Source organism: Massilia sp. ST3 (assembly GCF_018119405.1).
Classification (GTDB): Bacteria; Pseudomonadota; Gammaproteobacteria; order Burkholderiales; family Burkholderiaceae_D; genus Telluria.
The window spans coordinates 1-57379 of the sequence record NZ_JAGPWC010000016.1; the positions used below are offsets into that span (position 1 = coordinate 1).

46 protein-coding genes, 1 tRNA gene and 2 pseudogenes (1 of these 49 cut by a window edge) are annotated in these 57379 nt (G+C 66.6%); 14 read left to right on the forward strand and 35 right to left on the reverse strand.

Features of this window, described 5'->3' with window-relative positions; translation table 11 throughout:
* The 3 genes and pseudogenes from KBW98_RS07430 to KBW98_RS07440 all read right to left on the reverse strand — a co-directional run.
* A pseudogene (locus KBW98_RS07430) lies at nt 1-258 on the reverse strand (hypothetical protein); the annotation flags it as partial.
* A gap of 150 nt (nt 259-408) precedes the next feature.
* Nucleotides 409-1359, reverse strand: a complete 951-nt coding sequence (locus KBW98_RS07435; protein WP_211519491.1) for a GIY-YIG nuclease family protein — start codon at nt 1357-1359, stop codon at nt 409-411.
* A 142-nt stretch (nt 1360-1501) separates the two neighbouring features.
* Nucleotides 1502-1666, reverse strand: a complete 165-nt coding sequence (locus tag KBW98_RS07440) for a hypothetical protein (RefSeq protein ID WP_211519492.1) — start codon at nt 1664-1666, stop codon at nt 1502-1504.
* A gap of 182 nt (nt 1667-1848) precedes the next feature.
* Between KBW98_RS07440 and KBW98_RS07445 the strand changes: the two genes are divergently transcribed.
* On the forward strand, nt 1849-2772 hold the full coding sequence (locus tag KBW98_RS07445; RefSeq protein WP_211519493.1) for a restriction endonuclease: 924 nt from the start codon (nt 1849-1851) through the stop codon (nt 2770-2772).
* Between the two features lie 481 nt (nt 2773-3253).
* Here the strand turns inward: KBW98_RS07445 and KBW98_RS07450 are convergent, their stop codons facing one another.
* Nucleotides 3254-3673, reverse strand: a complete 420-nt coding sequence (locus KBW98_RS07450) for a hypothetical protein (RefSeq protein ID WP_211519494.1) — start codon at nt 3671-3673, stop codon at nt 3254-3256.
* Between the two features lie 217 nt (nt 3674-3890).
* On the opposite strand from KBW98_RS07450, the gene KBW98_RS07455 reads away from it, so the two are divergent.
* Nucleotides 3891-4142 carry a DUF1059 domain-containing protein gene (locus tag KBW98_RS07455; protein ID WP_211519495.1) on the forward strand — a complete coding sequence of 84 codons (252 nt, stop codon included), beginning with the start codon at nt 3891-3893 and terminating at the stop codon, nt 4140-4142.
* Nucleotides 4143-4272: 130 nt separating this feature from the next.
* Nucleotides 4273-4719 carry a nuclear transport factor 2 family protein gene (locus KBW98_RS07460; protein ID WP_211519496.1) on the forward strand — a complete coding sequence of 149 codons (447 nt, stop codon included), beginning with the start codon at nt 4273-4275 and terminating at the stop codon, nt 4717-4719.
* A gap of 32 nt (nt 4720-4751) precedes the next feature.
* Here KBW98_RS07460 and KBW98_RS07465 read toward each other — a convergent pair whose 3' ends face one another.
* Complete coding sequence (locus KBW98_RS07465; protein WP_229429038.1) at nt 4752-5711, reverse strand: ABC transporter substrate-binding protein; 960 nt, start codon at nt 5709-5711, stop codon at nt 4752-4754.
* A 178-nt stretch (nt 5712-5889) separates the two neighbouring features.
* Between KBW98_RS07465 and KBW98_RS07470 the strand changes: the two genes are divergently transcribed.
* Both KBW98_RS07470 and KBW98_RS07475 read left to right on the forward strand, forming a co-directional pair.
* Nucleotides 5890-6231 (forward strand): zinc ribbon domain-containing protein YjdM, encoded by a 342-nt coding sequence (locus tag KBW98_RS07470; protein WP_211519497.1) that lies wholly within the window; start codon nt 5890-5892, stop codon nt 6229-6231.
* Nucleotides 6232-6319: 88 nt separating this feature from the next.
* On the forward strand, nt 6320-8119 hold the full coding sequence (locus KBW98_RS07475) for a M48 family metallopeptidase (RefSeq protein ID WP_211519498.1): 1800 nt from the start codon (nt 6320-6322) through the stop codon (nt 8117-8119).
* A 51-nt stretch (nt 8120-8170) separates the two neighbouring features.
* Here the strand turns inward: KBW98_RS07475 and KBW98_RS07480 are convergent, their stop codons facing one another.
* On the reverse strand, nt 8171-8914 hold the full coding sequence (locus tag KBW98_RS07480; RefSeq protein ID WP_229429039.1) for a hypothetical protein: 744 nt from the start codon (nt 8912-8914) through the stop codon (nt 8171-8173).
* 174 nt (nt 8915-9088) lie between these two features.
* Between KBW98_RS07480 and KBW98_RS07485 the strand changes: the two genes are divergently transcribed.
* The 4 genes from KBW98_RS07485 (at nt 9089) to uvsE (ending at nt 12330) form a co-directional block, all read left to right on the forward strand.
* Entirely contained in the window at nt 9089-9640 is a 552-nt protein-coding gene (locus KBW98_RS07485; RefSeq protein ID WP_211519499.1) for a lipocalin family protein, read from the forward strand.
* A gap of 242 nt (nt 9641-9882) precedes the next feature.
* Entirely contained in the window at nt 9883-10782 is a 900-nt protein-coding gene (locus KBW98_RS07490) for a CAP domain-containing protein (protein WP_229429040.1), read from the forward strand.
* 125 nt (nt 10783-10907) lie between these two features.
* The gene (locus KBW98_RS07495) at nt 10908-11375 is read left to right on the forward strand and encodes a host attachment protein (RefSeq protein ID WP_211519501.1); all 468 of its coding nucleotides are present in this window, start codon (nt 10908-10910) and stop codon (nt 11373-11375) included.
* 67 nt (nt 11376-11442) lie between these two features.
* On the forward strand, nt 11443-12330 hold the full coding sequence (gene uvsE / locus KBW98_RS07500; RefSeq protein WP_211519502.1) for a UV DNA damage repair endonuclease UvsE: 888 nt from the start codon (nt 11443-11445) through the stop codon (nt 12328-12330).
* Here the strand turns inward: uvsE and KBW98_RS07505 are convergent.
* On the reverse strand, nt 12327-13019 hold the full coding sequence (locus tag KBW98_RS07505) for an alpha/beta fold hydrolase (RefSeq protein ID WP_229429041.1): 693 nt from the start codon (nt 13017-13019) through the stop codon (nt 12327-12329). The genes uvsE and KBW98_RS07505 overlap by 4 nt on opposite strands.
* Nucleotides 13020-13314: 295 nt before the next feature.
* Here KBW98_RS07505 and KBW98_RS07510 point away from each other — a divergent pair, with 295 nt between their 5' ends.
* The 4 genes from KBW98_RS07510 (at nt 13315) to KBW98_RS07525 (ending at nt 16717) form a co-directional block, all read left to right on the forward strand.
* Nucleotides 13315-15006: a methyl-accepting chemotaxis protein gene (locus KBW98_RS07510; RefSeq protein ID WP_211519503.1), complete on the forward strand. Its 1692-nt coding sequence runs from the start codon at nt 13315-13317 to the stop codon at nt 15004-15006.
* Nucleotides 15007-15089: 83 nt separating this feature from the next.
* Nucleotides 15090-15575, forward strand: a complete 486-nt coding sequence (locus tag KBW98_RS07515) for an acyl-CoA thioesterase (protein ID WP_211519504.1) — start codon at nt 15090-15092, stop codon at nt 15573-15575.
* 59 nt (nt 15576-15634) lie between these two features.
* Nucleotides 15635-15710 (forward strand) — tRNA-Phe (locus KBW98_RS07520).
* A 179-nt stretch (nt 15711-15889) separates the two neighbouring features.
* A complete protein-coding gene (locus KBW98_RS07525; protein ID WP_211519505.1) occupies nt 15890-16717 on the forward strand; it encodes a type 1 glutamine amidotransferase domain-containing protein in 828 nt (275 codons plus the stop codon).
* Between the two features lie 4 nt (nt 16718-16721).
* Here KBW98_RS07525 and KBW98_RS07530 read toward each other — a convergent pair whose 3' ends face one another.
* The 13 genes and pseudogenes from KBW98_RS07530 to KBW98_RS07585 form a co-directional block, all read right to left on the reverse strand.
* On the reverse strand, nt 16722-18659 hold the full coding sequence (locus KBW98_RS07530) for a TIM-barrel domain-containing protein (RefSeq protein ID WP_211519506.1): 1938 nt from the start codon (nt 18657-18659) through the stop codon (nt 16722-16724).
* Between the two features lie 46 nt (nt 18660-18705).
* Nucleotides 18706-19179, reverse strand: a pseudogene (locus KBW98_RS23910) (DUF4968 domain-containing protein); the annotation flags it as partial.
* Nucleotides 19179-20474 carry a sugar MFS transporter gene (locus KBW98_RS07535; RefSeq protein WP_211519507.1) on the reverse strand — a complete coding sequence of 432 codons (1296 nt, stop codon included), beginning with the start codon at nt 20472-20474 and terminating at the stop codon, nt 19179-19181. The pseudogene KBW98_RS23910 and the gene KBW98_RS07535, both read right to left, overlap by 1 nt.
* A 33-nt stretch (nt 20475-20507) precedes the next feature.
* Entirely contained in the window at nt 20508-22934 is a 2427-nt protein-coding gene (locus tag KBW98_RS07540) for a GH92 family glycosyl hydrolase (RefSeq protein WP_211519508.1), read from the reverse strand.
* Nucleotides 22934-23857: a carbohydrate kinase gene (locus tag KBW98_RS07545; protein ID WP_211519509.1), complete on the reverse strand. Its 924-nt coding sequence runs from the start codon at nt 23855-23857 to the stop codon at nt 22934-22936. The genes KBW98_RS07540 and KBW98_RS07545 overlap by 1 nt, the downstream gene beginning before the upstream one ends.
* On the reverse strand, nt 23850-25067 hold the full coding sequence (locus KBW98_RS07550) for an AGE family epimerase/isomerase (RefSeq protein ID WP_211519510.1): 1218 nt from the start codon (nt 25065-25067) through the stop codon (nt 23850-23852). The genes KBW98_RS07545 and KBW98_RS07550 overlap by 8 nt, the downstream gene beginning before the upstream one ends.
* A 30-nt stretch (nt 25068-25097) precedes the next feature.
* Complete coding sequence (locus KBW98_RS07555) at nt 25098-26084, reverse strand: LacI family DNA-binding transcriptional regulator (RefSeq protein ID WP_211519511.1); 987 nt, start codon at nt 26082-26084, stop codon at nt 25098-25100.
* Nucleotides 26085-26272: 188 nt separating this feature from the next.
* Nucleotides 26273-28981 carry a glycoside hydrolase family 2 protein gene (locus KBW98_RS07560; RefSeq protein WP_211519512.1) on the reverse strand — a complete coding sequence of 903 codons (2709 nt, stop codon included), beginning with the start codon at nt 28979-28981 and terminating at the stop codon, nt 26273-26275.
* On the reverse strand, nt 28948-30465 hold the full coding sequence (locus KBW98_RS07565) for a tryptophan halogenase family protein (RefSeq protein WP_211519513.1): 1518 nt from the start codon (nt 30463-30465) through the stop codon (nt 28948-28950). Before KBW98_RS07565 ends, KBW98_RS07560 begins: the two co-directional genes overlap by 34 nt.
* A gap of 227 nt (nt 30466-30692) precedes the next feature.
* Nucleotides 30693-33824, reverse strand: a complete 3132-nt coding sequence (locus KBW98_RS07570; protein WP_211519514.1) for a TonB-dependent receptor — start codon at nt 33822-33824, stop codon at nt 30693-30695.
* A gap of 393 nt (nt 33825-34217) precedes the next feature.
* Nucleotides 34218-36491 carry a diguanylate cyclase domain-containing protein gene (locus KBW98_RS07575; RefSeq protein WP_211519515.1) on the reverse strand — a complete coding sequence of 758 codons (2274 nt, stop codon included), beginning with the start codon at nt 36489-36491 and terminating at the stop codon, nt 34218-34220.
* A 307-nt stretch (nt 36492-36798) separates the two neighbouring features.
* Entirely contained in the window at nt 36799-38127 is a 1329-nt protein-coding gene (locus tag KBW98_RS07580; RefSeq protein WP_211519516.1) for an amidohydrolase family protein, read from the reverse strand.
* An 82-nt stretch (nt 38128-38209) separates the two neighbouring features.
* Nucleotides 38210-39859, reverse strand: coding sequence for a M28 family metallopeptidase (locus tag KBW98_RS07585; protein ID WP_229429042.1), 1650 nt, complete (start codon nt 39857-39859; stop codon nt 38210-38212).
* A 144-nt stretch (nt 39860-40003) separates the two neighbouring features.
* Between KBW98_RS07585 and KBW98_RS07590 the strand changes: the two genes are divergently transcribed.
* Complete coding sequence (locus KBW98_RS07590) at nt 40004-40453, forward strand: nuclear transport factor 2 family protein (RefSeq protein WP_211519518.1); 450 nt, start codon at nt 40004-40006, stop codon at nt 40451-40453.
* A 72-nt stretch (nt 40454-40525) separates the two neighbouring features.
* On the opposite strand, the gene KBW98_RS07595 is transcribed toward KBW98_RS07590, so the two are convergent.
* From KBW98_RS07595 to KBW98_RS07665, 15 genes are all read right to left on the reverse strand, one after another.
* Nucleotides 40526-41305, reverse strand: coding sequence for a PEP-CTERM sorting domain-containing protein (locus tag KBW98_RS07595; RefSeq protein ID WP_211519519.1), 780 nt, complete (start codon nt 41303-41305; stop codon nt 40526-40528).
* A 260-nt stretch (nt 41306-41565) separates the two neighbouring features.
* Nucleotides 41566-43641: a M13 family metallopeptidase gene (locus KBW98_RS07600; protein WP_211519520.1), complete on the reverse strand. Its 2076-nt coding sequence runs from the start codon at nt 43639-43641 to the stop codon at nt 41566-41568.
* Between the two features lie 141 nt (nt 43642-43782).
* Nucleotides 43783-44922 (reverse strand): branched-chain amino acid ABC transporter substrate-binding protein, encoded by a 1140-nt coding sequence (locus tag KBW98_RS07605; RefSeq protein ID WP_211519521.1) that lies wholly within the window; start codon nt 44920-44922, stop codon nt 43783-43785.
* A 50-nt stretch (nt 44923-44972) separates the two neighbouring features.
* A complete protein-coding gene (locus KBW98_RS07610) occupies nt 44973-45182 on the reverse strand; it encodes a DUF2945 domain-containing protein (protein ID WP_211519522.1) in 210 nt (69 codons plus the stop codon).
* Between the two features lie 101 nt (nt 45183-45283).
* On the reverse strand, nt 45284-46201 hold the full coding sequence (locus KBW98_RS07615) for a class I SAM-dependent methyltransferase (protein ID WP_211519523.1): 918 nt from the start codon (nt 46199-46201) through the stop codon (nt 45284-45286).
* A gap of 622 nt (nt 46202-46823) precedes the next feature.
* Nucleotides 46824-47885 carry a chemotaxis response regulator protein-glutamate methylesterase gene (locus tag KBW98_RS07620; RefSeq protein WP_211519524.1) on the reverse strand — a complete coding sequence of 354 codons (1062 nt, stop codon included), beginning with the start codon at nt 47883-47885 and terminating at the stop codon, nt 46824-46826.
* Nucleotides 47886-48686, reverse strand: coding sequence for a protein-glutamate O-methyltransferase CheR (locus KBW98_RS07625; protein ID WP_211519525.1), 801 nt, complete (start codon nt 48684-48686; stop codon nt 47886-47888). It lies immediately after the preceding gene.
* A gap of 4 nt (nt 48687-48690) precedes the next feature.
* Nucleotides 48691-49194, reverse strand: a complete 504-nt coding sequence (locus tag KBW98_RS07630) for a chemotaxis protein CheW (protein ID WP_211519526.1) — start codon at nt 49192-49194, stop codon at nt 48691-48693.
* A gap of 9 nt (nt 49195-49203) precedes the next feature.
* Entirely contained in the window at nt 49204-50838 is a 1635-nt protein-coding gene (locus KBW98_RS07635; protein WP_211519527.1) for a methyl-accepting chemotaxis protein, read from the reverse strand.
* A 58-nt stretch (nt 50839-50896) separates the two neighbouring features.
* Nucleotides 50897-53026, reverse strand: coding sequence for a chemotaxis protein CheA (locus KBW98_RS07640; protein WP_211519555.1), 2130 nt, complete (start codon nt 53024-53026; stop codon nt 50897-50899).
* Between the two features lie 6 nt (nt 53027-53032).
* Nucleotides 53033-53329: a lipid asymmetry maintenance protein MlaB gene (locus KBW98_RS07645; RefSeq protein WP_211519528.1), complete on the reverse strand. Its 297-nt coding sequence runs from the start codon at nt 53327-53329 to the stop codon at nt 53033-53035.
* Nucleotides 53330-53343: 14 nt separating this feature from the next.
* On the reverse strand, nt 53344-53712 hold the full coding sequence (locus tag KBW98_RS07650; protein WP_211519529.1) for a response regulator: 369 nt from the start codon (nt 53710-53712) through the stop codon (nt 53344-53346).
* An 8-nt stretch (nt 53713-53720) separates the two neighbouring features.
* A complete protein-coding gene (locus KBW98_RS07655; protein ID WP_229429044.1) occupies nt 53721-54893 on the reverse strand; it encodes a methyl-accepting chemotaxis protein in 1173 nt (390 codons plus the stop codon).
* Between the two features lie 377 nt (nt 54894-55270).
* Nucleotides 55271-56560 (reverse strand): GGDEF domain-containing protein, encoded by a 1290-nt coding sequence (locus tag KBW98_RS07660; RefSeq protein ID WP_229429045.1) that lies wholly within the window; start codon nt 56558-56560, stop codon nt 55271-55273.
* A 306-nt stretch (nt 56561-56866) separates the two neighbouring features.
* On the reverse strand, nt 56867-57379 hold the 3' portion of the coding sequence (locus KBW98_RS07665) for a hypothetical protein (protein ID WP_211519531.1). 357 nt of this gene lie beyond the right edge of the window; 513 of the gene's 870 nt are visible here — the last part of the coding sequence; the start codon falls outside the window, past its right edge — the gene reads right to left on this strand; it ends in the stop codon at nt 56867-56869.

Genomic DNA, 57379 nt, shown 5'->3' on the forward strand with positions numbered 1-57379 from the left:
ACGCTCTGAAATCAAAGTGAACAGACAGTCGGCCCGTCGGAAAAATTCGACGAATTGCAGATGGTCGTTTTTAGGATAGCGCTGGTCGAACGCCCAGACGATCCAAGGATAGAGCGAATAGTAGCGCGCCCGATCGGTGACGTTTGTAATTCCCGGCAACAATTGACTGTAGATTAGGACACAAGGTGCTTGTGTTCCAAGATGATCCAGGCCACCAATGGACATTGGTGGCTTCACCCATCCTGTTCCAATCTTCAAAAATCCTCCGAAAATCTTAATGTCATCGATGGGGGCAAAGCGGACAGCATTCTAGAAGACATATCTTACGCTTGAAGGTTGCATTTTGGAACTAAACCTTCGAGTACGTGTTTCTCAGTCGCTCAAGACGTTGCATATCTACAAATGAAGCTAGGCATCATTGATGTGGATTGTTGTCGGTCCAAGAATTGATACCTTCAGATGACTCATCGGCCTTCGCTTTTGGAACCATTGACGTAGAGGAACAGCGCCCATGATTCGTGGGGTGCCGTTCGTGTTGGCTGTGCGGTTGATGTGACCCGTAACAGCAAGCTTCTCTCGTCCGCAATAGATCGTAATCTTCGCTGTGTCAGGGCCGAAGTACCTGTCGGAGTTGAGCGGGACGTTGAAGAAGCCGGTCCGGTGATAGGTGTTCTGTAGGGTTAGAACGAAGTAGGGAGCAGCTTCCAGGGTCTTCGATTCAGGGTTTGGCGTGTTCTTGTGCGGACGAGTCTCCGCTACAGGCGTCAGCAGGTGAACCGTCTGCTCTGGCGTAGTCTGAATTGCCTGTGCTGCTGGGTTGGCTTCCGTGCTGGTCACTACAAAAGTATGCTGCCTTGGCGGATTCAGCTCGGCAAGCTGCTGGGCTACCTCATGTACTTGCGCCTCAAGCTTGGCCTCCCCGCTTGTATCGGGGGGATTCGCCTCCGTCCGAGCCTCGATCGCTGCACTCGTGCGGCCTCCATTCCACTCGGGCTTGAGGGTTTGAATAATGCTGTCTTCCAGTCCTGCCGCAAGGTTGAGATGAAAGCTCCCATAGCGAAGTAGCCCGGCGTCGGCTAGGGCAAGAATCTCTACAGGCTGACCTCGCTTAAGAAGGTCAACGATTGCGATGCGATTCCGCCAGTTCGTGCGCTGATCTACATTAGGCTTCTGATAGCCGAACATCCGACGCTGAAGGGTCTGAGTGGTCTTGCCCACATATTTGAGGGTGTTACCGGTGACGAACGCATACAGGACGTTTTGGCGATCTGCCAAGTTCTCGAGCTGAAGAAAAAGCTCGTTACCTTTCAGTGACCACCGTCCTGCTCGTTGAAAGCCGATCTCGTAAAGCCGTTGCATCGCTATCTCCACCAATGTAGATTTTAAAATAATATTTTACTATCTTATTTTAATTGATTCACAAAAAATCGTCGATTAGTTTTAGAACTTATCGTCTAGCCCGCTTATCATGATTACTTATTCGTTACCATGATAAACGAGATTAATCATGGTAATCATTGGCAGTGCAAGATTTTTCGGATTCTCCGATGGGCGCTTCCGATGTTAATGCTTTTAACTCTTTAAACTCGAAAATACGACAAAGAGATATCATGGCATATTTCCATGCAAGGAATACTGCGACACCACCCTCAGCCATATCAGGCATGCCGCTTTTTCTTGTATTCAATCGTATAACTATCAACGATATGGAATCTATGACCGCTCAAGAAAATAACTTTGCATGTGACTGGACTGTCGTTGATCACCTGCTGAGGTATAGCCCGGAAGCCTGACAACTGGGTTATAGTTGTGCCGACAACAAACCATCCGGAACTGAGCAAGACAGACATGCCCATCCCTGACTATCAAACTTTAATGCTGCCCTTACTTCGGCTCGCATCAGACGGAGCCGACCACACCACCCGCGAAGCAGTCGAAAAACTGTCGGTCGAATTTCAGCTTACGCAAGATGAGCGAGGCCAGCTTTTGGCTAGTGGGCAACAAGCGGTGATCAACAACCGGATCGGCTGGGCAAATTCGTACCTGAAGAAAGCTGGGCTGCTTGAGTCACCCCGACGTGGCGTCCTCAAAATCACGAAACGTGGCCGACAAATTCTCGAAGAAAATCCGCAGAAAATTGACGTCAAATTTCTCGACCGTTTCCCTGAGTTTGTTGAATTTCGCGATGCGGCAAAACTTAACAAAGAGAGCACGGTTGCAGAGTCAATAGCGCCGCCTTCGCAGCAGACCCCAGAGGAAGCTCTCGAGCTGGCAAACCAAAGTATTCGTGCAAGCTTGGCGCAAGATATCCTTAGCCGCGTCCTCCTATGTTCACCGGCCTTCTTCGAACATTTGGTTGTCGAGTTGCTGGTAAAGATGGGCTACGGGGGCTCTCGCCAAGATGCTGGCGAACGTATCGGCAAAAGTGGCGATGGCGGAATTGATGGGATTATCAAAGAAGATCGCCTTGGACTGGACACTATCTACCTGCAAGCTAAGCGCTGGCAGGGCACCGTCGGCCGTCCTGAAATCCAAAAATTCGTCGGCGCCCTTCAAGGCCAACGTGCGCGAAAGGGAGTATTCATTACGACCTCATCGTACACATCAGAAGCGACTGAGTATGCGTCTAGGATCGACACCAAAGTCGTGCTCATCGATGGGAAGCAGCTTGCAAGTCTAATGATCGACTTCGATGTGGGCGTTTCTGTTGTGACGACGTACCAGGTCAAGCGCATCGACTCTGATTATTTCGAGGACAGCGACGGCTTGTAGGGGTACCGAAGAGGCCTCGAAACTTTGATTGGTGGTCCTAAGGTGGGCGGAGTTTCGCATGGGCAGCCTCGACGGACCACCAAGAAGAAGATTGCGTCAGGAAGATACCTGATGCCCCAAATTTTCCTTGTGGAGCTTCGCTGGTCCATTGGCGGTCCGTAGGGCAAGAATCATGGGTATCAAAAGGCCTGCAGGCCGCGATGGAATCAGGCTGCGGCCGGGATTTTCCTACACGTGCAGCCCTGCAAACGCTGCATCAAGGAAGAACTATACTGCTTTCGCTGAGCAATAGGATATCCTTGAAGGATGCGTTTTTACTTGGCTTGACCCAGAGGGCAGCCGTCTTGAAAATCCTTGTGTCGGTGGTTCGATTCCGCCCCGGGCCACCAAGAATACGCTGCCCACGAAACGCCAACCCATGCAGGTTGGCGTTTTTGTTTTCTGGCCTACCCAGCGCTGTTTCCAATCAGCCGGCAGGGCCTCATTCTTTCCTTTCCCTGAATTCCCCCTCGATCACCGAGTCATCCGTGCGTTTGAACGGTTTCTGGCCGGTAAATGCGAAGACGGACGACAGGAGCCGATCGAACACAGCCCGCCTCAGCCAGGGGTAGCCGAGAAGAAAAGCCATCGCGAAACCGACGAACAGTGCGGACACGTCATCGCTTCGCCACAGGAAAGTCGCCAGGCAGAGCGCCAGGATGAGCAGGATCAGTGGCCGGCGTACAGGTTTGGGCAACAGGCCGACAATGCGCGGCTTGCCTTTTATTATCCAGGGAAATCTTGCAAACAGAACACCAAGCAGCAAGCCCGCCAGGACCCGTCCCGTGCCGAGATGATCGGCCAGCACCCCGATGACCAGGAAACCGGTGTAGGTCATCGTGCTGGCCAGGGCTGCCAGCACGCATAAGGCCACAACGCCGGCCAGCTTGGGCCTGCGTATTGCCGCTCTAAATAAAAAACCTAGGATTTGTGTACTCCTGCAAGTGAGCGCCGGAAAGCTGACGCAAATTCTAACAGCAGTCTCCCTGCCCGCGCTTTCCGGCAGCGGGGGCGACCCCGCCTGCCTATACTGAAAGTGGCGGGCGCCATGCCCGCGCTTTCCAGTGAAGGAGTGGATCATGACACGCAAATTCATCGATTGCCGGGAATTCCCGAGCGATATGCATTGCTCGGTCGCCATCTCGGCCGACAGCGAGGAAGAGTTGTTGCAGGCCGCGGTCGACCATGCGGTGTCCGTGCACCACCACAGCGATTCGCCGGAGCTGCGCCAGCAGCTGCGCCAGCTGTTCAAGGACGGCATGCCGCCCGAACATCCTCCCCTGCGCGCCCAGCCGGGCAGCGCCGGCGGCGCCGGCCCGCGCGCGCACTGAGACCAAGCCTTCTTGCCGCTGCGCGGCCGGCCTTGTATTTCGCGTCCCGCGCAGTAGGCTGAAAGGACCGTCCCTGCGCGGCGGGAGCGGCCGCGACCGTCGCGCAAGGCGAGACACGAGAGGAGCTATCATGGACGCACAGGAAAACAAGCGGCTGGTGATGGAAGCTTACCGGTTGTTCCTGAGCGGCGACATTCCCCAGCTGCTGGAGCGCTATCACGACGATGCGCTCTGGATCGAACCCGAGGCGGAGCATATCCCCTTCGCCGGCAGGCATAACGGGAAAGCGGAGATCGCCCGCTTTTTCGAGCAATTGAACGAGGCGCTCCTGGCTGAGCGCTTCGAACCGAAGGAATTCATCGCCGAAGGCGACAAGGTGGTCGTCACGGGCGAAGCGACCTGGCGCGGCAGGCATACCGGACGCAGCTATGACAGCCCATGGGTGCACGTCTTCACGCTGCGTGACGGCAAAGTCGCCCGCTTCCAGAGCTATCACGACACCGCCGCCGGCGAGCGCGCCCTGCGGCCGGACCAGCCGGGGCAGGCCGCCGCCACCGGGACGCCCCTGCATCACTGAACGAGCGCCCAGGCAGGCCGCTCGTTGACTGTTCAGCGGCCGGCCTGCTTCACGGCGGAACACGGGGCTGCGGCGACCGGCGGCTGTACCCTGCCGCGGGCGGCCGCGACAAAGACCGGACGGCGCAGCTCTCCCAGAGAAAACCACAATTCCGGGCGCTCCAGCGGCAGGGACGGCGCCTGGGCCGGATTCGGCAGGTCGATGATGCGGCGTCGCTCGAGCCCGGCAGCCGCGATCTGCGGCGCGAAATAACTGTAGAACAGGCGGTCGAAGGAACCGTCGGCAATCGCCGCTTCCAGGCCCTTGCGCAGTTCCGCCGCCAGGCGTGTATTGCGGCGGTTGACGAAGAAGTAGGCATCGGCCGGATAGCGCAGCACCAGGTGCGGCTCGACTGCGAGCGCCGGGTAGCGGCCGTGCTCGGCCTGGATTTCCTTGACGGCGCGCGGGAAGTAGTCGATCCGTCCCGCCTCGAGCATGCGGAACATGCCCGTATAGGTCGAGGACAGGTGCACCGGCAGGCCGCTGGCGCGCAGGACGGCGGTATCCGGCCAGTCATGGCCCATGCCCGCGACGAATCCTTGCAGTTGCGCGGCCGAACGCACCTCCGCGAACTGGTGCAGCCGCTCCTTGCGCACCAGCGCGATCCGCCAGCCGAGCAGGCCCTTGGTGAGCGGCACCGGTACGCCCAGCAAGGCCGTTTCGCGCTCCGGTGAGCTCATGGTGATCATGATGTCGAGCTTGCCGGTACCCTGGGCCAGTTCGTGCACCGCGCGCGCCTGCTTCATGCCCGGTTCGCTGAGCGCCAGGGAATGGCAGACCCCGGCCTTGGCGAAGGCCAGCTCCAGCAGCGCCACGCCATAGGGCGCTCGGCCGGCTTCGCTGCCTTCGATGCGCAGCATCGTATAGGTGGCCGCGCGGGCTGGCAGCGTGCACAGGCAAAGTGCGCACAGGAACAGTACGCACGACGGCAGGAATAAGGCGATTCGGGGCATGCGTGGTCGGTTGGGATGCGGGCGCGGGCGAGAGATGGTTCGCCGGAATCTGGGTCGCAGGCCGTATGCTAGCACGCGGCCAGGTCGGCTAGAATGCCGGGCAAGGCCAACCGGCCCGCCCCGAAGAGGCCGCTACGCCGGTTTCCCGGTTCCCCGCCACGACCCAACAAGGTTTTCCATGTCCACCCTGCCTCCTTGCCCCCAATGCCAATCCGCCTATACTTATGAGGACGGAGGCGGCCAGTACGCCTGTCCCGAATGCGGCCACGAATGGCCCGTGCAGGCTGCCGGCGCGGCCGACGCGGTCCGGGTCTGGCGCGATGCCTCCGGCAACATCCTGCAGGATGGCGACACGGTCACCGTGATCAAGGACCTCAAGCCGAAAGGTTCGGGCGGCGTCATCAAGCAGGGCACCAAGGTCAAGAACATCCGCCTGGTCGACGCCGACCACGACATCGACTGCAAGATCGAAGGCTTCGGCGCCATGAGCCTGAAGTCGGAATTCGTGCGCAAAGCCTGAGCACCTCGCACGGGAACTCGGCGCTTCCCGGCGACTCCAACGGCAACGCATGCAGTGCGCCGCTGTGTCCATGCCCTGAGGAGGAGTCATGAAACCGCGTTTCGTGTTGCCGGGAATCGCCGTTGCCGCGGCGGTCCTCGTTGCCGTGCCGTCCACCCAGGCCGAGCGCCCGCAGGCGCCGCCTTCCTTCGATCCACTGTTCGCAGCCACTACCTGTACGCCGGCGCGCGCCGGACGCCCACCCCTGCTCGGCCTCCTGGCCCAGGCCCAGGTGGAAACCCGGCCCTTCCAGCCTGGCCAGCAGCCGCCGGCCAATGCGGCGGCAACGCAGCCGCCTCCGCTCTACGACAACCTCGGGGCCCTGCACGTCCCCATCACCAGGAAGCATCCCAAGGCCCAGGCCTACTTCGACCAGGGCATGCGCCTGGTCTTCGCCTTCAACCATGCCGAGGCGGCGCGCGCCTTCCGCGCCGCGCAGCAGCTCGACCCGGCCTGCGCCATGTGCTACTGGGGCGAGGCCCTGGTGCTGGGCCCCAACATCAACGCGCCCATGTTCCCCGATGCGGTGGCGCCCGCGGTCGCGGCGGCGGCCAGCGCCATGCGCCACGCCAAGGGCGCGACGGCGGCCGAGCAGGCCCTGATCCGGGCAGTGGCGCGGCGCTACAGCCCTGACCCCGCCGCCGACCGCGCCGCGCTCGACAAGGCCTATGCCGACGCCATGCTTGATGCCGCGCGTGCCCACCCCAACAACGACACCATCCAGGTGCTGTTCGCCGAATCGCTGATGGACATGTCTCCCTGGGACTACTGGGCCGCGGGCGGCGCCCAGCCCAAGAACCGCACGGCGGAACTGGTCGACGCCCTCGAGCGCGTGCTGGAGCGCAATCCCAGCCATCCGGGGGCCGCCCACTACTACATCCACGCGATGGAAGCCTCGACCCACCCCGACAAGGCGCTGCCGGCGGCGCGCGTGCTGGCCCAGCAGATTCCCGGCGCCGGCCACATCGTGCACATGCCCTCGCATATCTATTACCGGCTCGGCCACTACCGCGAGGCGCTGCAGTCGAACCTGTCCGCCATCGCGGTCGACGAGCGCTACTTCGCGGACGCCGGCAGCGACCCGGTCTACCGCGGCGCCTATTACCCGCACAACATCCACTTCGTGATGGTCTCGGCCCTGATGGGCGGCGACGGCAAGACCGCGCTCGAGGCCGCGTCCAAGCTCGATGGCGTCGTCACCCCCGAGCTGCTCAAGAACATCGGCGCCCTGCAGCCGGTCAAGTCCGCCCCTTATTTCGCCCATGTGCAGTTCAGCAGTCCGGACACCCTGCTGGCCCTGCCCGACCCCGGCCCGGACTTCGTGCTGGTCAAGGCGATGTGGCATTACGCGCGCGCCGTCGGCCACGCGCGCAAGGGATCGATCGAGGCGGCCCGGCGCGAGATCGCCGCCCTCGACCGCATCGAGCGCACTGCGGACTTCAAGGCGGTGACCGACTGGGGCATCCCCGGACGCGAGATCGTGCAGACGGCGCGGGCCGTGGCGCGCGGCAGGGTGGCCGACAGCCAGGGCAAGCTGAAGGACGCCATCGCCGCCTATCGCGAGGCGGTGGCGGTGCAGGACAGCCTGCCCTACATGGAACCGCCCTACTGGTATTACCCGGTGCGCCAGTCGCTGGGCGTGGCGCTGATGCGCGCCAAGCAGCTCGACGAAGCCGAACAGGTGTTCCGCGCCTCATTCGCGCGTACGCCCAGCAACGGCTGGGCCCTGCGCGGCCTGATGGAGGTCTACCGCCTGCGCGGCGACGAAGCGGCGCTGGGCGCGGCGCGCCAGCGCTTTGCCACCACCTGGCTGGGCAAGCCGGAGGGACCGGCCTTGTCCTCGCTGTAAGGGACGGTACCGGCTGCCCGGCAGGAGCGGCCGTTCCGGCGCCGGGAACGCTCAGAGCAAGGGGTCGGCGTCACGCGAGCCGGGAAGCGGCGCTTCGCCGCCGCGCTGCCCAAAGGCGGGCGCCGGATCGCCGCCTGCATTGCCGCCTGCATTGCCGCCTGCATTGCCGCCTGCATTGCGGCCGCCTCCGCCACCCTGGCCGCGCTCGCCGCCGGCCCGGTCCGCACCGCCCTTCCTGGCGCCGCTCCCCTGGGTGCGGGTCGGGCCCTGCAGCGGGATCGCCACGTCGGCCGGAATGGCTTCCAGGTCGAGCGCCGAGCGGATGAAGTTGCGCAGGGAAACGACGAGTTCCGCCGTGTGGATGGGGCGGCCGGCCGCCATGTCGCTGGCGGCCTGGCTGGCCAGCCGGCAATGCTCCTCGGTCCCGAGCAGGATGATGTCCGACAGCGCCGCTTCGACGGCGTCGCGGATGCGGCGCGCACGGTCCGAGCCGGCGGCGGCGTCCAGCCGGCTTTGGCCGTCCAGCGCTTCCATCTGCGCCTCGGCCGGCACGTCGGTCATGCGCAGGTCGCGCAAATGGGTAGGATCGACCGTCAGCTTGCCGGTGAAGGAACCGCCCAGGGTGCGGTAGGCGCCGATCAGGGTCTTCAGGCGCTCGTTGATCTGGCGGTTCATGCGCTCGCGGCGCTGCTGCACGGTCTGCATCACGAGGATGCGGATGCCGACGCCGAGCAGGGTGAACACGGCCAGCCCGATCATGGTCGTCAGCGCTGCCTGCCAGGTACTGAAATCCATCTGGTGCACTCCGGCCTCTGGAAAAAGTGGGTCCGGCGCCAGTGTAATGCCTGGGCTGGAGCGCACGTTTGTCTTCACGAAGACGGCGTCCCGGAAGACAGCGTCCGTCCTCCCAGGCGACAGCGAAACCCATTGTCATTTACGCTGGGCGGGTCATATTGCTGAGAGGACTCCATGACCCGACCTTACCTGGGCGCCGCCCTCCTCCTGCTGGGCCTGCATACGGGCGCGGCGCAGGCCGCTGCCGCCGCGCCGCTCGCCACCATCCCCGCGCTCGACCTGCAGCGCTACCTCGGCACCTGGTACGAAATCGCCAGGTTCCCCAATGATTTCCAAAAGAAATGCGTGGGCGATACCACGGCCACCTACAGCCTGCGCGAGGACGGCCGCGTCGCCGTCGTCAACCGCTGCCGCACCCAGGACGGCGGCGCCGAAGTGGCCGAGGGTGTGGCGCGCCAGCGCGGCCCCGCCGCCTCGCCCAAGCTCGAGGTGCGCTTCGCGCCGGCCATCCTGTCCTTCCTGCCCATGGTCTGGGGCGACTATTGGGTGATCGACCTCGACCAGGGCTACCAGTTGTCCGCAGTCAGCGAGCCCAAGCGGGAATACCTGTGGATCCTGTCGCGCACGCCGCAAGTGGACCCGGCCGCCTACGAGGCCCTGCTGGGCCGCCTGCGCGCGCAAGGTCTCGATACGGGCAAGCTCGTGCGCACCAGGCAGGGCCAATAGTCTCCCGCGCCGGCTGTCCGGGTGTGCATCCCTGCGACACCCGCTGGCCAGGCAAGGCAGCGGCTGCTATAGTATTTCCGCCTTCCACCCCCATCTAGGCCGGGCCGGAAGGCAGCACGGCGCCGACCTCGAAGTTGGCGTTTTTGCTTTTCGGGCGGCTTATCTGCTTGCCAATTGTCTATCCGGCACACCGCCTCACGCTTCGCTTGCCCTTCCTTGACGACATGGCTGTTAGTACGATCTTGAAACAGGAACGCCCGCTGGCCTTCCTCCTGTTCGCCTCCGCCGCGCTGCTGGGCGCCGCTTGTCCGCGCCCCGCCGCCGCCCTGCCGGCCTCCGGACCGGACGGGCGCGCCGACAGCCTGGTGGCGATGATCAATACCTACCGCGCCGCCCCCGGCTCCTGCGCAGGCCGTGCATTCGCGCCGGTGGCGCCGCTGCAAGCCCATCCTGCCCTGTCCCGCGTGCGCATCGGCCCCGCCACCTTCATCGAGAATGCGCTGCAGGGCGCCGGCTACGCCGCGGAACAGGCCGAGGTGGTCTCGGTAACCGGTCCGGACGACGCCCGGGCGGCGATGAACGTGATCCAGGAGAAATACTGCAGCGTGCTGCTGAGCACGCGCTTCTCGGCGGTCGGCAGCTACCGCGAGGGCAAGGAATGGACCGTCGTGCTCGCCCGTCCGGCGCCACCCCTGCCGTCCAGCACTTTCCCCGACTGGCGCGATGCGGGCAAGGCCATCCTCGAGGGCGTGAACGCCGCCCGCGCCAGCGGCCACACCTGCGGCGGCAAGCATTTCCCGCCGGCGCCACCGGTGAGCTGGAACCCGGCCCTGGGCCAGGCCGCGCTCGGCCACAGCCAGGACATGGCCGCGCGCCGCTACTTCAGCCACAAGGCCAAGGACGGCAGCATGGCGTCCGAGCGCGCCCAGCGCGCCGGCTACCACTGGCAGCGCGTGGGCGAGAACATCGCCTTCGGCCAGCACACGCCCGCCGAAGCGGTGGCGGGCTGGCTCGACAGCCCGGGGCACTGCGCCAACATCATGAACGCCAGCTTCACCGAGATGGGCGCCGCCTACGGCATCGCCGCCGAACAGCGCACCGGCATCATCTACTGGACACAGGTCTTCGGCCGGCCGCGCTGAGACGCGCCCAATGTCTTTCGTGCCTCCCCAAAAAGCTGCTTCGGATAGACTCCCCTGAACAGCCAGACGGATGTGGACCAAGGGTTCACTTGAGAAAAAAATTTCCATCGTCAATGGGAGGTAGCATGAGTACAACCTGGATCGTATCGGCCGACGCCGGCCGCGCCCGCATCTTCGCCGAATCCGACGCGAACACCCCGCTGCAAGAAGTACAGGACCTGGTCAACCCGGCCGCGCGCACGGGCACGACCGACGAGCTCACCGACCGCATGAGCCCGATCGCAGCCGGCCAGAGCCGGCACGGCTCCGGCGACGCGCTGCCCACCAAGCAGTACCAGCCGCAGCAGACGCCGGAACAGCGCGAGTCGCAGACCTTCGCCAGCGACATCAACGACGTGCTGCTCAAGGCCAAGCAGGCCGGCCAGTTCGACCGCCTGGCCCTGGTGGCCGAGCCCCAGTTCCTGGGCGCCCTGCGCAACCAGCTCGATCCCCAGCTCAAGGCTTGCGTGAGCTACGAGATCGACAAGGACTACGCCCATTCCAACGGCCAGCAGCTGCGCGACCAGATCCGCGCCCACCAGGCCAAGGGCTGATCCCTTTCCTCCAGGCGCCGCGCGCACCGCTGCGCGGCGCCTGACCGCGAACCATCCGCGAACACCCATGCCACCACAGCTCGGACTCGTCTGCATCACCACGTCCAAGGACGTGCGCTACCGCGCGCTGACCCGCAAGCGCCTGCTGGAGCATGCCGAAGACGGCCAGCGCAAGCTGCTGGAAGACATCTACCGCGACAACCTGCAAACCTTCGACGAGGCGATGCGCTATTGCGAGCGCGAAGGCATCGCGCTTTACCGGATTCCCTCGTCGATCTTCCCGTTTTCCGACGAGCCTTTCGGCCGCGCCATCCTCGAAGAGTTTGCGCCCATGCTGGCGCGCTCCGGCCGCCGCGCCACCGAGCGCGGCATCCGCCTGGTGATGCACCCGGACCAGTTCGTGGTGCTGAGCTCGGATGCGGAAGCCGTGGTGGCCAACAGCGTCAAGATCCTGCAAATGCACGCCGACATCATGGACCTGCTGGAGCAGCCGCGCTCCTCCTGGGCCCTGCTCGAGATCCACGGGGGAAAATCGGACCGCGCCGACGCCCTGGTCGAGCGCATCGGCCAGCTGCCCGAGGCCATCCGCACCCGCCTCGGCCTGGAGAACGACGAATACGCCTACAGCGCCGAGGAGATCCACGCGATCTGCCTGCGCGCCGGCGTGCCCATGGTGTTCGACGCCCACCACCATGTGGTGCACGAGAAGCTGGACAGCTACGAGCACCCGAGCGTCGAAGCCATGCTGCGCAGGGCGCGCGACACCTGGGCCGATCCCGCGCACCAGCTGGTGCACATCTCGAACGGCAGGAGCGGCTTCAACGACCGCCAGCACGCCGACCTGATCGACACCATGCCGTCCAGCTACCGGCTGGCGCCGTGGATCGAGATCGAGGCCAAGCTCAAGGAAGAAGCGATCCGCGCGCTGGACGGCTGGGAAGCGCGCGGGACTTAATCCGGGAGCCTTTGCAGCCAGGGCACGAGCACCTCGGCCAGGGCGTCCGGCGCTTCGATCGGGATCATGTGGCCGCTGTCCTCGATGACGGCCAGGGTCGAGCCGGCGATCCCCGCATGCAGCTCCTGCGACTCTTCCAGGCTGCGCAGGCGGTCCTGGCCCGCGGCCACCACCAGGGTCGGGCAGCGGATCGCGCCCAGGCGCGCCAGGTCGCCCGGACGCTCCAGCATCGACTGGCGCCGGAATGCCTCCCCGCCCAGGCGCACGCCCATCGCGCGCACCCGCTCGATCAGGGCTTCGTTGCCGCGCTGTTCAGGGTGAAGCGAGGTGGCGATCGCGGTCCGGCTCAGCCCTGCAAACGAGACCGAAGGCGCGGCCCTGGCGACCGCACCCTTGCTCTGCCGCAGCGGCAGCGAATCGGGACGGGTCGAGCTGGCGATCAGGACTAGGGCGCGCACGCGCTCCGGCGCCTGGTAGACGATCTCGCGGGCGACGTAGCCGCCCATCGAAAAACCGATGAGGATGAAGGATGGCGGCGCGGCGGCCAGAGCGCGGCGCGCCATCGCCTCGAGGGTGGAATCGTGACGCAGGTCGGCGTGCACCAGCGGGCCGTAAGGCGCCAGCCGGCCGCTCACGCCGTCCCAGAGCGTCTCGTCGGCCATGTAGCCGGGAACGAGCAGGATGGACATCGCGCCATGATAGCAAAGGCATGTCCTTGCCTCATCGGTGCGGCTGCGAGGCCCATTTTATCCGTCAAGGATACCGGCATTGCCGGCAAGGCTACGGCCACCCCCGCGATTCAAGGCTTTCGGGTCAACAGGGCCTCTCGCTTTTGCGGGAAATCTTGCAAAACACGCATGTTAGCGCCGTCATTTTTGTTGCACTGCGATAAAACATTCATTACATTTTGACGCCAGACGATGTCACTTCCGCGCTGACCCGGCAGGAAAAAACATCCGGCCTCACTATCCACCAGGAGTCGAATTGATCAAGACCGACCGCGTCCGTACCCAGCTACGGATTACCTTTGCATTCATCATCCTCATTTCCTTCCTCTCGACCGCCATCGCGATCTGGCGCCTGCAGGTGCTGTCGGCCGAGACCGAGGCCCTGACCCAGCGCCCGCTCGCCAAGGAACGCCTGATCTCGCAGTGGCTGCTCAACCTGTCGGTGTCGACCAAGCGCACCGCCGCCGTGGCGCGCGCCAGCGATCCGGAACTGGCCAAGGCCTTTGCCGAGGAAAGCCGCCAGTCGAGCGAGCGCACCAACGGCCTGCAGGACAAGGTCGAGCAGCTGCTCGATACCGAGGAAGAACGCAGCCAGTTCGCCGCCGCGGTCGAGGCGCGCAAGAACTTCATTGCCGAGCGCGACCGCGTGATGCGGCTGAAGGCCGAGGGTCTCAACGACGAGGCGCTGGCGCTCTACGACCGCAGCTTCACCGGCCATGCCCAGCGCTACGTGGACGGCGTCAGCGGGCTGCTGGCGCTGCAGCAGCAAGCCATCGACCGCCGCGCCCAGCAGGTGCTGGACCAGGCCCACGCCAGCGAGAACGTCCTGGTCCTGCTGTGCGCGATCACCCTGGCCGGCAGCGTCGCGGCCTGGCTGCTGTTCTCGCGCTCGCTGTTCCGCCGCCTGGGCGGGGAGCCGGCCGTAGCCGCGGCCGTGGCGCGCGAGATCGCCGCCGGCAACCTGGACGTGCACATCGCCCTCGAGCCGGGCGACCAGCGCAGCCTGCTGTTCGCCCTGCAGCGCATGCGCGACAGCCTGGCCGGCATCGTCGGCCAGGTGCGCCAGGGCACCTCGGCGATCGGCGCCTCGATCGCATCGATGGCCGCCGAAACGCAGGAACTGGCGCGCCGCACCGAAACCCAGGCCGCCGCGCTGGAGGAGACGGCATCCTCGATGAATGAACTGACCCATGCCGTCCAGCAGAGCGAAGCCAGCGCAGAACAGGCCAACCGCCTGGCCCTGGCGGCGTCCACGGTGGCGCAGCAGGGCGGCGCCATGGTGGGCGAACTGGTCGACACCATGGGCGCGATCAACGCCTCGTCCGCGCGCATCGTGGACATCATTTCCGTCATCGACGGCATCGCCTTCCAGACCAATATCCTGGCGCTGAACGCAGCCGTCGAGGCGGCGCGCGCCGGCGAGCAGGGCCGCGGCTTCGCCGTCGTCGCCACCGAGGTGCGCGCCCTGGCGCAGCGCTCGGCCGCCGCCGCCAGGGAAATCAAGGACCTGATCGACGACTCCACCCAGCGCGTGGCCAGCGGCACCGAACTGGCGGGCCGCGCCGGCGCCACCATGGCCGGCATCGTCGACAGCATCGGCCGCGTGACCGGCATCATGGACGAGATCCTCGGCTCCAGCCGCGAGCAGTCGAGCGGCATCCAGCAGGTGCACAAGGCGATCGCGGACATGGACGGCATGACCCAGCAGAACGCCACCCTGGTCGAGGAATCGGCCACGGCCAGCCAGGCGATGCGGGAACAGGCGGCCGCGCTGGCGCAGCTGGTGGCGGTGTTCCAGGTCGGGCCGGAGCAGGCCGCGCAGCGTACCGCGCCGGCGCGCGCCGTCCTTGCGGTGGCGAAGGCGCGGCCGGTGGTCCGCCCTGCCCCGCCCGCCGGCGTGAAGAAGCCGGCGGAGGCAGTGGCCGCCGGCGACCGGGAAGCATTCTGAGCTTGCCGGGGCCCGGCACGATCCGCCGGGCCCTGCTATCCTGATCGGGCAGCATTCCTCTCCATCCTTCGACGAGCCAGACCATGAACCTCCCCGCCCACCAGCTCAGCATGACGGTGCTGATGACGCCCGATACCGCGAACTTCTCCGGCAACGTCCACGGCGGCACCATCCTGAAGCTGCTCGACCAGGTCGCCTACGCCTGCGCCAGCCGCTACGCCGGCAGCTATGTGGTGACGATGAGCGTCGACCAGGTGACCTTCCGCCAGCCGATCCACGTGGGCGAGCTGGTGACCTTCCTGGCGGCCGTCAACTACACCGGCCGCAGCTCGATGGAAATCGGGATCAAGGTGATCGCGGAAGACATCCGCAGCAAGGTGGTGCGCCACGTGAACAGCTGCTTCTTCACGATGGTAGCGGTAGACGACGAGCGCAAGCCGGCCCTCGTCCCGCCGCTCGAACCCGGCACGCCGGAGGAGCTGCGCCGCTTCGAAGAGGCGAAAGGCCGGCGCGAATCGCGCCTGGCGCTGGAGCGCCAGCACGCCGAGCGCGCCGCCGCCCGCGCCTGAGTGTTGCAACTGCGCCAATTGTTTATCGGACGCAAACGCTGCTATAATGGCGTTCTCTTGGCCTGGTAGCTCAGTTGGTAGAGCAGAGGATTGAAAATCCTTGTGTCGGTGGTTCGATTCCGCCCCGGGCCACCAAGAATCAATAAAACGCCACCTTCGGGTGGCGTTTTTGTTTTCGGCCTTTGCTTTTACCTGGCAATTCATTACCCTGTGTAACAAGTGAAGTGTAGCCCAAGGGATTTTTCACGCATTCCATCCGCACTACGATGCTGTTCACCGGCTCCACGGGGAGCCCATCACACACGGGAGGAATCATGAAAAAGACCATCATCGCCGGCCTGCTCGCAGCCGCCGCCAATTTTGCCAACGCCGGCACCGTCCTGGTCGTCGTCTCCGACCAGGACAAGCTCGACCTCAAGGACGGCAAAGTGATGCAGACCGGCTTCTTCATCAACGAATTGATGGAGCCGGTCCAGGCCTTCATCGCGGCCGGCCACACGGTCGTGTTCGCCACGCCGAGCGGCAAGGCGCCGTCCGCGGACCAGAAATCGGATGACGTCAACTTCTGGGGTGGCAACGAGAAGGCGCGCCAGGAGAGCAAGGCCTTGCTGGCGACCTTGAAACTGACCTCGAAGACCGGTTCGCCGGTCATCAGCCTGGCCCAGGTCAAGCGCATCGGCTACGAAAAATTCCACGCGGTCTTCGTCCCGGGCGGCCATATCCCGATGCAGGATCTGCTGAAGGACAAGGGCCTGGGCGAACTGCTGGCGGACTTCCACTCCATGAACAAGCCCACCGGCCTCACCTGCCACGGCACCATCGCCCTGCTGTCGGCGATTCCGGATGCCCGCGGCTACGTGGCCGCGCTGGAAGCGGGCAAGCATGCCGCTCCCTCGAACTGGATCTACAAGGGCTACAAGATGACCGCGTTCACCAACGAGGAAGAGGCACAGTCCAAGGCCTTCCTGGGCGGCGGCCAAATGAAGCTGTTCCCGCAGGATGGCCTGGTCGCGGCCGGCGCTTCCTTCGCCGAAGCCAAGCCCTGGAGCGAGAACGTCGTGGAAGACCGCGAACTGATCACCGGCCAGAACCCGCAATCGGCCAAGGGTGTCGCCGCCGCGATGCTCAAGCGCCTGTTCTGAGACGCTAGGGGACGAGCACCACCTCTTTCAGGTTCTCATCGGCCAGTACGATGCGCAGGCGCCGCGTCGCGGGGTCGAAGCGCGCATCGTGTACGGTCCGGCCGCCGATGCGCACGGCGGCAGGGGCAGCCGCCAGGCCGATGAACTCGATGGCGCCCAGGCGCTGGTAGCCGCGCCTGGGCGGGATATCCAGCCGCAGGCTGTGCCCATCCTGCGTCGCGGTGATGGTGCGCGCTTTCCCTTCGCGGTAGGCGTAGCCATCGCCGGCATCCTGGAACACCCGGCTGCTGCCGGTGCCGCCGGCCGCGACCAGCAGGGTCAGCGGCTGATCCTTCATCTCGCCGGAATGCTGCACCGGCGCCGCCACCATGGGCAGGCTGGCGCCGGCGCGGACAAACAGCGGCAGGCGCGCCAGCGGCGCCGCGACCATCGCGCTCGTGCCTCCTTCATGGCGAATACCGGTCGACCAGTCGATCCACGCACTCCCCTTCGGGAAAACCACCTCGCGGCTGGTCCGGCCCTCGTGCACGACCGGCGCCACCAGCAGGTCGCCGCCCACCAGGTACTGGTCGTCGATCAGGCTGGCGCGCGTATCGCCGGGATAGTCGAACCAGAGGGGACGCATCGGCGGCAGCCCGGTGCGCTCGCTGGCTTCGAACAGCGTGTACAGGTAAGGCAGCAGCTGGTAGCGCAAGGCGATGGTGTCGCGGTTGATCGCTTCGTAGGCGGGGCCGAAGGCCCAAGGCTCGCGCGGCGCGGAGACGTCATTGGAATGGGTGCGGAAGTAAGGCGTCAGCGCCGCCGCCTGCAGCCAGCGCGTGTGGAGTTCCGCGCTCGGGCTGCCCATGAAGCCGCCGACGTCGGCGCCCACGAAAGGCACGCCCGACACCGACAGGTTGGTCAGCATCGGGATGGTCAGTGCCAGGTGGCTCCAGGTCGGCGAGTTGTCGCCGGTCCAGACGGCGGCATAGCGCTGCACCCCGGCGAAACCCGCGCGCGTCAGCACCATCGGGCGCTTTTCCGGACGCAGGCTGCGCAGCCCCTCGAAGCTGGCGCGCGCCATCTGCATGCCGTAGACGTTGTGGTACTCCTCATGCGTGCCCGGCCTGCCGTCGCCGGCGTGGCGCGCGTCGAGCGGGAAGGTGCGCTGCGGTCCCAGGCCGATCTCGGGCTGGCTGAAACCGTCGGGCGGGAATACGCCGGGTTCGTTCATGTCGTTCCAGAAGCCGTCGACGCCCAGCTCGAGCGGCGCCTGGTACAGGCTGCCGAACCAGGCGCGCGCGCCTGGCGACGTGAAATCCGGGAAGGCGCACACGCCGGGCCAGACCTTCTCGTGCAACTCTGCGCCGTCGGCCTTGCGCACGTAATGGCCGCCGGCGCGTCCGCTGCGGTAGATCGGGAACCCCTCGTCGCGCTTGATGCCCGGGTCGACGATGGTCACGGCGCGGAAGCCCTGGCCGTGCAACTGGTCCAGCATCTTCTTCGGATCGGGGAAGGTCCCGGCATTCCAGGTGAAGACGCGGAACCCGTCCATGTGGTCGATGTCGAGGTAGAGCGCGTCTGCCGGAATCCGCCGCTTGCGGAACTCCTGAGCGACGTCCAGCACCTGCTCCTGGCTCATGTAGGACCAGCGCGACTGGTGGTAGCCCAGCGCCCACAAGGGCGGCAAGGCGCCGCGCCCGGTCAGCGCCGTGTAGTCCTGCAGGACCCTGGCCGGACTGCGTTCGGCCCCGCCCGTGAACACGTAGTAATCCAGCTCACCGCCGCTGGCGCCGAAGCTGTAGCGGCGCGGGACGGTCTTGCCCATGTCGAACCAGCTGCGCCAGGTGTTGTTGAAGAACAGGCCATAGCTCCTGCCCTCGTGCAGGGCGATGAAGAAGGGGATCGCCTGGTAGGAGGGATCGTGGCCGGCCGGATAGTCGGGCACGTCGGCGTTCCACATCACCATCGACTGCTGGTGCCGCGACAGCGGAAAAGGTCTTTTCGCCGAAGCCGTAATACAACTCGTAGTCGTCGCGGCGCATCGAGGTTTCGATCGCGCCGTCCGCCGGGTTGAAGGCCATGGGGCGCGCCGGATCGTCGCCGACGACCAGCCGTCCGCTGCTGTCGAGCACCGAGATCGACAATTCAGGAACGCGGCGGACCAGCACGCGCACGCCGCTCGCGGAACGCAGTTCCGTCACGCCGTCCTTGTTCGTGACCTTCGCCCGGGCGCTGGGCGGCGCGCCGGCGATGGCGTAGGAGACGTCCGGCCCGAAGCTGCCCTCGGGGCGCATCCGCACCCGCACCGTGTCGGGCGTGGCGAAGCCAAGGCGCACCCGCGCGCCGCTGGACAGGCGCAGCTCCAGTCCGTCGCCCGACGGCCGGCTGTCCACGACCGCGCCGACGCTGCGCAGGGCCGCGGCGGCCGGCAGCGCCAGCAGTAGCGCGGCGCAGGCGGCGGCGCGGACCGCGCATCCCATCAGGCCTGCTCGCCCTGCTGGTACAGGCCCGCGTACTTCAGGCCGAAGTACAGGATGAAGGCATAGCAGGCCGCCGGCGCCACGAAGGACCACTGCAGGCCGACGGTGTCCGCCAGCAGGCCCTGGGCGAAGGGCACCACCGCGCCGCCGACAATGGCCATGCACAGGATGCCGGAGGCCTGGCCGGTGAACCTGCCCAGCCGGTACAGGGCCATGCTGAAGATGGTCGGGAACATGACCGAATTGAACAGGCCCACCGCGATGATCGCCCACATGGCGGCCTGGCCCTGGCCGAAGACCGCGACCATGATCAGCGCGATCGCCGCGGCGGCGTTGGAGGCGAGCGCCTTGCCGGGGCTGACATAGCGCATGACGGCGAAACCGACGAAGCGGCCGATCATGGCGCCGCCCCAGTAATAGCTGACGTAGTGCGCGGCGTCGGAATGGCTCAGCGCGGCGATCTGCGGCTCGCCGAAGAAGTTGATCAGGAAGCTGCCGATGCTGACCTCGGCGCCCACGTACAGGAAGATGCCGATGGTCCCCATCACCAGGTGCGGGTGGGCCAGGGCCGACTCCTTGGCGGCGCCGGCCTGCGCCGTCGCGTCGTCGGTGTGCTCGATCTTGGGAAGGCGGGCGAAGGCGAACAGCAGCGCCAGCACCAGCAGCGCCGCGGCCAGGGCCAGGTAGGGCCCCTGCACGCTGGCCGCCTGGGCGGCGCGGTAGGCGGCCTGCTCGGCGGCCGGCAGCTTGGCCAGTTCGGCCACACCCAGCACGCTGCCCGACAGGATCAGGACGCCGCCCAGGGCCGGCGCGATGGTGGTGCCCAGCGAATTGAAGGCCTGGGTCAGGTTCAGGCGGCTCGAGGCGTTGCGCGGGTCGCCCAGCACCGTCACGTACGGATTGGCCGCCACCTGCAGCACCGTGATGCCGGCGGCCAGCACGAAGAAGCCGAACAGGAACAGCGCATAACCGCTGGTCGAGGCCGGGTAGAACAGCGCGCAGCCGGCGGCCGCGATCACCAGGCCGGCGACGGCGCCGTTCTGGTAGCCGATCTTCCTGATGAGCATGCCCGCGGGCAGCGACACCAGGAAGTAGGCGCCGAAGAAGCAGAACTGCACCAGCATCGCCTGCACGTAGGTGAGCGTGTAGAGCTCCTTCAGGTGCGGGATCAGCACGTCGTTCAGCGCCGTCAGCAGCCCCCACATGAAGAACAGGATGGTGACGATGACCAGCGGGCCGGTGTTCCCGTTCGCTTGTGTTTGCTGCAGCCGCACCGGCTGCGAAATGTGTTCCATGCGAGTCTCCTGGTTATTTTTCTGTCTAGCTGTTTAGTGCGCCAGCCCGGCGGGCGCCTTCGGCAGGTCGGCGGCGCGCGTGCCCCAGCCTGCGGTGTCGGGCTTCGGCGCCAGCCTGTAGCTCAGCGTGCCGGCGGCCTGCAACTGCTCCCAGTCGAGCCAGACGCGCGACACCGGGCGTCCCGCGTAGCTCACCGACTGGACGAAGCGGCGTTCGCCCGGCCTCGCCTCGGGCGCCTCGATGCGCAGCACGCGGCCCGGCGCCAGGTCGATCTCGGCGCGGGCGAAGCGCGGCGCGTGCAGCAGGAAGCGGCCGCTGCCCGGGGTGTCCGGATACAGCCCCAGGGCGCTGAACAGGTACCAGGCCGACATCGTGCCCAGGTCGTCGTTGCCGGTGACGCCGCCCGGGCCGTTGCCGAACAGGGTTTCCGCCGCGCGCAGCACGGTAGTGGTCTTCCATGGCTGGCCCATCAGGGTGTACATCCAGGGCGCGTGCAGGTCCGGCTCGTTGTTCGGGTTGTAGCGGAACTGGCTGTAGTAGCTGTAGGGTCCCACCACCCAGGACTTGCGCACCGCCGCCGGGTCGGCGAGCACCGCCTCGTAGTCGAAGAACTGGTCGAGGCGGCGCAGGGCTTGCTCGGTGCCGCCCATGGCCGCCGCCAGGCCGGGGACGTCCTGCGGCGCCAGCCACTGGTACTGCCAGGCCGTGCCTTCATGGAAGCCGTGGTCGCCGCGCGGGTCGAAGCCGCTGCCGACGTCGGCGAACCAGCTGCCGTCCAGCAGGCGCGGCCGCGGGAAGCCGCGCTGGCCGGTCGGCCCATCGAGCACGCTCGGATCCCAGACCTTCTTCCAGTTGAGGGCGCGCTGCGCCAGCAGCTGCGCGTCCTTGCCGTGGCCGAGGGCCTTGGCCATCTGCGCCAGCGCGCTGTCGGCCAGCGCATATTCCATGGTCGCCGAGGCGCCGTGGTGGGGGTCGGTGTCCATGCCCTTCGAGATGAAGCCGCGGTCGTACTGCACGAAGCCCTGGCGCAGGTAGCTCGGGTTGCCGGAACGGCCCTGCGGGCGGATGCCGAAGGCCGGCACCCCGAAGGCGTTCTCGCGCAGCGCGGCATAGGCGTCGCGCTCGCGGCCTTTGAGGGCGCCGAAGCGCCACAGGTCGACCAGGAAAGGCGTGACCGGGTCGCCGGTCATGATGTTGGTCTCGAAGTTGGCGTAGCCCCAGCGCGGCAGCCAGCCGCTCTGCTCGCGGATCTTCAGCACCGAGTTGGCAATGTCGCGCGCACGCTGCGGGCGCAGCAGGGCCAGCAGCTGGTTCTGGGCGCGGTAGGTGTCCCACAGCGAGAAGAACTCGTAATAGGTCCAGTCCTTGGCGCTGTGGACCACGTCGTCGTAGCCGCGATAGCGGCCGTCGGCGTCGTTGCCGGTCAGGGGCTGCAGCAGCGCGTGGTAGAGCGCGGTGTAGAACACCGTGCGGTCGTCCTGGCTGCCGCCTTCGATGCGTACGCTGCCCAGCTCGCGCTGCCAGCCGGCCTGCGCCTTGGCCCGCATCGCCTCGAAGCCGAGCGGCTTGCCGCCGGCCATGCCTTCGGCCTTCAGGTTGACGCGGGCGCCTTCCGCGTCGACGTGGGAGATCGCGCTGACCGCGGTGACCGCTGCGCCGTCCTTCAGGTCGAAGCTCAGCCAGACGCCGTGCGGCTTGCTGTCGCCCTGCTGGCTGGGGCCGTCCACGTCCGGCCAGCCGCCGCGGTCGTCCCAGATGCCGCGCGCGGCGAAGGGCCGGTCGAACTCCATGCGGAACCAGGTGGTGTACTTGGCGCCGCCGCAGAAGCTCCTGGTGACGATCCTGCCCTCGACGGCGCGGTCGCCCACGACCTTCACTTCGCTGCCGACCACGGAGTGGCGTTCGTTGGCCTGGCCCAGGTTGAGCAGGACGTGGCCGGTCCCCGTACCCGGGGCAAAGGTATAGCGCTCGGCCGCCGCGCGGGTCAGCGCGGTCGCCTCGGCCGTGATGCCGCCGTAGCTGGTCAGCTTGACCTTGTAGTAGCCGGCCTGGCCGGTCTCGCCCTCATGGGTGTACTCGGCGGCGTATTTCTTGTGGTCGAAGCTGCCCGGCTTCTTGGTATCGAAATCGCCGCCGGGGCCGATGCGCCCAGTGACCGGCAGTACCGAGAGCTGGCCGCCCTGCTCCCAGCAGCCGGCGCCCGACAGGAAGGAATGGCCGAAGCCGCGGATCTTCTTGTCGCTGTAGCGGTAACCGGCGTAATGATCGGTGATCGGGCCGACCTGGATCATGCCGAAGGGGGCCGAGGCGCCGGGGAAGGTATTGCCCTCGTCCTGGGTGCCGATGAAGGTGTTCACCGGCATGCTGTTGTCCGCCGCGGCGGCCTGCAGGGCCACGGGCAGCAGGAGGGCCGCCGACAGCAGCGCCCCAAGGTGGAAACGATAGGGAATACGGCTCATCACGATGCCTCTCCTTCGAGCTGTTCGAACAACTGCTGCATGGCCGGCGGCTGCGGCGGGGTGGCGCCTGCCTGCTGGCAGGCGGCGGAACCTGCGGCCAGTGCGGCATGCAGGTGAGAGCGCAGCGGACGGCCGGGATGGCGCGCGAGGCTGTGCAGCAGTCCGGCCACGCTGGCGTCGCCGGCGCCGACCGTGTCCACCACGCTCACTTGCGGGGCGCGCGCGTCGGCGCGCTGGGCGCCGTGGAACAGGGTCGCACCCTGGCCGCCGCGCGTCAGCAGGCAGCAGGCGGCAGGGTTGAAGGCGCGCAGGCGCTGCAAGGCCGCATCCACTTCCATGCCGGGGAACAGGCCGCGCAGGTCGTCGTCCGAGACCTTGATCACGTCCGCCAGGCCGGCCATGCGCTCCAGGGTCGGGGTATAAGCCGCGTTCATCAGGTTGCGGTAGTTCGGGTCGTAGCTGATGGCCACGCCCTGGGCCTTCAGCTGGGTCGCCAGCGCGACCAGGGTCGCCGCCAGCGGTTCGCGCGCCAGGCTGATGCCGCCGAAGTGGGCCCAGCGCAGCGCGCCCGACCAGCCTTGCGGCAGCGTGGTCGGATCGAAATGCAGGTCGGCGCTGTTTTCGCCGATGAAGAAGTAGCTGGGCGGTTCGCTCTTTTCGACGATCGCCAGCAGGGGCGGACGTTCGACGCGCTGCAGCAGGCGCAGGTCCAGGCCCACGGCTTCGCTGGCCGCCCACAGGGCGTCGCCGAAACGGTCGCGGCTGATGGCGCCCGCGAAGGCGGTCGGTTCGCCCAGCGCCGCCAGCGCGCGCGCCACGTTCCAGGTCGAACCGCCGACGCGGCTTACCCAGCGTTCCTCGCCCTGGTCGATCATGTCGGTCAGCGCCTCGCCGGCGCATAGCATCAGTGGAGCATCATGCATGGCCGCCCTCCTCGAGTACTTTCACGATGTCGTAGCAGGCGCCCATGGTGTGGTAGTCGACCTTGCCGGCCGGGCTTTTCTCGTCGCTGAGCTTGCGGTTCTCGCGGTCCAGGATGCGGAACCAGGCGCCGTGCTCATGGTCGACGAAATGGGTCCAGCTATAGGCCCACAGGCGCTCGTACCAGTCCCAGTACTCAGGCTTGCCGGTGCGCTGGGCCAGCATGGCCGCCGCCGCCGCGCTCTCGGCCTGCACCCAGAAGTACTTGTGGAAGTCGCAGATCGCCAGGTCCGGGGCCAGCGAGTAGCACAGGCCGCCGTATTCCTGGTCCCAGCCCTTCTCCACCGCCACGGTGAACAGCTTCTCGGCGGTCGGCAGCAGCCAGCCCAGGTCCTGGTCCAGGATCCCCTGGCCGCGCGCCTCCAGCTGCACCAGCAGCTTGGCCCACTCGGTGAAGTGGCCGGGCTGGTAGCCCCAGGGGCGGAACAGGTTTTCCGGGTCGTCGATGTTGAAGCGCCAGTCGGGCTGCCATTGGGTGTCGTAGTGTTCCCAGACCAGGCCGCCGCAGCGCCCGGCCTGGCGCCGGGTGATGTTGTCGGCGATGACGTAGGCGCGCTCCAGGTAGCGGCGCTCGCCCGTGGCCTGCCAGGCCGCCTGCAGCGCTTCGCAGGCGTGCATGTTGGCGTTCTGGCCGCGGTAGGCGGAGAGCACGCTCCAGTCCTGGCTCGCTTCGTCGGCATACAAGCCGTCCGCGGCGCTCCAGAAGCGCTGCTCCATCAGGTCGAAGGTCTCGGCGATCCAGGGACGCGCCTCGTCCAGCCCCGCCATCGCGGCGTGCGCATAGGCCAGCAGCACGAAGGCCTGGCCATAGGCGTGCTGGGTGCCGTCCTCCACCTTGCCGCCGTCCAGCATCCAGGCGTAGCCATTGCCGCCTGGATCGCGGTGCGCCTCGCGCACGAAGCGCAGCGCGTGGCGCAGGCCGTCCAGGTAGGCCGGGTCCTGGAAGTGGCGGTAGGCCATGGCGTAGGTGAACACGAAGCGCGTGCTGCTCACCAGGTGCCGGTGCCCGGCGTCGTAGACCGTGCCGTCGTCCTTGAAATAGTGATAGAGGCCGCCGGCGGGATCGATCGCGCGCGGGTGGTAGAAGCGCATGGTGTGGCGCGCGTGGTCGAGCAGCACGGCCGCGCTGCGGAAGTTCGGTAGCTTGTTCATGGTGGACAGGGGTGGCAGGGGTGGGGTGCGCTAGTCGTCGCAACTGCTTTCGCGCACGATCATCTCGACTGGCAGGGTTATGTGGGAGGGGTTGTCTTCCGGTTTCTGGAGCAGCAGTTCGACGCCGGCCCGGCCCAGCGCTTCCTTGTCCACGCGGACGGTGCTCAGGGGTGGAATCGCGGCGGCCGCGGCCGCGATGTCGTCGAAGCCGACGATGGCGATGTCGTAGGGGACCTTCAGGCCTTCGTTCAGGCAGAATTTCATGGCGGCCAGCGCCGTGCTGTCGTTGTAGCAAAACACGGCGTCGGCCCGCTTCGGCAGGCTGAGCAGGCTGCGCATGGCTTCGGCCACGCCCTCGTCGCCTTCGCCCATCGAGGGCACGATGACTTCCAGGTCCGGGTCGGCATGGACCTTGGCGTCGAACAGGGCCTGGCGGAAGCCCCGGTTGCGCTGCTGGATACTGTAGTGGGCCAGGGAGCCGGACAGCATGGCGACGCGCTTGCGGCCGCAGCGCAGCAGGTGCTGGGTGGCCAGGTAGCCGCCGCGCAGGTTGTCCGGGTTGACCGAGGTGAAGCCGCGCCGGTGCATGTCGACCAGCACCATGGGCTTGCCGACCTGCTGCAGGGCGGCCAGCACTTCCGGCTCGAAGAAGCCGGCGCACAGGATGGCGTCCGGCTGGTGCAGGCGGATCTGGCCCAGCACCGGCTCGGCGGGGCCGACCGCGATGAAGGACAGGGCGATGCCCTCGCGCCGGCAGGCTTCCTCGGCGCCGTGCAGCACCGGCGAATAGAAGGGGCTGGAAGCCAGGGTGTTGTGCTGGCTGTGCAGCAGGAAGGCGATGCGGCGGATGCGGCCTTTCTTCAGCTGGCCAAAGTCGTAGCCCAGCCGCACGGCGGCGTCGCGCACTTTCTCGCGCGTGGCCTCGGTCATGCCGGCCTGGTTCTTCAGCGCGCGCGACACGGTGCCGATCGACATGCCGGTGGTCTCGGCGATGTCGCGCAGGGTGACCTGGCTCATGGCGCCACCCTTGGCCGTTGCAAGTAGATCAAGTCCACGAATTGCCTCCCATGTCTGTTTTATTAAACGCTTGCTACCGCGTTTGCCGGCGTCGCTGGAATGACTCTCAAGCGCGCCTTTTCATAGGTAATTTTTATATCAGCCGCGCTCAAGCAGCGTCAACCAAAGACCTCGCAATCGGGCGTGGTTTAGCGGGTTTTAGTAAACGCCGCTGCGGTTTCGGCGCGTCCTGTAATGACGTTTTTCAGCGCTCGCAGCCGAAGCGCACGGCGCAGTTCGGACAGGCTGGCCGGGGAGGAAACGCGCAAGGAGACGCGCTCGCCGGGCAACAAGGTCAGTGCGTTGTCGGACAGTTCGGCATCGATGTCGCCGAAGTCCACCCACACGGCGCGCGCAAGTTTCGCCGCGCGCAGTTCGAAGGCATAGCCGCCGCCTGCGCGGCTCAGCCGCGCCTCCAGGGCGGGTGCGGGCCAGGCGATGTCCTTCGCGGCCCTGAAATACACCAGCTTGCGCGACAGCGGCTCGCGTTTCGTCCGCAGCTCGAACACCGCCACCGTGGAAGCCGGATCGGCCTTGCCCAGCAAATCGGCGTCGGAATACGAGGAAGCCTGGGCCGCCGACAAGGGCGCCAGCGCGACCGGCTTGCGCTCGTCGCGCAGCACCCTGCCGTCCAGGCCCATGACCCGCAGGCGCAGCTCGCCCTGCACGGCGCGGGTGCGGTCGTTGACCAGGCTGACCGTGGTCTTGCCCGCGGCGTCGCGCAGCGCGGCCACCGCGACCGGCGCATAGAAGCGGCGCGCATGGAAATGCAGGGCCTTCCAGCGCCCGAACCAGTCGATGCTGGACCAGGACGCGCCCGGCCAGACGTCGTTGAGCTGCCAGTACAGCGATCCCATCGTGAACGGCCGGCTGGCACGGTGGTGCAGCGCGGCCAGCTCGATGCCCTCGGCCTGCATCGCCTGGCTCAGGTAGATGAAATCGGCAAAGTCCGCGGGTTCGCCGAATTCCTTCTTCACATACTTCATCAGGCGCTCGTTGCCCTTGCCGGCCATGAACTTCTGGTGCGCCTCGATCACCGGGGTGGCGACACCCTGCTCGCCGCGCGCGGCGAAGGCGTCGACCGTGCGCTGCACCGGCCAGGCCTGCAGGCCGTATTCCGACATGAAGCGCGGCGTGATTTCCAGGTACTTGCTGACCGGGTGGGCCGGATTGCCCCAGACTTCCCAGTAATGCATGTCGCCGCTGGCCGGCGTATTGGCCACCTCGGCCAGGTCGTCTCCGGGCGAGCTGGCCCAGTAGGCGATGCCGCCGCCCTCTTCCGCGACCACCTGGCGCAGGTCGGCGCCGAACAGCTGGACAAACCCCTGCCACACCTGGTCGGCGAAGGCGGCGTCGGCCGCCTTCATGGTTTTCCCATGTCCCCAGTACTTCCAGGCGATTTCCTCTTCATTGTTGCCGCACCAGAGAACCAGGCTGGGATGGTTGCGCAGGCGCCGCACCTGGTCGCGCGCCTCCAGGACGACATTGGCGCGGAATTCCGCGTCATAGGCCGGCTGCATGCCGCCGCCGAACATGAAATCCTGCCACACCATCAAGCCCAATTCGTCGGCCAGGTCGAAGAAGTCCTCGCTTTCGTAATAGCCGCCGCCCCAGCTGCGCAGCATGTTCATGTTGGCGTCGGCCGCCGATTGCAGCACGCGCCGCAGCTGGGCCTTGCTCACCCGCGGCTGGAACATGTCGAAAGGGATGCTGTTGGCGCCCTTGGCGAACACGGGAATGCCGTTGACGGCGAAATAAAAGCTCCGGCCTTTTGCATCGGGGTCGCGGCGCAGTTCGACCTTGCGCAGGCCGGTGCGCGCAACCGTGCTGGCCAGGATGCGTTCACCCTCCCCCACCTCGAGTTCGTAGCGATACAGGGGCTGGGCGCCGTAGCCATTCGGGAACCAGCGCTGCGGGCGGTCGACCCGCACGGGCAGCGCGACCCGGTTGGCCCCAGGCCGCAGCAGGGCGCGCTGCTGCGCCGCCAGGGTCCGTTTGCCGTCCGGCGCCGTCTGCCACAGGCGCAAAGTGAATTCGCCGGCGCGCACGGCGTCCAGCGAAGCGATCGCGGCCAGGTCGGCGCGCGCCGCATCCACCCGGTCCTGGCGCAGCTGCAGGTCGTCGACGCGCAGCGCGTCCCAGCTCTGCAGCACGACACGCTTCCAGATGCCGGTGGTGACGTAGCGCGGCCCCCAGTCCCAGCCGTAGTGGTAGCCGGGCTTGCGCGCGAAGTTGCCGGTCATCGCCTCCTTCGGCTCGTCGCCGTAAGGAGACGGATAATTCCCGGCCAGCTTGTGCGGCATCGCCTGCACCCGCGGCAGCAGCTTGGCGATGGGCGAGCGGAGCACGATGCGCAATTCATTGCCCCGCGCGCGCAGCCTGCCCTCCACCTTTACACGCCAAGTGCGGAAGGCATTGTCGGACTCCAGCAGCTTCTCGCCGTTCAGCCAGACCTCGGCGAAGGTATCGAGGCCTTCGAACACCAGGTCGCTGCGCGCGCTGTCCAGGGCGGCGCGCGGCGCGTCGAAGCGGGTACGGTATTCCCAGTCGGCCAGGCCGATCCACTGCAGGCCGGCTTCCGGCGCACCGACGTAGGGATCGGGCACCAGCTTGTTGGCGAACAGGTCGGTGTGCACGGTGCCCGGCACCGTCGCGGGCAGCCAGGGCGCCGCCTCGGGATGGGCGGCGGCCTGCGCGTTCTCGGGCAGCAGGCGGAAGCTCCAGCCCTGGTCGATGACGAAACCGTCCGGCGCCGCCGCCATGGCGACTCGCGTCGCCAGCGCGAGGCACAGGCCAAGGACTACCCGAAACAGGCGGCGCGGGCTCATGGCGCCGCCTTCCAGTAGCGCTGGATCCATTCCCCGTGGGTCGGCATTGCCCCGACGGCATGCGCCAGCATGGCGCGCACGCCTTCGACGTGGTCGGCCAGCCGGCCTTCCGGCATCTCGTCCACGATCGGGTGGTAAGCCTGCGGCACGATGCGCTGGCCCAGCATGACCTGGACCCAGCTTGGCAGCGCGAAGAAATCCTCGCCGTTGCGGAAATAGCGCCCGTCGCAGCGGAACAGGTCGATGGTCTCGCGCAGGCTGTCCGGGATGGCCATGGTGCGGCAGGCATCCCAGAAGGGCGTGTCGTCGCGCTCGGTCGCGTGGTAGTGCAGGATCAGGAAGTCGCGGATGCGCTCGTATTCGAAGACCGATTCGCGGTTGTAGCGCTCGGTGAGCAAGGGGTTGAAGTCGCGCGTGGGGAAAAGGCTCAGCAGGCGGGTGATGCCCGACTGGGCCAGGTAAATGCTGGTCGATTCGAGCGGCTCCAGGAAGCCGCTGGCCAGTCCCAGGGCCACCACGTTCTTGTTCCAGAATTGTTTGCGCATGCCGGTGGTGAAGGCCAGCCTGCGCGGCTCGGCCAGCGCCTTGCCGTCCAGGTTCGCCAGCAGCGTCGCGGCGGCCTCGTCGTCGCTGATGTGGCGGCTCGCGTACACATAGCCGTTGCCGACCCGGTGCTGCAGCGGAATGCGCCACTGCCAGCCGGCTGCGCGCGCGGTGGCGCGCGTGTAGGGGATGATCGGATCGGTGCTTTCGCTCGGCACGGCCAGCGCGCGGTCGCAGGGCAGCCAGTGCGACCAGTCGACGTAGCCGGTCTTGAGGGTCTGCTCGATCAGAAGGCCGCGGAAGCCCGAGCAATCGATGAACAGCTCGCCGTCGACGACCTGGCCACTGTCCAGGGTCACCGACTCGACGAAGCCGTCGTGCGCGCGCTGCTGCACGCCCACGACCTTGCCCTCGATGCGCTGCACGCCGCGGCCTTCTGCCAGTTCGCGCAGGAAGCGCGCGTACAGGGTGGCGTCGAAGTGGTAGGCGTAGGCGATGTCGGCCAGGGGCGAACCCGGCGGGGCGTTCCTGTCGCCGGGCGCGAACCTGCCCTGGGGCGCCATCACGGTCTGGGGCGAATAGTCGCCGATCGGTCCGGCGCGTCCGGCCAGGTGGAGCTTGAGCCAAAACTGGTGGAAGGGCAGCGGCCCCAGCGAACGGCCGATGGCGCCGAAGCCGTGCAGGTAGCTGTCGCCGATCCGGCCCCAATCATTGAACTGAATCCCGAGCTTGACCGTGCCCTGGGTGCGTTTGACGAACTCGGCCTCATCGATGCCGAGCCACTGCCCATTGAATATCCTGATATGGGGGACGCTGGCCTCGCCGACGCCGACGATGCCGATCTCCTCGGATTCGACCAGGCGGATCGCCGCCCCCTTGCCCAGGTAGGTGGCCAGGGCCGCCGCGGCCATCCAGCCCGCGCTGCCCCCGCCCACGATGGTGATGTGCTTGATCCGGTTGTGCATGTCCATGGCGGCATCCAAAAAAGACGGCTCTGCCGCGATGGCAAAGCCGTTGAAGCCCCCTCCCCGGCCGGGCGGCGCAGGAAGGGCACATCGGAAAACCTGCTGCGCGTTGCATTTGCGATCTGCGATGCTCATCGTACGCCTGTACGATTGCGCTTCTCGACCGCAACTGCTGCCGCTCGCGACGGTTTTTCGACGTGCCCGGAAGGGCTGAGGGGTGGAGGACGGCGGGATCAGAACTTGTAGTTCAGGCCCGCATACACGACGCGCCCGGCGTAGCCGTTGGAGTAGAAGCGCTGTTTGGTGTCGTTGCCCAGGTGCGCGCGGGTCTCCTCCTCGGTCAGGTTCAGCACCGAAGCGGTCAGGCTGAGCTGCTTGGTGAAGTTGTAGGCCAGGTTCACGTCGATCTGGTTGTACGGTTCCTCGTACACGTTCAGGCCGTTGACCAGGCTATTCACCACTTCGCCGCGGCGGTTGTACGAAGCGCGCACCATCAGCTGCTCGGTGGCGTAGAACACCGTCAGGTTGGTCTGGTTGCGCGCACTGCCCACCAGCGGCGACTTGCCGATCTCGGTGCCGTCTTCCAGGGTGATGGCGGCCTGGTTGGTCTTGTTGTACGTGTAGTTGACCTGGAAACCGAAGCCGGAATCGAAGGTGTGCTGCGCGTACAGCTCGACGCCTTCCGAGACCGCGTCGCGCCCGCCCGCACTGGTCGAATAGTTCTGCACCGTGACGTTCTGGCCGCCGACGTCCATCGTCACGTCCATCACCACCGGCACCGCGAAGTTGCTGACGTTCTTGCGGAACAGGCCGGCCCCGAGCACCGAGCCGCGGTCGAAGTACCATTCCAGGCCCAGGTCGTACTGGGTGGCCTTGTAGGGCTCCAGGTTCTTGTTGCTGCCCGAGCCGAACCAGCCCTGCTGGTCGCCGCCGCCGATCAGGCGGCGGTCGTTGACGTATTCCTGGCTGTAGTAGTTCAGGCCGCCCGGGAAGGCGATGTCACCATAGCTCGGACGCGCCACCACCTTGGATGCCGCGGCGCGGAACAGCAGCTCGTCGGTCAGCTCATAGGCCAGGTTAAAGCTCGGCAGCACGTCGTTGTAGGTGCGGTCGAGCGAGCTGACCACGAAGGACGAGACGCGCGCGGTGCTGTCCGGCAGCCTGGTGAAGCCGCTGGTGCAGCCGGAACCGGCCGGTGCGCCGACGGCCGGCAAGCCGCCCGCCTGGCAAGGCGCGGGACGGCCGTCCGCGCCGTTGAAGAAGTAGTCGTTGTAGCTTTCGACCTGGTCGGTCGAATCCGCATGCTGCCTGGTGCGCACGTAGCGCAGGCCGAGGTTGCCGCGCAGGCGGTCGGTCTTGAAGTTGGCCTGCAGGTAGGCGGCCGAGATCTTCTCGTCGACGTGGTAGATGAAGTTGTCTTCGTTACGGGTCTGCATCGGGCCGTAGGTCGCGTTCAGGTGCGCGATGTAGGCCGGGTAGTCGATGGCCGGGAAGGCGCTGGCCTGGATGCCGCCGGTGAGGTTGTCCAGCGAGCCCGGATACAGGAACTGCGGCTGGAAGCGGTTGGCGGTCGGATCGCAGCCGGCCTGGTAGCGGTTGTCGTAGTCGCCCGGATCGGTGTTCTGGCACACCCAGTAGTTGTTGCCCGTGCTGCGGCTGGTGCCGCCGTCGCGGTACTTGGTGCCGAACTGCAGCGAATCGAGCAAGCCGCCGTCGCGATGCCAGGTGAAGTCGGCCTGGGCGTACTTCTGCTGGGTGCTGTTCCTGGTCCACGAGGACGAGGTCGAGCCGAGGTCGATCTCGCCGATGCCGTTGCGCAGGTTGGCCATCAGCTCCGGCGCGAAGCTCATGGTCGGCGTGCCGTTCGTGCTCCAGGCGCTGGCCGTGTTGCCCAGGGCCCAGCTGCCGTCGGCGTTCTGGCGGCGCGGCTTGATCGGCATGCCGAACTGCAGTTCCGGACCGCCGCTGGCCCAGGTGCGGCCGGCCTTGAAGCTGGCGTCGATCGCTTCGCCCTTCCATTCGGCGGCGAAATCAAAGACCTGGGAGCGCGCCTTTTCGCGGTTGTAGCTGCCCGTGATCTGCGGGGTCGGGATGGTGCAGTCGTCCGGACCGAAGCCGCCGGTATTGGTGAGTCCGCCCGCTGCCGCCGCCTCGCCGCTGCAGTAATAGGTCTTGCCGGGGTGGATGCTGTAGTTCGCGCCGGTGACGATGGTGCCGCTGGGGTCGAAGCTCAAGCCGTCGAGCAGGCGGCCGCCCGGCCAGTTGCCGTCGCCGGCGAAGCGGGCGATATTCCACTCCGGGATCTTGAGGGTGTTCGTCTGCGAATTCTGCGACAGGTCGAAGCGGAAGTAGTTGGCCGTCAGGTTCAGGTTGCGCACCGGCTTGAACTGCAGGGTCAGCTGGCCGCCCTTGCGCTCGCGCTCCTCGTTCTTGACGTTGAAGTTGACCGAGGTCGGCATCATGAAGTTGGTGTAGTACTTGCCGTTCTGGTCGTAGAAGCCCGACTGTCCCCACCAGTAGGAGGTGAGGTCCGAGGGCTTGCCGTTGACGTCGGTCGCGGGATGGGCGTCGTAGTCGTCGCCATACCATTGCCAGTTCTCGGTGCTGGCGCCCATGGTGCGCGTGGTGCGCTTCTGCTTGGTGAAGCCGACCAGCACCCCGAAGCGCTTGCTTTCGTCGTGCCAGGCGTACTGGCCCGAGAACTGGCCGTCGGCCTTCTTGGTCGTGTCGGCCCAGGTGCCTTCGGCGTTGACGAAGCCGCTGTTGGACTCGACGTCCAGCGGACGGCGGGTGTGCAGGATCACGGTGCCGCCGATGCCGCCTTCGTCGAGGCGCGCTTCCGGCGTCTTGAACAGTTCGGCGCTGGACAGCATGTTGGACGGCATCAGCATGTAGTTGAACGAACGCGAAGGATCGCCGTTCGATTCGGCCGTGGCGACATAGTTGCCGTTCAGCTGGGTCAGGGTCAGTTCCGAGGACAGGCCGCGGACGCTGACATTCTTGCCTTCGCCGCCGCTGCGGGTAACGACCACGCCCGGCACGCGCTGCAGCGCGTCGGCCACGTTCTTGTCGGGGAACTTGCCCACGTCTTCGGCCGTGATCACCTCGACGATCGCATTGGCGTCGCGCTTCTGGTCGAGGCTTTTCTCGATCGAATAGCGGTAGCCGGTGACCAGCACCGTCGCCGGCTGCGCGGCCTGGCCGTCGGCCTGGGCCTGGGCCGGATTGGCGGCCTCCGTGTCGGCCGGCGCGGTTTGCGCATGGGCGTTGGCGAGGGTCAGCAGGGCCAGCGCGACCGCCGTGGCGATCGGGGTCGCGCTTGGGCGCACGGCCGGTCGCGATGCAAGAACGTTCCTGAACATCATGGTTGAGATCTCCTTGTCGTGCCCTATGGGTGGGCTTCTTTGTTCTATGTGACGCTACTGAGGCATTCCGCGAAAGCGGCCGGCCGATCGGAAGGCGGATGGACTCCACGGCCGCCGCTATAAGCTGCATTTAGCGAACATTTACTAAACACCGCTGCCGGTGCTCCAGCGCCATGGGGTATTGCACTTCGCCCTTTGGGAGTTATACAAATATGAAGATGCGAACTCAACAAACTTCGGAAAATCGGGCGCAGTTTAGCCGTGTTTTCCTAAACAGGAATCGGGTCGGATGCGTGGCGGCGGGACGGCCCGCGAGGGCCGCATTGAGACGTTAGCGCTATCGCGCCAACAGGGTATGCGCAAGGCATGCGGGCGGCATGCCGGAGACCCGTTTCAGGAGCTGGCATGCTGCGCCTGGCCGGCCATGCGGAAGCAGTCGCGTCCCGCCCGCTTGGCTTCGTACATGGCCTGGTCGGCCGCCTTCACCAGGCTGTCCGGCGCCATGCCCGCCTCGAAGGCGGCGACGCCGATGCTGGTGCTGACCCGCAGCGCCACGCCGCCGGCATGGAAGACCGGGACCATCGCCTCGACGATCTTGCGCGCAATCACGGCGCCGTCGCCCGGCTGCTGCAAGCCTTCCGCGACCAGCACGAATTCGTCGCCGCCCAGGCGGGCGATGAAGTCGCCGTCGCGCAGCACCTGGCGCATGCGCTGGGCGAACAGGCGGATCACCTCGTCGCCCGTGTCGTGGCCGTGGGTGTCGTTGATGTGCTTGAAGCGGTCGATGTCGAAGTACATCAGGGCCAGGCCCGACCCGCGCTGGGCGCGCTTGACGGCTTCACCCAAGTGGTGCTGGAAGTAGCCACGGTTCGGCAGTCCGGTCAACACATCGTGGTTGGCGCGCCGGAACAGCTCCTGCTCCATGTACTTGCGCGCGGTGATGTCCTCGGTAACGGCGAGCACGCCGACCGCCCTGCCCTCTTCGTCGCGCAGCGGAATCTTGCTGGTCTCGATCCAGCACTCGCTCCCGTCCTTGCGCAGGTCGGTGGCCTGCATGCGCATGCGCGCCTGGCCGGAACGCATCACGTCCAGGTCGACCTGGCGGTAATGCGCCGCCATATCCTTCCAGGCTGCGAAGTCCTCGTCCTTCTTGCCGACCAGCTGGCCGACATGATCGAGGCCCATCTCGACCAGCAGCGAGCGGTTACCGCCCTGGAAGACGCTGTCGCCGTTTTTCCAGAACACGCTCTGCGGGATGTTGTCGATGATGAGCTGCAGCATCTGCCGCGATGCGTGCAAGGCCTGCTCGGCCTGCTTGCGGTCGGTGATGTTCTCGGCAAAGCCCAGCACGTGGGTCACCTCGTCGCCGGCGCTCATCGGCACCAGCACGGTCGACACGTCCGAACAGCGTCCGCCCGCCCCGACGATCCTGCTGGTATAGGCGACCGTCTTCCCCGCCAGCACCTCCTTGAAGTGGCGCGCCAGCACGCCGCGGTCCTGTTCCGCGGCGAAGGCGTCGGCCGGGGCACCGATCAGGGTGTCGCGGCCGACACCGAGTTCCCTGGCCATCTGCTGGTTAACGTGGATGAAGCGCTGCTCCAGGTCGATCGCATAGACCGCGAACGGGTGATGCTCGAAGAAGCCGGCAAAGCGCTGGCTGAAGTCGCGCATCGCGCGCTGGCGCGACAGGCGGCGCGGCCAGGCCGCCGCGCCGTAGCCGGCGATCAGGGACAGCAGCAGGCCGAAGGCCAGCACCGTGGCCCCGGCCTGGGCGGCCTTCGACGCCAACGCGGCCTTCTTGGCGTAGAAGTGCACCACCCAGGTCCGGTTGGCGAAGGCGATTTCGGCGCGGTGCACCAGCAGGTGGGCGGCGTCGCCCTCCAGTGCATGGGATATGCCGTCGGCGTCGAACAGCAGGTGGGAGGCGTCCAGGCTGTTGTCGAACACTTCGATATCGAACAGGCGCGCCAGGCGTCCGTTGTCGAAGCCGAGGAACAGCCGGTCGATGTACAGGGCCGAGAAGATGAAGCCCGCCAGTTCGCCGCGGCCGCCCGGCGAAGCCGGAGCGGAACCACGGGCCGCCATCTTGCGCACCGGCGAGAACACCAGCACGACCGGGCGCTTCGCGGCATGGCGGATCGCGGGATGGGCGCCGGTCGCCACCGGCTCGTCGAGCCGTGCGGCGTCGCGCATCGCGGCCCAGCGTTCGGGAATCGACGAGAAATCGATCCCCCGCAGCCGCACCGCGCGCGTCGGGTCGGTGCCGTGCGCGCCGTAGAACAGTGGATAGTAGGCGTCCGCGCCCGGACGCTTGTCGAGGATGCGGTAGCCGGGAAAGACGTCGCCGGCCCTGGTCTCGAACTGGGCGGCCTGGGACGCCGGCACCCTGGGCAGGTAGCCGAAGGAGCTCGCGCCTTCCAGGCGCTCGAACACCCGCGTGACCCCGATGTAGTTGTCGAATTCATCTGCTTCGATGCTGCCCGAGGCGCTGAAGAAGGCGCCGAGCGCACGGTCCGCGCCCACGTACAGGTCGAGCCGGTTACGCAGCAGGAAGGCGTAGTTCTCGGCGGTTTCCTCCAGCTGGGCGATCTGCTGCGCTTCGCTGTGACGCACGCCGGCGAAATAGCCATAGACGGAGATCGCCAGGCCCGTCATGAAGACGGCCATGGGAAGTCCGATGCGGCGAACCGCAGCATGGAGCGTGCTTGCGAGCGACAACATGGTGGTTTCCTGCGTCCGGCGCCGGCAGCCGCCCGGGCCGGGCGATGCTGCGGAATAGCTTGGTTGAGGTCCTTCGGGGCTGGGAAGGGATGCTGCGGTGGGGTCTTGGGAAGCCACCGGATCGCGGCGCCGTCTTGCGGGACGGCGTCACACGATGCGGCGAAATGTTACCACGAGGATATATTCAGTTCACTCGAGAACCGAAAATGTTCGGCAAGTGTTGCTCGGGCGCCGCAGGCCCGATGGTCGGGTGTCAACCCTCGTCCTTGACGACCTGGCCACCCTTCATGACGAAGGAGACGTTCTTGAGCACGTTGACATCGGCCAGCGGGTCGGCGCCGACGGCGATCAGGTCGGCGTGCTTGCCCGGTTCCAGCGAACCGGCCGTGGCGCCCACGCCCAGCAGCTCGGCGGCGTTGACCGTGGCGGCCTGGATCGCCTGCGCCGGCGTCATGCCGAATTCGACCAGCAGTTCGAACTCGTCGGCGTTGCGCCCGTGCTTGGAGACGCCCGCATCGGTGCCGAAGGCGATCTTCACCCCCTTCTGGTGCGCCATGCGCAGCGCCTTGCCGGTCACGCCGATGCGCCAGTCGATCTTGGCCCGCACCGCCGGCGGATAGGCGTCCGGGTTATTGGCGATGCGCTCCTTGTAGCCGTTGACCGTCGACAGGGTCGGCACGTAGTAGGCGCCCGACTTGAGGTAGAGCTTGACCCCGGCCTCGTCCAGCAGGGTGCCGTGCTCGATCGAATCCGCGCCGGCGGCCAGCGCAGCCTTGATGCCTTCGTCGCCATGGGCGTGCACCGCCACCTTCTTGCCGTACAAATGGGCGGTGTCGACCAGGGCCTTGACTTCGTCGTCGAAGATCTGGCGGCCGACGCCCGCGCCCACCACGCTGTTCACGCCGCCGGTGGTGGCGATCTTGATCACGTCCACGCCGCGCCCGATCTGGCGCCGCACCGCCTTGCGGCAGCTTTCCGGGCCGTCGCACAGGTTGTCCTGCGAGACCCCGTGCTGGACCCAGTCCGCGTAGCCGAGCCGGCCGTCCATGTGGCCCGAGGTGGTCGAGATCGGCGCGCCGGCATCGAGGATGCGCGGCCCCTGCACCCAGCCCTTGGCGATCGCGTCGCGCAAGGCCAGGGTGACGCCTTCGTTGCCGTCGCCCAGGTTGCGCACCGTGGTGAAGCCGGCGCGCAGGGTCTTGAGGGCGTTCATCTGGGCCTCGTAGGCAAAGGCCGCCGGGCTATCGGTCACCCCCGCCAGCTGGCCTTCCTGGCCGGCGCGGTCGCTGGTCAGGTGGACGTGGCTGTCGATCAGGCCCGGCAGGACGAAGCGCGTGCGCAGGTCGACGATGCGGGCGCCCGCGTACTTGTCGGCGCCGACGAAGCCGTCCAGCACCGCTTCCACCTTGCCGTCCCTGAGCACCAGGGTCGAGGGACCGCGCGGGGCCTTGCCCGGGCGGTCGAGCAGGCGCCCGGCCTGGACCAGGGTGATGGACGAAGATGCGGCGGACGAAGGCGCGGCCAGCGCGGCGGGCGCTGCCAGGGTGCTCGCCAGGGCGGCGGCGATGCAAGTGCGAAGCATGGTGTTCTTCATGAATGCCTGAACGGAGAGATTGATTGAAAACGCCACCTCGAAAGGTGGCGTTGGGGACTGGAACCCGGGCTTACTTGCGTTGAGATGCGGACTTGTCGCGCGCCGCACGGAACTCCGAATCGACCGACCAGTTCGGCCAGGCCGTCGAATTGGCCAGCTCCGAACCGACCGCGTACAGCACGCCGAGGTCGCGCGCCATGCCGGTGAAGGTCCAGGCCGGATCGAATTCGTCCGAAGGCTGGTGGTAGTTCTTCTCGGTGTAGGCGGTTTCGGCCGCCTCGCCCGCCTGCACCCCGCCCTCGATCCAGTCGTTGCCGGAACCGAAGGACAGGGCCGGCACGCCGCGCTTGGCGAAGGGGAAGTGGTCGGAACGGAAGAAGTAGCCCGCTTCCGGCTTCGGGTCCGGCGACAGGCTGATGTCCGACTGCTTGGCCTTGGCCACCAGGCGGTCCAGCAGCTCGAGCTTGGCGCTGCCCGAGATGTTGAAGTTGCGCGCCGGGCCGCGCGGGCTGAGCGCGTCCATGTTGATCACGCCCACGGTCGAGGCCAGCGGATACAGGGGATTCGAGGCGTAGTACTCGGAACCCAGCAGGCCCTTCTCTTCCGCCGTGACGGCCAGGAACACCACGCTGCGCTGGGGCGCCGGCGCCTTGCCGTAGGCGCGCGCCAGCTCCAGCATCGCGGCGATGCCGGTGGCGTTGTCGATCGCGCCGTTGTAGATCTTGTCGCCCGTGGCGTCCGGCTGGCCCACGCCCAGGTGGTCCCAGTGGCCGCTGTAGATCACGACCTGCCTGGGCTGCTTGCTGCCTTCGCGGATCGCCACCACGTTCTTCGACTTGATCACTTGCGTGTCCACCGCATAGTCGGCCGACAAAGTGACACCCTTCAGCGCCACCGGCTTGAAGCCGCGGGTCTGGGCCTGCTTCTTGAGTTGTTCGAAATCGAGCCCGGCGGCCTTGAACATGCCCGCGGCGAGGTCGCGCTGGATCCAGGCTTCCATCGGCGCGTGCGACTTGCGCGGCTCCTTGCGCACCACGTCGTACATCACGTTGGTGTTCGAGTTCTGCACCGTCGGCCAGCCATAGGAGGCGGGCGCGGTCTCGTGCACGATGATGGTGCCGAGCGCGCCGCGGCGCGCCATCTCTTCGTATTTATAGGTCCAGCGGCCGTAGTAGGTCATGGCCTTGCCGCCGAATTCGCCCTGCCCGGTCTCGAAGTCCGGATCGTTGATCAGGACCACGGCCAGCTTGCCCTTCAGGTCCATGCCCTTGAAGTCGTCCCACTTGCGTTCCGGGGCGGTGACGCCGTAGCCGACGAAGACCAGGGGCGCATTCTTGAACGACACCTGCTTCAGGCCGCTCATCGAGGCGCGCACGGCCATGTCGGGGCCTTGCGCCAGCTCGCGGCTGGCGCCGCCTTCGGTCAGGGTCAGCTTGACCGGGCCCTTGATCTCGAAGCGGCCGAGGGGCACGTCCTGGGTCCAGGCGCGCTGGCCGCCTTTCAGGTCGCCGCCCGGCTTGAGGCCGGCGGCCTTGAATTGCTGCACCAGGTAGTCGACGGTCTTGTTCTCGCCGGCGGTGTTCGGGCCGCGGCCTTCGAATTCGTCGGAGGACAGGACTTTCACGTCCTGGGCCAGGCGCTTGGGATCGAAGGCGGGCGCCTCGGCGGCGTGGACAGCCACCGCGGCCAGTCCGATCAGGAAAAGGGGTGCGTTTTTCAATGCAGTCTCCATTGCAATAAAAATGGCAAGATGGCCACATTATCATAGGTCTCGTCGCGTGTGACGGGGTTCTCCTTGACGGCCGCACTTCCTGGGACATACTGAAGGACGCACCCTTCAACGCACCAATGCAAGGAGAGCATCATGGACGAGCAAAAGAATACCGAACTGATCCAGCAAGCCTACGCCGCCTACGGGCGCGGCGATCTCGACCAGGTCCTGGCCTGCATGGAAGACGAAGTCGAATGGGAACTGCCGGACGTGCCCGGCCTGCCCTTCACCAGCAAGCGCCACGGCTGCGAGCAGGTCGCCGAATTCTTCCGGATGCTTGGCGAGATGCAGACGGTGCGCGAATACACGCCAAAGCAATTCATCGCCCAGGGCGACAAGGTGGTGGTGCTGGGCCATGGGGCATGGACGGCCAGGGACACCGGCATGGATTTCGACAGCGACTGGGTGCACATCTTCACGCTGAAGGACGGCCGCATCGCCGCCTTCCGTGAATTCCTGGACACGAACATCGCGGTCGAGGCCTTCCAGTGCTACCCCGCCGGCGCGGGAACCCGGAGCTTCGGCAGCCCATCGCCCCATTGAATCGGCGCCACAAGTAAAAACGCCAACCCGGCGGGTTGGCGTTTCCTCATCCTTGCGGATGCCGTGGCTGGCTCAGGCCGAGCGCTGCTTGCGGCGGCGTGCGGCGATCAGGCTGCCGGCGCCCAGCATCAGCAGTGCGGCGCTGGCCGGTTCCGGCACGTCGGTCGGCGGCGGCACATCGCCGCCGAAGCCGTCGATGTAGGCATAGCCCAGGTGACCGGTCGGTGCGCAGTCGGCTGCCAGCAGCGAGATGGTGAAGTCGTGGCCCGACAGCGATGCGTCGATCGACAGCTGCTCGATCTGCCATTGCGGGGTGTAGAAGTAGCCGCCGGAAGTGCTGAAGCGGCCGTCGACGCCGCCGCCGCCGTCGTACACGCGGCTGATGAGCAGCGTGCCGGTGGTGTCGTCGCGCAGCTCGATGACCAGCTGGGCCGATTCACGCGGGTCGTGGGCGCCTTCGAGCACGGCTTTCCAGGCGAAGAAGATGTCGGTTTCGGTGTAGTTCAGCACCTTCTGGCTGATCACCGAGGCGTAGCCGCCGGTGGTCGTGTCTTCGGCACGGTAGGAATAGCTGCCGTTGTAGACGGTGGTGCCCAGGGCCGCGCCGATGATCGGGTCGACAGTGCCGGCGGTGATGATCGAGGAACGGGGCGATGGGCCCTCGTATTGCGAGCCGCCCGGCAGGAAGTCGGTCGGGGACAGCGGGTTCAGCACGTCGCCGCGATAGCCGCCGCCGGTGGTCCAGCCGTTGGTGTTGCCGTCCTCGAAGCCGCCGTTGACGAACGGCGCAGCCTGGGCCGAGCCAGCCGCTGCGACGATCAGCAGTGCCGACAGAATTTTGGTGAATTTCATGGTCGATCTCCCATCAGATAGTGACATTAAGTTTTGTAGTGTTACGGGAAGTCACTAAAGCACAAACTGTGCCAGCATGCTATCTGATTGATATCAAATAATAAATTGATCCCCAGTAAAAAAACGTACTTGCGCCTGTTAAATTATTCGACACAGGAAAGTAACCATGTGTCAATATGTTTTTCCTGGAGCAACAAATTCTTGAACCAGGAGCATCGATGCTGCCGGTAGACAAAACTACCGGCAGCAAGGCAAGACTCTCACCAGAAGATCACGCGCTCTGAGGGCGCCAGGTACATCTTGTCGCCCGGCTTCACGCCGAAGGCCTCGTAGAAGCCAGGGTGATTGCGCAGGCTGCCATTGACGCGGAACTCCGCCGGCGAGTGCGGATCGGCCTTGATCTGGGCGATCAGGCTGGCGTCGCGCGCCTTGCCGCGGCGCGCCTGGGCCAGGCCCATGAACAGGCGCTGCTCGGCCGTGAAGCCATCGATCACCGGGCCCGGCCTGCCCTTCAGGTAGTGCTTGTAGGCGCGGCTGGCCATGATGGCGCCGGCATTGTCGGCGATGTTCTCGCCCAGGGTCAGCTCGCCGTTCAGGTGGTAGCCCGGCAGCGGGCTGTAGGCGCCGTACTGGGCCACCAGCACCTTGCCGCGCGCGGCGAACTGCTCCGCATCCTGTTTGGTCCACCAGTTGCGCAGGTTGCCGTCGCCGTCGAACTGGGCGCCCTGGTCATCGAAGGCGTGGCTGATCTCGTGGCCGATCGAGATACCGACCGCGCCATAGTTCACGGCCGGCTCGGCGTTCGCGTCGTACAGCGGATATTGCAGGCGCGCCGCCGGGAACACGACTTCGTTCAGTTCCGGGTTGTAGTAGGCGTTGACGGTCTGCGGCGACATGCTCCACACGCTGCGGTCGACCGGCTTGCCCAGGCGGTTCACTTCGTAGGCATGGCCGAATTCACGCGCGCGCATCACGTTGCCGACCAAGTCGCCGCGTACGATCTCCAGGCCCGAGTAGTCGCGCCACTTGTCCGGGTAGCCGATCTTGACGCTGATCTTCGACAGCTTGAGCTGGGCCTGCTTCTTGGTTTCCGGCGTCATCCATTCGAGCTGCTCGATGCCTTCGCCGAAGGCGGCGAGGAAGTTCTTCGCCATCTCCTCGACCTGCTGCTTGCGCTCGGCCGGGAAGTGCTGGGCCACATAGGCCTTGCCGAGCACTTCGCTCAGGTTGCGGTTGATCTCGGCGATCGCGCGCTTTTCCAGCGGGCGGTTGACCTTGGCGCCCGACAGCACCGCGCCGCGGAAGGCGAAGCTCTCGTCCACGAAGGGCTGCGACAGGTAGGGCGCATAGGCGCTCAGCAGGCGGAACGCGAAATAGGAGCGCCATACCGGCAGCGGCGTCGCGGCGATCAGTTTGTCGAGCGCGGCCAGGTAGCTCGGCTGGCTGACGATCAGGGAATCGATCTTGCCCTTGGCGCCCACGCCCTCGAGATAGGCGTTCCAGTCGAAGCCCGGCATCACGCCGCGCATCCCGTCCAGGCTGACTTTGTTGTAGGCCTTGACCGGGTCGCGGTTCTCGACGGCGCTCCACTGCACCTGCGCCAGCCCGGTTTCCAGCGCCACGATGCGCGCGGCCTCGGCGTCCGCGTCCTTGTGGCCGGCCAGGGCCAGCATCTTCCCGACGTGCTGCTGGTACTTGGCGCGGATGTCCTTCAGGCGCGCATCGTCCTGCGAGAGGTAGTAGTCGCGGTCGGGCATGCCCAGGCCGGATTGCACGATGTCGACGATGTAGCGGGTCGAATCCTTGTTGTCCTGGTGGACCGCCATGTCGAGCGGGCTGCCGGCGCCGATGCGCGAGAAGCGCGCCATCAGAGCCGCCAGCTGGCGCTTGTCCTGCACCGCCGCCACCTTCGCCAGCTCGGCCTTCAGGGGCGCCAGGCCAAGTTCGTTGCGGCGCTTCTCGTCCAGGTAGCTGGTGTAGAAGTCGCCCATCTTGCGGGCGTCGGAACCGGGCGCCGCGTCCTTGTCGGCGGCGGCCTGCTCGACGATCGCGCGCAGCTGCTGCTCGACCTTGTCCTGGGCGATGTTGAAGGCGCCCCAGCTGGAGCGGTCGGAGGGAATCTCGACGTTCTTGAGCCAGGCGCCCTGGGTGTAGCGGAAGAAGTCGTCCTGCGCGCGTACGCCGCGGTCCATCGCCGCGACGTCGATGCCGGACACCGCGCCGGCCGCCGCGGACGGGGCGGGCATCGGAGCCGCGGCACCGGGTTCATGCGCACCCGCGTGGGTGGCAAGGGCAAACAGGCCCGCGATCAAACTGCTGCACAAGCGACGCTTCATCTCTCTCTCCGTGGATGTGTTGTGGGAAACCGGCCGATCCTAAAGCACTGGCGCGGGGCTGCCAAGCGCATTTGGATATGCATGCAACATCACAACAACGCCCGTCAATACAGGCGTTCCACGGAACCAGGCCCCCGCGGCTTACTGCGCGCGCAGCACCTGCAGTCTGGTTTTCTTGCCCTTGCGATAGGTATAGAGGGTCAGCGCGGCGTCGCGCAGGTCGCCGCGCGCGTCGAAGGCGATGGGGCCGGTGACGCCCTCGTGGCGGACCTTCGCCAGCGCCGGCAGGAAACCGGCCGGCGCCGTCGACTGCGCCGCCTGCATGGCGGCGGCGAACACCATCACGGCGTCGTAGGCATAGGGCGCATAGGTCTGCAGCGGGTAGCCGTAGCGCTGCCGGTAGCGCTCGCCGAAGGCGGCGAAAGCGGCCTCGCCCGCCTGGTCGACGCCGCCGGCCACCGCGCACAAGACCTTGTCCTCGCCCAGCGCGTCGCCCGCCAGCTCGGGCAGCTTTTCCGAGCAGACGCCGTCGCCCGCCACCAGCCTGGCCTGCAGGCCGAGCGCCTTCATCTGCTTGAGCATGGGCCCCGCCACCGCGTCCATGCCGCCGTAGAAGATCAGGTCCGGCCGCTGCGCGCGGATCTGGGTCAGGATGGCGCTGAAGTCGGTGGCCTTGTCGTGGGTGAACTGGCGGCTGACGATGGCGGCGCCGCCGGCGGCCTTCACCGCCCGGGCGAATTCGTCGGCCAGGCCCTGGCCGAAGGCGGTGCGGTCGTCGATCACGGCGATGCGCCTGGCCTTGAGCGTGCCGATGGCCTGGCGCGCCAGCGCGCGTCCGATCAGCTGGTCGTTGGCGACCACGCGGAAGGCGGTCTTGTAGCCCTGGCGGGTGTAGAGCGGCGTGGTGGCGGCCGGCGAGATCTGCGGAATGCCGGCGCTGGCGTACAGCTTCGAGGCCGGCACGGTAGTGCCGGAATTCAGGTGGCCAACCACGGCGGCCACCCCGGCGTCGACCAGCTTTTGCGCCACCGCCGTGCCCATCTTGGGATCGCTGCCGTCGTCCTCGGGCTGCAGCACCCAGGCGATCTTCTTGCCGCCGATGACGATGCCCTTGGCGTTCAGCTCGTCGACCGCCATGCGCGCGCCGTTCTCGATGTCCTTGCCGAGGTGGGCGCCGGGGCCGGACAGGGGCGAGGCGCTGCCGATCCGGACTTCGGTCTGGGCGTGAACGAGGGGAATGGCGAAAAGGATGGAGGACAAGCTCAAGACAAATGAACGCATGGGCACTTTCCTAAAATGAATGCGTTCGATTGTACTGCCCGGCTGCCGGATCAGACCTTTTTCAGCGCCTCGGCCTTGTGCGCCGCCTCGGCGCCGGTCTTGTCGCTCACCACCAGGTATTCCGGATGCTCGTTCGAGGCGGCAACGTGGTGGCCCTTGATATCGGTAGGCGCGGTCAGCTTCTTCTTGACCGTGCCGCGCACCACCCCTTGCGAGGAATGCCATTCCACCTTGTCGCCGGCCTTGAACGTGTTCGTCATGATGGTTTCCTGAAAAATAATGAAGAATCCCGCCGTGCTCCCGGAGGAGCACGGCGTATTGGAACATGGATCCCGGGACGCTGTCGCCGCGCCCGGATGCGCTAGTGCAGCGGCGCGCTGCGCTTGCTGACCACCGCTTCCAGGTACTCGGCCGGAATCACCAGCGCCGACGGCCCGCCCGTGTTGGAGCGCTCGAGCAGGGCCAGGACATCCCGCTCCAGGGCTTCCCTGCCCGGCGCGTCCAGGTTGCGGAAGGCCATGTAGGTGGGGCCGTAGAAGTCGCGGAAGATCTGCAGCATGTGGGCGGGCGACTCGAAGCGGAAGTTGAACATCCTGCGCGCGAAGCGGATGTCGGCGGCCTGGGCGCCGAACAGTTCGCGCACATGCTCTTCGGCACCCCACAGCAGCGGCGATTGCAGGCCCGCCGGCGGCGGCACGTGCTTGCCGATGGTCTTGAACAGCTGGCCCAGGAAACCGGTGGGCGTCCAGTTGGCGAAGGCGATGCGGCCGCCCTCGCGCACCACGCGCAGCATCTCGCCGGCCGTGCGCGCATGGTCGGGAGCGAACATGACGCCGAAGGTGGACAGGGCCACGTCGAAGCTGGCGTCGGCAAAGGGCAGCGCCTCGGCGTCGGCTTCGCGGAACTCGACCGCCAGGCCTTCGGCGGCGGCGCGCAGGCGCCCCTTCTCGAGCAGGGCCGGCACGTAGTCGGTGGAGACGACCCGGGCGAAGCGCCGCGCCGCGGCCAGGGTGGCGTTGCCGTTACCGGCGGCAATGTCGATGACCCGCTCGCCGGCGTGGATGTCGGCCGACTCGGCCAGGTTCTCGCCGACGATCTGCAGGGTCACGCCGATGACGGCGAAATCACCGCTGGCCCAGGTTGCCTGCTGGCGTTGCTTGATGGCGGCGAAGTCGGGCGTGGCGCCCTGCGCCGGCTGCGGCGACTGTGGGGAACCCGGCTGCGGACTGGGCTGTGCGGCCGGCTGGGACGCCGGGGGAGGCTGGATCGATGGACTCATGGACTTCTCCTCGAGTAACGGCCGGGCGGGACGCCGGCCAGGGTGTGACCGCCCGGGCCGGATACAGTTCGCGGGGCTTGCGCCGGCCGAAGGCCTGCCCGGCCGCGCCATGCTTTCTTGCCCCGCGCCAGCACCGACCGGGCGCCATGCGTGCTTCATGAAACAGCTTCGACCACAAAAAGAAGAATGACAACCTGGACAATGAAAAAAACCTTCATCGCCCTGGCCGGCTGGTCGGTGTCTGGAAGAAACTGGGTCCCCGCGTTCGCGGGGATGACGTCGGTTTAGTAGCTAGCTAGCAGCATCTGCAACTTCGGACACGTACCTCAGCACGTCATCCCCGCGCAGGCGCACTGCTGTCCGGGATAAGCGATACCTCTGCCTTTGCAGGGGGTTTGTAGCAGAATTAGCAATGTTTGTGCTGCCAGGAGCTAATTTTGAACCATTAGCTCGTCATTCCCGCGAAGGCGGGACCCAAGTCCGTTGCAGGCTGTTAGCGTTTGTTGTGGCTACTCACGCAAACTTGGGTCCCCGCCTTCGCGGGGATGACGATTTTCTGCTAGGTGAAATTATTTCGGACAGCAGTGCGCGCAGGTGGGGACCCAAGTTTGTCCGAACACAACTAGCTTCCACCCCGTATCACCTGCACAATCTCCTTCGCGATCCCCTCCAGCGCCACCGAGCGCTCGACCCCTCCCCGCTTGACCGCCTCCTTCGGCATCCCGTACACCACGCAGCTCGCCTCGTCCTGGGCCAGGGTGCGCGCCCCCGCCTTGCGCATGTCGAGCAGGCCGGTTGCGCCGTCGTCGCCCATGCCGGTCATGATGATGCCGAGCGCGTTGGCGCCGGCGCAGCGGGCGACCGAGCGGAACAGCACGTCGACCGAGGGCCGGTGGCGGTTGACCAAGGGGCCGTCGGCCACTTCCACCACGTACTGGGCGCCGGTGCGGTGCAGCAGCAGGTGCTTGCCGCCCGGTGCGACCAGGGCCCGGCCCGGGATCACGCGGTCGTTCGTAGCGGCCTCCTTGACCGCGATGCGGCAGATGCTGTCCAGGCGGGCGGCGAAGGCGGTGGTGAATTTCTCGGGCATGTGCTGGACGATGACGATGCCGGGCGCCACCCCGGGCAGCGCGGTCAGGACCTGCTCCAGGGCCTGGGTGCCGCCGGTCGAGGCGCCGATCGCCACCACCTGCTCGGTGGTGCGGGTCATCGCCGGCGCCGCCTTGGCCACCGGCAGCATCGCATCCACGGTGTGCTTTTCGACCGGCACCAGGCGCCGCGGGTTGGCGCGCGCCGCGGCCCGCACCGCATGCACCAGCTCGGCGGCGGCGTCGTGCAGGAACTGCTTGAGCCCGAGCCTGGGCTTGGTCACGATCGCGACCGCGCCCGCGGCCATGGCTTCCATGGTGGTCTGGGCGCCCTTTTCGGTCAGGGTCGAGCAGATCACCACCGGGGTCGGGCGCTCGCGCATGATGCGCTTGAGGAAGGTGATGCCGTCCATGCGCGGCATCTCGATGTCGAGCACGATCACGTCGGGCCAGTCGCCGCGCATGCGTTCGATCGCCAGCAGCGGGTCGGCCACCGCATGGCTCACCACGATGCCGGGCGCGGCGTCGAGCAGGGCGGCCAGCACCTGGCGCACCACGGCGGAATCGTCCACCACCAGCACCCGGATGTCCTTCATCTAGCGCTTCCGGTAGACCGAGGGCACCAGCGGCTGCACCGCATCGCTCACGCCATGCAGGCTTTCGGAGTGGCCGATCAGGAAGTGGCCGCCCTGCTTGAGCGGCCCCAGCACCCTCTCCACCACCTTCTGCTTGGTGTCGCCGTTAAAGTAGATCATCACGTTGCGCAGGAAGACCAGGTCGAAGCTGCCCAGCTGCGGCAAGGCCTCGTTCAGGTTCACCTGGCTGAACTGCACGCGCGCGCGCAGGGCGCGCTCGACCAGCAGGGTGCCCTCCTGCGGCCCGGTGCCGCGCAGGCAGTAGCGCTTCAGGTAGGGCTGCGGGATGTGGCGCGCGCGCTCGAGCGGATAGTGCCCGGTGCGGGCGCGCGCCAGCACCCGGGTGCTGATGTCGGTCCCCAGCACTTCCCAGGGCGCCTCGCCCAGGCAGTCGGCCAGCACCATGGCGATGCTGTAGGCTTCCTCGCCGGTGGAACTGGCGGCGCTCCAGACCCGGAAGGGCTGGCCGGCCTGCCTGGCCTCCAGCGCGAGCTCGCGCAGGAACTCGAAATGCTTCGGCTCGCGGAAGAAATAGGTCTCGTTGGTGGTGAGCAGGTCGATCGCCGTCTGCAGCTCGGGCCCCGCGCTGCCGCTGTCGAGCAGGCGGAAGTAGTCGCCGAAGCTGGCCATGCGGTGATGCTGCACGCGCTTGGCCAGCCGCCCGGCCACCAGGGCCTTTTTGCCGGGCGACATGCTGATCCCGGCGGCCTCGTAGATGAAACGCTGGAAGCGGCTGAATTCCTGGTCGCTGAGCGTGACCATGGCTTCAGGCCGCGCCCAATGCGGCCAGTTCGTCCACGCCTTCCGCCGACAGCACGTTGCCGACGTCGAGCAGGATCACGAACTTGCCGTTGACCTTGCCCATGCCGGCGATGAAGTCGGTGCGGATGCGGGCGCCGAAGCTGGGCGCCTTCTCGATGTCGGCGGCCGCGATCTCGAGCACCGCGTTGACGGCGTCGACCATCACGCCCACCACCTGCTGCTCGCCGTCCGCCTCGATCTCGACGATCACGGTGCAGGTGCGCTTGCCGATCGCGGTCGGCGCACGGCCGAAGCGCACCGCCAGGTCCATCACCGGCACCACCGCGCCGCGCAGGTTGATCACGCCGCGGATACAGGCCGGCATCATCGGCACTTCGGTCACGCCGCCGTACTCGATGATTTCCTTGATCGCCAGGATGCCGATGGCGAAGGTCTCGCCGCCCAGCATGAAGGTCAGGTACTGGGCGTTGTCGGCCACGGCCGCCTCCGCCTGTTGTTGTGCACGCATGGGCGCTCCTTAGAAGCGGGCGAAGTGCGCTTCGTCCGGCGCGGCTTCGGCGGCGATCGCCAGGCTGGGCGCGAGGGGCCTGGCGGCCGGCTTGCGCGGCGCGGCCTTGGCCGGCGCGCGGGCCGAACCCGGTGCGCCGCTGTCGCCGGTTCCCAGCTTGAAGAAGGCCATCAGCTGCTGCAGCTGCTCGGCCTGGCTGCTCATTTCCTCCGAGGTCGCCGCCAGCTCTTCCGAGCTGGACGCGTTGTGCTGGGTGGTCTGGCTGAGCTGCATCACGGCCGAGTTGATCTGGCCCACGCCCGAGGACTGCTCTTCCGACGCGGCCGCGATTTCCTGGACCAGGTCCGAGGTCTTCTTGATGCTCGGGACCATTTCGTCGAGCAGGCTGCCGGCGCGGCCGGCCAGTTCCACGCTGCCGGCGGCCACTTCGCTGATTTCCTGGGCCGCCACCTGGCTGCGCTCGGCCAGCTTGCGCACTTCGGCCGCCACCACCGCGAAGCCCTTGCCGTGCTCGCCGGCGCGGGCCGCTTCGATGGCCGCGTTCAGGGCCAGCAGGTTGGTCTGGTAGGCGATGTCGTCGATGATGCCGATCTTCTTGGCGATCTGGTTCATCGCGGCCACGGTTTCCTTGACCGCGGCGCCGCCTTCGACCGCTTCCTGGGCGGCCTTGGTGGCGATGTTGTCGGTGACGCGGGCGTTGTCGGTGTTTTGCGAGATCGAGGCGGTCATCTGTTCGATCGAGGCGCTGGTCTCTTCCACGCTGGCCGCCTGTTCGGTCGACGATTGCGAGATCGACTGCGCGGTGGCGCTGACTTCTTCCGAGGCCGATGCCAGCGAATCGGCGGCGCTGCGCACGTCGGCGATCACGCTCTTGAGCTTGTCCGTCATCTGCTGCATCGCGGCCAGCAGGCGGCCGGTTTCATCCTTGGATTTCACTTCCACGCGCACCGAGAGGTCGCCGGCGGCCAGGCTGTCGGCCACCGCAACGGCGACGCCGAGCGGCTTGGTGATCGAGCGGGTGATGACGAAGGCCAGCAGGACCGCCAGCACCAGCGCGCTGCTGCCGATGCCGACCAAGAGCTTGACGCCGGAGGCGTAGTCGGCGGCCGACTGCTGCAGCAGTTCGGCGTTCTGCGCTTCCTGGCGCTCGATCATGTCGTCGATGGCGTCGATCCACTTGCCTTGCGGGCCGCGCGCCTCGCGCATCAGGACCGCGCCGGCCTCGCTGTTCTTGTTCTCCAGCGCCAGCTGCATCGCCTTGGCGATCAGCGGCGCGGTCTGGGCCTGGTAGTCGTTGATCGAGGCCATGAGCTTCTTGCCCTCGCTCGAGGCGACCAGGGTGGCCAGCTTGTCGCGCAGCTGGTTGTACTCGGCCTGGGCCTTGTCGATCTTGGCGTTCTCGTCGCGGGTCTCGGCCAGGTCGTCGGTGAGGATCATGTTGCGCACCGAACGCGCGGTGACGTTGATGCGGGCGCGCATGGCGTTGCCGAGCGCGATCTGCGCATTGTTCTCGGCCGATTCGTCGAAATTGTGCTTGGTCGCCTGCATGCGGCTGTAGCCGACGAAGGCGATGGCCAGCATCAGGAGCAGCACGACGGCGAAGCTCGCGCCGAGACGCGTGCCGATCTTCAGGTCTTTTAACATGGTGTTTCCTTCTTGCGGTTGAACAGGTGGTTACTGATGATGGATGGATGCTGCCGCGTCATGCCGCCAGCGGCGTATCGTGGCCGACCTGCTTGAGCAGGGCCGGCACGTCGACGATCAGGGCGACTTCGCCGCTGCCGAGAATGGTCGAGCCGCTGATGCAGCTGACCCCGTTGAACATTTTCCCCAGCGGCTTGATCACCGTCTGGAATTCGCCGAGCAGGCTGTCGACCACCAGGCCGGCTTTCCTGCCGCCCTGCTTGACCACCACGATGCTCTCGCGCCGCGCCGGCGCGCCTTCGATGCCGAACAGGCTGCGCAGGCGCACGAAGGGCAGGATCTCGCCGCGCAGGTTGGTGTAGTCGTGGCCGGGTTCGGACGAGAACTCGACGCATTCCTCGATGGTGTCGAGCGGGACTACGAAACTGGTCTTGCCGACCCCGACCAGGAAGCCGTCGATGATGGCCAGGGTCAGCGGCAGGCGCACCGTCACGGTGGTGCCCACGCCCTCCTCGCTGGCGATGTCGACGCTGCCGCGCAGGGCGGCGATATTGCTCTTGACGACATCCATGCCGACGCCGCGGCCGGACAGGTTGGTGACCTGGTCGGCGGTGGAGAAGCCGGGTTCGAAGATCAGCGCATAGGTCTCGCTGTCGCTCAGCACCCGGCCCGGCTCCACCAGGCCGCGCTCGATGGCCTTGGCCAGGATGCGCTCGCGCTTCAGCCCGCCGCCATCGTCGCCGACCTCGATCACGATGCTGCCCGAGTCGTGGTAGGCGTTCAGGCGCACGGTGCCGCGCGCCGGCTTGCCGCGCGCCATGCGCAGCTCGGCCGCCTCGATGCCGTGGTCGATCGCGTTGCGCACCAGGTGGGTGAGCGGATCGGCGATCTTTTCCACCACCGTCTTGTCGAGTTCGGTGTCTTCGCCGCTGACCACCAGGCCGATGTCCTTGCCGATCTCGCGCGAGACGTCGTGCACCACGCGCTGGAAGCGATTGAAGGTGGCGCCGATCTTGACCATGCGCAGCTGCAGGGCGCTGTCGCGCACTTCCTCCACCAGGCCGCTCAGGGTCGAGGTGCATTCCTGCAGCTCGGCGATGCGGTGGCGGCGCGCGATCAGGCTGGCGCTGGCGCCGGCGATGATCAGTTCGCCCACCAGGTTGATCAGGTGGTCGAGCTTGTCGGCGTCGACCCGGACCGAGCGGCTTTCCTGGGCGGCCCGGAGCTCGCCGGCCTGCTTCTCGGACTGCTTCTGCTTGCCGAGCGCGGCGTCGACCACCGCCGGCGGCACGCTGCCCTGCCCCACCAGCACTTCGCCGATCAGGGCGGCGCCGGGACGGGCCAGCGACTGCTCGCGCAAGGCCGCCTCGAGCTCGAGCTCGGTGATGCTGCCGCAGCGCACCAGGATCTCGCCCAGACGCGCCGCGCCTTCCGGCAGGTCGCCGATCAGGCGCACGAACTCGCCGGCCTGCGCGTTGGACGGCAGGATGCCGATGCGGCAATCGTCGCGCACGAAATCGAACACGTCCTCGATCTCTTCCTTGGCGGCGCCACTGGCCAGCGCGATTTCGAATCCGAGATGGCAGGCCTCGGGGTCGAGGTCTTCCAGCGCCGGCACGGCGTCGGGCAAGGTGACCAGGCGCGTGATGCTGCCCAGGCGTTCGAGGTAGCGGATGAAGGCCAGCGGGTCCATGCCGTTGCGCAGCACCTCGCTGCCGAAACGCAGCGAGATATGCCAGCGGGCGCCGCCCGTCGCTGCTGCCGGCGTGTCGACCGGCTCGGCCGCGGGCGCGGCCTGGCCCGGCGCCAGGTAGGTGTCGAGTTGCTCGAGCAGCGGCGCGCCGCGCCGCAGCAGGTCCGGATCGGCGTCCATATTGCCGCCGTCGAGGGCGTCGATCAGTTCGTTGATGTGGTCGCAGCAGCCCAGCAGCAGGGCCACCAGGGTGTCGTCCAGGGCCAGCGCGCCGTCGCGCATGCGGTCGAGCACGCTCTCCACCACGTGGGTGAAGCCGACCACATGGTCGAGGCCGAACAGGCCGGCCGAGCCCTTGATGGTGTGCGCGGCGCGGAAGATGGCGTTGACCGTGTCTTCCTGCTCCCGGTTACCGGTCAACAGGGCGCTCTCCATCTCCTGCAGCAGCTCGCGGCTTTCGAGGATGAAGGTGTGCAGTGCGTCGTCCAGGTTGATCATGGCTCAGGCAATCGTCAGGGAATCGCCGGCGGCGCCGGCCAGGTCGATGAGGGCGAACACCTCGCGCACCGCCTCGCTCGGCGCCAGCAGGCGCAGCGCCTTGCGCCCGGCGTGCGCGCTCTTGCCGGCGGCCAGCAGCAGCTGCACGCCGGCGGAGTCGAGCTCGGTGACCGCGGAGAGGTCGATGTCGAGCGCCGCGGCGCCGTCGAGGGCAGCCAGCAGCTCCTGGCGCAGTTCGGCGGCGCGATAGATGCTCAGCTCGCCTTCGATGCGCAGGATGCGCGGGGTAGTAGCGTTCATGGTCGGAATGGAGATCAGGCCAGCACCAGTTTCTGCACGGCGCTCAGCAGGATCTCGGGCTTGAAGGGCTTGACCACCCAGGCCTTGGCGCCGGCGGCCTGGCCCTGCTGCTTTTTGGCCGGATCGGATTCGGTGGTCAGCATGATGACGGGCGTGAACTTGTAGGCCGGGATCTGCTTGACGGCCGCCACGAAGCTGATGCCGTCCATGTTCGGCATGTTGACGTCGCTGATGATCAGGTGGACCTTTTGCCCGGTCAGCTTGGACAGCGCGTCCTTGCCGTCGCGGCCCTCGATCACCTCGTAACCCGCGCCCTTGAGCGCAATGCCCACCACCTGGCGCAGCGAGGCGGAATCGTCGACGATCATGATGGTCTTTGCCATGGTATTTCCTAGAAAAATGTGACTTCGTCACCCTGTGCGGCGGGAAGGGTGCGTCCCGGTTGTCCTGTCTGTCCCGTATGGATGGCGCGTTCCTCGGCCATCGCATAGGTCTTTTCCAGCTCGGCCAGCAGCACGCCCGCGTCCAGCGGGGTCAGGCTGTCGTTCTCGCGCAGCACATGCGGCAGGCGCGCGATGTTGTCCTTCACGTGCGACATGATCTGGTTCACGCGGTCCTGGAACTGCAGCTGCACCAGGGCTTCGCCGACCTCGTCCTTGATGCCCAGGCTTTCGTTCTGCATCTGCTCGGACGAGGCCACCAGCGCGTCGGTCACCTGGCGCAGGTCGGCCAGCACGGTGTCGATCACGGCTTCCGAGCCCGCCATCGCCACGCGGTCCTGCTGCACCGATTCCTGGGCCGCCCGGCAGGTGGCGATGATGGCGTCGTTGACCAGGCCCACCTTCTGGGCGATGCGGCGCCCGGTGTCGCCCGATTTCTGCGACAGCATCCGCACCTCGGCCGCCACCACGCCGAAGCCGCGCCCCATTTCGCCGGCGCGCGAGGCTTCGATCGCGGCGTTCAGGGCCAGCAGGTTGGTCTGGGCGGCGATGCTCGCGACCTCGTCGGCCATGGCCTTCAGTTCCGACACGAACTGCGCCAGGCCTTCGACCTTCTCCAGCATGGCCGCCTTGCCGGCGGTGGAGGACTTGAGCGAGCTGACCACCGAGCACAATTCCTTCTCGCTGGCGGAAAACACCGCCACCAGGCCGTCGCCCCGCCCGTCCGCATGGGTGGCCGCGCTGGACGCGTGCACCGCATGGTCGAGCTTGTCGACGATGCCGGCGAAGCGCTCGGCCAGCGAGGACACGGCGCTTTCCATCTGGCTCATCGAGGAATCGATGTGGGCTTCCCACACCGGCGCCAGCTGTTCGCCGAAGCGCTGGCGGCCGGCCAGGTAGTTGTCCACCGCTTGTTGCGCGCGCCGCTGCGACGCCGCCAGGCTCGCGCCCAGGCCGACGCCGGCGGCGCCTAGCAGGACCGCGGCCGCGCCGCCGGTCCAGCTCCAGCCGCCGCAGGCGAGCACGGCGCTGCCGCCGGCCAGGCCCAGCAGCGCGGCGCACAGGCTCGAAGACGGCATGCGCCAGCGGCGCGCGGAAGGCGAAAGGGCTTGGGGAGCGGGCATGGTGGTCCTTTGCGAGGGTGCGTACAGCAGTGCGGAAATTCTGTTAAACGTGACATGACGTTAATCCACATGTTGCAGATCACACGTCAGGGCGAAGTCTAGCGCTTTCCGTACGGCAATAAAATAGCGAAAGGATTAAGCACAGCGCCATATCACATGGTGGGAATTGGTGAGAATGCGCCTATGACGGAAGGCCCTGCGCCTGCCGTTTTCCTATGACGCGGCGCGTGCGGCGGAAAGCCGCCGGCGGCCCGTTGGAGCGGCCGGCAAGCTGCGGCGGTGCGGGAAATTTTTTTTGAAATGTGGCCGGAACGCGACAGCGTGGCGTGCGCCGTTCTGTTCCGTCAACACGCCGGGCGGCGTCTTGCCAAGTGCGCCTAGCCGGGCGTCCCGGCCTCGGCGACCGGATGGGTGCAGACCTGGTTGCGTCCGTTCTGCTTGGCCACATAGAGCATCGCATCGGCGCGCAGGAACAGCTCGTTCTCGCTCTTGTACTCGGGATAGGCGGCCAGGCCGCCGCTGAACGAGAAATGGCGCACTTCCCCGGGCGCGACCTCGAAGGCGACGTCGCAGAAGGAGCGCCGCATGGCGTCGAGCCGGCGCCGCCCCTCCTCCAGGGTGGTGTCCCAGAACACTACGACGAATTCCTCGCCGCCGAAGCGGCTCAGCAGGTCGCCTTCTTCGACGTGCTGGGCCAGCGCCAGCGACAGGCGCTTGATCACGATGTCGCCGAAATGGTGGCCCCAGGTGTCGTTGATGGTCTTGAACTTGTCGATGTCGACCACGCCCAGGGTCAGCGGGCGGTCCTCGCGCGCCGCCTGGCGCACCAGTTCCTGGGCCTTCTTCTGCAACCCGACCTTGTTCAGCAGCCCGGTGGCGCGGTCCTTGCCGATCAGGTCCTTGTTGACGCGGATCTTGTCGGCGCGGTTGATCAGCTGGCCGGCCAGCAGCACCGGTTCGGTGGCCTGCATGATGGCGTCGAAGCCGCCGGCCAGGGCGCGACGGGTGAGGCCGGCGTCCAGGCGCTGCTGCAGCAGCACGATCTCGCGCACCGGATCGGCCTCGATGTTCTTCTTGAGGATGCGGACGATGGCTTCGTTGCGCTCGAACTCGGCCTCGGTGATCAGGACCATCTCGGGCTGGACGTCCTTCACGCGCAGGTGCAGGGTCTGGGCGTCCTGGTGGCGCATCAGCTCCAGGCGCCGGCGCAGCAGCGCCTCCTCGTCCAGGCCGGCCACCTCGCCCAGCACCATCAGGCGCACCAGGTCGCCGCGTTTTTTCTGGATGAAGAGATTGAACAGCTTGTCGACCAGGACGTCGTTCGGGATCGGCTTTTCGGCATAGGCCAGGCAATTGCTGTCGACCAGGCGCTGCTGCAGCAGGAAGCGGCTGCCCTGGCGCGCGCTTTGCAGGTAGACGTAGCTGTGGTTCGCGGGCAGGCGCTGCAGCAGTTCGCCCAGCATCAGGGTCTTGCGCCTGTCCTCCATGTCCGACTGCATGTTGTGCAGGGCGTCGAGGTCGATCACGTACAGGCCGTTGCCGGTGTCGGCCTCCACGGCAGCGACAAAATCTTTGATCTCGCAGTAGAACCGGAAGTCGAAATCGTACTTGTGGGCGTGCAGCTGCAGCTCGTGCTGGTTATCCTTGATCGTAAAGTTCTGCGACAACAGCAGTACGTGATTCCGGTAAAGCGGCGCCTCGCTCGTCATGTTCCGTCAGCTTTCATCGTGATGGCCGGCGGCGCTCGCCGCACGGTCAGACAGAAGCATGCCGATCAAACCAGATGAAAGCAAGAGAAACCCATGCGGCATGGAGGCAAGCATCTAAAACTTGCCGCATGGAACTACTTTCGACTTGGAGCGCCTAACAGAACCTTCCGGGCAAGGGATGCGGCCCGCCGACGCGGAGTCGAAGACAGTACGACTGTACGGCGAGACGACGCAACGCAGCCATGGAGGTTCTTCTAGGCGCTCTTAGGCTGCGACCTTGAAGGCGGTATAGATGTCGCGGCTCCAGGACACGTTGCGCTGGCCGCTGACCAGGCGCGCGAAGTCCTTCAGCATCAGCCAGCGCGCATTGCCGCTCGGGTAGCAGTTCAGGTAGCGGCGGTTGTCCTTCTCGCCCGAGCGCCATGGGGTAGAGATCAGGGTATGGCGCTCGGTGGCGGTAATCTGCTTCAGGGTCGGCACGTAGTGGCTGGTGTAGACCGGGTCGAAGTAAGGCGTGCCGGCGCGGCTGCCGCCGTAAACGATGGGCACGTTGGCCGCCATCGCGATGATGTGCTTGACCGGCAGCGCGCGCAGGGCTTCGAGCTCGGGCGAGCAGCGCTCGTTATTCGACAGCACCAGCAGCGGCGCGTTCTTGGACTGGGCCAGGTAGACGTGGATGTTGCTGCCGAAGCTGGAGAAAGGCTGGTCGACGAAGTCGCCGAACATGTATTCGAGCGAGGCGATCAGGGGATCGACGGTGCCGAAGGCCGGCCGCCC

Bases quoted from the DNA above. Each gene is read 5' to 3' on its own strand.
- KBW98_RS07435 (WP_211519491.1), bottom strand. From the start codon at position 1,359: ATGCAACGGCTTTACGAGATCGGCTTTCAACGAGCAGGACGGTGGTCA.
- KBW98_RS07440 (WP_211519492.1), bottom strand. From the start codon at position 1,666: ATGCCTGATATGGCTGAGGGTGGTGTCGCAGTATTCCTTGCATGGAAA.
- KBW98_RS07445 (WP_211519493.1), top strand. From the start codon at position 1,849: ATGCCCATCCCTGACTATCAAACTTTAATGCTGCCCTTACTTCGGCTC.
- KBW98_RS07455 (WP_211519495.1), top strand. From the start codon at position 3,891: ATGACACGCAAATTCATCGATTGCCGGGAATTCCCGAGCGATATGCAT.
- KBW98_RS07460 (WP_211519496.1), top strand. From the start codon at position 4,273: ATGGACGCACAGGAAAACAAGCGGCTGGTGATGGAAGCTTACCGGTTG.
- KBW98_RS07465 (WP_229429038.1), bottom strand. From the start codon at position 5,711: ATGCCCCGAATCGCCTTATTCCTGCCGTCGTGCGTACTGTTCCTGTGC.
- KBW98_RS07470 (WP_211519497.1), top strand. From the start codon at position 5,890: ATGTCCACCCTGCCTCCTTGCCCCCAATGCCAATCCGCCTATACTTAT.
- KBW98_RS07475 (WP_211519498.1), top strand. From the start codon at position 6,320: ATGAAACCGCGTTTCGTGTTGCCGGGAATCGCCGTTGCCGCGGCGGTC.
- KBW98_RS07480 (WP_229429039.1), bottom strand. From the start codon at position 8,914: ATGGATTTCAGTACCTGGCAGGCAGCGCTGACGACCATGATCGGGCTG.
- KBW98_RS07485 (WP_211519499.1), top strand. From the start codon at position 9,089: ATGACCCGACCTTACCTGGGCGCCGCCCTCCTCCTGCTGGGCCTGCAT.
- KBW98_RS07495 (WP_211519501.1), top strand. From the start codon at position 10,908: ATGAGTACAACCTGGATCGTATCGGCCGACGCCGGCCGCGCCCGCATC.
- uvsE (WP_211519502.1), top strand. From the start codon at position 11,443: ATGCCACCACAGCTCGGACTCGTCTGCATCACCACGTCCAAGGACGTG.
- KBW98_RS07505 (WP_229429041.1), bottom strand. From the start codon at position 13,019: ATGTCCATCCTGCTCGTTCCCGGCTACATGGCCGACGAGACGCTCTGG.
- KBW98_RS07515 (WP_211519504.1), top strand. From the start codon at position 15,090: ATGAACCTCCCCGCCCACCAGCTCAGCATGACGGTGCTGATGACGCCC.
- KBW98_RS07525 (WP_211519505.1), top strand. From the start codon at position 15,890: ATGAAAAAGACCATCATCGCCGGCCTGCTCGCAGCCGCCGCCAATTTT.
- KBW98_RS07530 (WP_211519506.1), bottom strand. From the start codon at position 18,659: ATGTGGAACGCCGACGTGCCCGACTATCCGGCCGGCCACGATCCCTCC.
- KBW98_RS07535 (WP_211519507.1), bottom strand. From the start codon at position 20,474: ATGGAACACATTTCGCAGCCGGTGCGGCTGCAGCAAACACAAGCGAAC.
- KBW98_RS07540 (WP_211519508.1), bottom strand. From the start codon at position 22,934: ATGAGCCGTATTCCCTATCGTTTCCACCTTGGGGCGCTGCTGTCGGCG.
- KBW98_RS07545 (WP_211519509.1), bottom strand. From the start codon at position 23,857: ATGCATGATGCTCCACTGATGCTATGCGCCGGCGAGGCGCTGACCGAC.
- KBW98_RS07550 (WP_211519510.1), bottom strand. From the start codon at position 25,067: ATGAACAAGCTACCGAACTTCCGCAGCGCGGCCGTGCTGCTCGACCAC.
- KBW98_RS07555 (WP_211519511.1), bottom strand. From the start codon at position 26,084: ATGAGCCAGGTCACCCTGCGCGACATCGCCGAGACCACCGGCATGTCG.
- KBW98_RS07560 (WP_211519512.1), bottom strand. From the start codon at position 28,981: ATGGATCCAGCGCTACTGGAAGGCGGCGCCATGAGCCCGCGCCGCCTG.
- KBW98_RS07565 (WP_211519513.1), bottom strand. From the start codon at position 30,465: ATGGACATGCACAACCGGATCAAGCACATCACCATCGTGGGCGGGGGC.
- KBW98_RS07570 (WP_211519514.1), bottom strand. From the start codon at position 33,824: ATGATGTTCAGGAACGTTCTTGCATCGCGACCGGCCGTGCGCCCAAGC.
- KBW98_RS07575 (WP_211519515.1), bottom strand. From the start codon at position 36,491: ATGGCCGTCTTCATGACGGGCCTGGCGATCTCCGTCTATGGCTATTTC.
- KBW98_RS07580 (WP_211519516.1), bottom strand. From the start codon at position 38,127: ATGCTTCGCACTTGCATCGCCGCCGCCCTGGCGAGCACCCTGGCAGCG.
- KBW98_RS07590 (WP_211519518.1), top strand. From the start codon at position 40,004: ATGGACGAGCAAAAGAATACCGAACTGATCCAGCAAGCCTACGCCGCC.
- KBW98_RS07595 (WP_211519519.1), bottom strand. From the start codon at position 41,305: ATGAAATTCACCAAAATTCTGTCGGCACTGCTGATCGTCGCAGCGGCT.
- KBW98_RS07600 (WP_211519520.1), bottom strand. From the start codon at position 43,641: ATGAAGCGTCGCTTGTGCAGCAGTTTGATCGCGGGCCTGTTTGCCCTT.
- KBW98_RS07605 (WP_211519521.1), bottom strand. From the start codon at position 44,922: ATGCGTTCATTTGTCTTGAGCTTGTCCTCCATCCTTTTCGCCATTCCC.
- KBW98_RS07610 (WP_211519522.1), bottom strand. From the start codon at position 45,182: ATGACGAACACGTTCAAGGCCGGCGACAAGGTGGAATGGCATTCCTCG.
- KBW98_RS07615 (WP_211519523.1), bottom strand. From the start codon at position 46,201: ATGAGTCCATCGATCCAGCCTCCCCCGGCGTCCCAGCCGGCCGCACAG.
- KBW98_RS07620 (WP_211519524.1), bottom strand. From the start codon at position 47,885: ATGAAGGACATCCGGGTGCTGGTGGTGGACGATTCCGCCGTGGTGCGC.
- KBW98_RS07625 (WP_211519525.1), bottom strand. From the start codon at position 48,686: ATGGTCACGCTCAGCGACCAGGAATTCAGCCGCTTCCAGCGTTTCATC.
- KBW98_RS07630 (WP_211519526.1), bottom strand. From the start codon at position 49,194: ATGCGTGCACAACAACAGGCGGAGGCGGCCGTGGCCGACAACGCCCAG.
- KBW98_RS07635 (WP_211519527.1), bottom strand. From the start codon at position 50,838: ATGTTAAAAGACCTGAAGATCGGCACGCGTCTCGGCGCGAGCTTCGCC.
- KBW98_RS07645 (WP_211519528.1), bottom strand. From the start codon at position 53,329: ATGAACGCTACTACCCCGCGCATCCTGCGCATCGAAGGCGAGCTGAGC.
- KBW98_RS07650 (WP_211519529.1), bottom strand. From the start codon at position 53,712: ATGGCAAAGACCATCATGATCGTCGACGATTCCGCCTCGCTGCGCCAG.
- KBW98_RS07655 (WP_229429044.1), bottom strand. From the start codon at position 54,893: ATGCCCGCTCCCCAAGCCCTTTCGCCTTCCGCGCGCCGCTGGCGCATG.